This is a genomic window from Phenylobacterium sp. (assembly GCF_016793225.1).
GTDB lineage: Bacteria > Pseudomonadota > Alphaproteobacteria > Caulobacterales > Caulobacteraceae > Phenylobacterium.
Map to the genome: position 1 here is coordinate 56615 of NZ_JAEUMN010000079.1, position 56730 is coordinate 113344.

Annotated in this window: 49 protein-coding genes (2 of these 49 only partly in view); 16 read left to right on the plus strand and 33 right to left on the minus strand. The window is 71.1% G+C overall.

From position 1 onward, the window contains the following. Together JNK30_RS09270 and JNK30_RS09275 are read right to left on the minus strand one after the other, a co-directional pair. Nucleotides 1–130 carry the beginning of a MarR family winged helix-turn-helix transcriptional regulator gene (locus JNK30_RS09270; protein ID WP_293481890.1) on the minus strand. It extends 350 nt beyond the left edge of the window, so the window shows 130 of its 480 coding nt (coding positions 1–130); the start codon lies at nt 128–130; its stop codon lies beyond the left edge, outside the window. 55 nt (nt 131–185) lie between these two features. Continuing rightward, entirely contained in the window at nt 186–1073 is an 888-nt protein-coding gene (locus JNK30_RS09275; protein ID WP_293481892.1) for a LysR family transcriptional regulator, read from the minus strand. Between the two features lie 122 nt (nt 1074–1195). Here JNK30_RS09275 and JNK30_RS09280 point away from each other — a divergent pair, with 122 nt between their 5' ends. Both JNK30_RS09280 and JNK30_RS09285 read left to right on the plus strand, forming a co-directional pair. Next, nucleotides 1196–3520, plus strand: a complete 2325-nt coding sequence (locus JNK30_RS09280) for a TonB-dependent receptor (protein ID WP_293481894.1) — start codon at nt 1196–1198, stop codon at nt 3518–3520. 44 nt (nt 3521–3564) lie between these two features. Continuing rightward, entirely contained in the window at nt 3565–5493 is a 1929-nt protein-coding gene (locus JNK30_RS09285; protein ID WP_293481896.1) for a DUF3604 domain-containing protein, read from the plus strand. A gap of 6 nt (nt 5494–5499) precedes the next feature. On the opposite strand, the gene JNK30_RS09290 is transcribed toward JNK30_RS09285, so the two are convergent. Both JNK30_RS09290 and JNK30_RS09295 read right to left on the minus strand, forming a co-directional pair. Beyond that, nucleotides 5500–6492 (minus strand): ABC transporter substrate-binding protein, encoded by a 993-nt coding sequence (locus tag JNK30_RS09290; protein ID WP_293481898.1) that lies wholly within the window; start codon nt 6490–6492, stop codon nt 5500–5502. Then, a complete protein-coding gene (locus JNK30_RS09295; protein WP_293481900.1) occupies nt 6489–7655 on the minus strand; it encodes a Gfo/Idh/MocA family oxidoreductase in 1167 nt (388 codons plus the stop codon). Before JNK30_RS09295 ends, JNK30_RS09290 begins: the two co-directional genes overlap by 4 nt. 85 nt (nt 7656–7740) lie before the next feature. Between JNK30_RS09295 and JNK30_RS09300 the strand changes: the two genes are divergently transcribed. Continuing rightward, the gene (locus tag JNK30_RS09300; protein ID WP_293481902.1) at nt 7741–9018 is read left to right on the plus strand and encodes a Rieske 2Fe-2S domain-containing protein; all 1278 of its coding nucleotides are present in this window, start codon (nt 7741–7743) and stop codon (nt 9016–9018) included. Nucleotides 9019–9061: 43 nt separating this feature from the next. Here the strand turns inward: JNK30_RS09300 and JNK30_RS09305 are convergent, their stop codons facing one another. Then, nucleotides 9062–9556, minus strand: coding sequence for a DUF3237 domain-containing protein (locus tag JNK30_RS09305; RefSeq protein WP_293481904.1), 495 nt, complete (start codon nt 9554–9556; stop codon nt 9062–9064). Next, entirely contained in the window at nt 9553–10689 is a 1137-nt protein-coding gene (locus JNK30_RS09310; RefSeq protein WP_293481906.1) for a hypothetical protein, read from the minus strand. The genes JNK30_RS09305 and JNK30_RS09310 overlap by 4 nt, the downstream gene beginning before the upstream one ends. Before the next feature lie 113 nt (nt 10690–10802). Between JNK30_RS09310 and JNK30_RS09315 the strand changes: the two genes are divergently transcribed. After that, nucleotides 10803–12431 carry a long-chain-fatty-acid--CoA ligase gene (locus JNK30_RS09315; RefSeq protein WP_293481908.1) on the plus strand — a complete coding sequence of 543 codons (1629 nt, stop codon included), beginning with the start codon at nt 10803–10805 and terminating at the stop codon, nt 12429–12431. Here JNK30_RS09315 and JNK30_RS09320 read toward each other — a convergent pair. Both JNK30_RS09320 and JNK30_RS09325 read right to left on the minus strand, forming a co-directional pair. Then, nucleotides 12421–13008 (minus strand): NADPH-dependent FMN reductase, encoded by a 588-nt coding sequence (locus JNK30_RS09320; protein ID WP_293481910.1) that lies wholly within the window; start codon nt 13006–13008, stop codon nt 12421–12423. The two genes, JNK30_RS09315 and JNK30_RS09320, sit on opposite strands and share 11 nt — an antisense overlap. A 15-nt stretch (nt 13009–13023) precedes the next feature. Further along, nucleotides 13024–13503 (minus strand): MarR family winged helix-turn-helix transcriptional regulator, encoded by a 480-nt coding sequence (locus JNK30_RS09325; protein ID WP_293481911.1) that lies wholly within the window; start codon nt 13501–13503, stop codon nt 13024–13026. A gap of 107 nt (nt 13504–13610) precedes the next feature. On the opposite strand from JNK30_RS09325, the gene JNK30_RS09330 reads away from it, so the two are divergent. Further along, nucleotides 13611–14681: a hypothetical protein gene (locus tag JNK30_RS09330; protein WP_293481913.1), complete on the plus strand. Its 1071-nt coding sequence runs from the start codon at nt 13611–13613 to the stop codon at nt 14679–14681. Here JNK30_RS09330 and JNK30_RS09335 read toward each other — a convergent pair. Genes JNK30_RS09335 through JNK30_RS09375 form a run of 9 tightly spaced genes read right to left on the minus strand, consistent with a single transcriptional unit; the run spans nt 14673 to nt 23860 of the window. Then, nucleotides 14673–15383 carry an alpha/beta fold hydrolase gene (locus JNK30_RS09335; RefSeq protein ID WP_293481915.1) on the minus strand — a complete coding sequence of 237 codons (711 nt, stop codon included), beginning with the start codon at nt 15381–15383 and terminating at the stop codon, nt 14673–14675. The two genes, JNK30_RS09330 and JNK30_RS09335, sit on opposite strands and share 9 nt — an antisense overlap. After that, nucleotides 15383–16330, minus strand: a complete 948-nt coding sequence (locus JNK30_RS09340; RefSeq protein WP_293481917.1) for a 2-hydroxyacid dehydrogenase — start codon at nt 16328–16330, stop codon at nt 15383–15385. Before JNK30_RS09340 ends, JNK30_RS09335 begins: the two co-directional genes overlap by 1 nt. Next, nucleotides 16327–17628: a phosphopyruvate hydratase gene (eno, locus tag JNK30_RS09345; RefSeq protein WP_293481919.1), complete on the minus strand. Its 1302-nt coding sequence runs from the start codon at nt 17626–17628 to the stop codon at nt 16327–16329. Before eno ends, JNK30_RS09340 begins: the two co-directional genes overlap by 4 nt. After that, entirely contained in the window at nt 17625–18623 is a 999-nt protein-coding gene (locus JNK30_RS09350) for an aminoglycoside phosphotransferase family protein (protein WP_293481921.1), read from the minus strand. Before JNK30_RS09350 ends, eno begins: the two co-directional genes overlap by 4 nt. A gap of 41 nt (nt 18624–18664) precedes the next feature. Then, on the minus strand, nt 18665–18955 hold the full coding sequence (locus tag JNK30_RS09355; protein WP_293481923.1) for a putative quinol monooxygenase: 291 nt from the start codon (nt 18953–18955) through the stop codon (nt 18665–18667). A 17-nt stretch (nt 18956–18972) separates the two neighbouring features. Continuing rightward, nucleotides 18973–19611 (minus strand): carboxymuconolactone decarboxylase family protein, encoded by a 639-nt coding sequence (locus JNK30_RS09360; protein ID WP_293481924.1) that lies wholly within the window; start codon nt 19609–19611, stop codon nt 18973–18975. A gap of 34 nt (nt 19612–19645) precedes the next feature. After that, the gene (locus JNK30_RS09365) at nt 19646–21025 is read right to left on the minus strand and encodes an MFS transporter (RefSeq protein WP_293481925.1); all 1380 of its coding nucleotides are present in this window, start codon (nt 21023–21025) and stop codon (nt 19646–19648) included. A 7-nt stretch (nt 21026–21032) separates the two neighbouring features. Then, complete coding sequence (locus JNK30_RS09370) at nt 21033–21608, minus strand: VOC family protein (RefSeq protein ID WP_293481926.1); 576 nt, start codon at nt 21606–21608, stop codon at nt 21033–21035. A gap of 26 nt (nt 21609–21634) precedes the next feature. After that, entirely contained in the window at nt 21635–23860 is a 2226-nt protein-coding gene (locus JNK30_RS09375) for a TonB-dependent receptor (RefSeq protein ID WP_293481927.1), read from the minus strand. Between the two features lie 174 nt (nt 23861–24034). Between JNK30_RS09375 and JNK30_RS09380 the strand changes: the two genes are divergently transcribed. The 6 genes from JNK30_RS09380 (at nt 24035) to JNK30_RS09405 (ending at nt 27858) form a co-directional block, all read left to right on the plus strand. Then, the gene (locus tag JNK30_RS09380) at nt 24035–24964 is read left to right on the plus strand and encodes a LysR substrate-binding domain-containing protein (RefSeq protein WP_293481928.1); all 930 of its coding nucleotides are present in this window, start codon (nt 24035–24037) and stop codon (nt 24962–24964) included. A 118-nt stretch (nt 24965–25082) separates the two neighbouring features. Then, nucleotides 25083–25514, plus strand: coding sequence for a heme-binding protein (locus JNK30_RS09385; RefSeq protein WP_293481929.1), 432 nt, complete (start codon nt 25083–25085; stop codon nt 25512–25514). A gap of 48 nt (nt 25515–25562) precedes the next feature. Next, entirely contained in the window at nt 25563–26102 is a 540-nt protein-coding gene (locus JNK30_RS09390) for a VOC family protein (RefSeq protein WP_293481930.1), read from the plus strand. A gap of 43 nt (nt 26103–26145) precedes the next feature. Then, entirely contained in the window at nt 26146–26766 is a 621-nt protein-coding gene (locus tag JNK30_RS09395) for a VOC family protein (protein ID WP_293481931.1), read from the plus strand. Between the two features lie 29 nt (nt 26767–26795). After that, nucleotides 26796–27182: a nuclear transport factor 2 family protein gene (locus tag JNK30_RS09400; protein WP_293481932.1), complete on the plus strand. Its 387-nt coding sequence runs from the start codon at nt 26796–26798 to the stop codon at nt 27180–27182. A 34-nt stretch (nt 27183–27216) separates the two neighbouring features. Then, entirely contained in the window at nt 27217–27858 is a 642-nt protein-coding gene (locus JNK30_RS09405; RefSeq protein WP_293481933.1) for a carboxymuconolactone decarboxylase family protein, read from the plus strand. Between the two features lie 63 nt (nt 27859–27921). On the opposite strand, the gene JNK30_RS09410 is transcribed toward JNK30_RS09405, so the two are convergent. The 8 genes from JNK30_RS09410 to pcaH all read right to left on the minus strand — a co-directional run bounded on the left by JNK30_RS09410 (nt 27922) and on the right by pcaH (nt 35697). Beyond that, nucleotides 27922–30096: a TonB-dependent receptor gene (locus JNK30_RS09410; protein ID WP_293481934.1), complete on the minus strand. Its 2175-nt coding sequence runs from the start codon at nt 30094–30096 to the stop codon at nt 27922–27924. Between the two features lie 110 nt (nt 30097–30206). Next, on the minus strand, nt 30207–31535 hold the full coding sequence (locus JNK30_RS09415) for an MFS transporter (protein WP_293481935.1): 1329 nt from the start codon (nt 31533–31535) through the stop codon (nt 30207–30209). After that, the gene (locus JNK30_RS09420; RefSeq protein ID WP_293481936.1) at nt 31528–32004 is read right to left on the minus strand and encodes a DUF3237 domain-containing protein; all 477 of its coding nucleotides are present in this window, start codon (nt 32002–32004) and stop codon (nt 31528–31530) included. Before JNK30_RS09420 ends, JNK30_RS09415 begins: the two co-directional genes overlap by 8 nt. An 86-nt stretch (nt 32005–32090) precedes the next feature. Next, nucleotides 32091–32474, minus strand: coding sequence for a 4-carboxymuconolactone decarboxylase (pcaC, locus tag JNK30_RS09425; RefSeq protein WP_293481937.1), 384 nt, complete (start codon nt 32472–32474; stop codon nt 32091–32093). Then, nucleotides 32474–33256, minus strand: a complete 783-nt coding sequence (gene pcaD / locus JNK30_RS09430) for a 3-oxoadipate enol-lactonase (protein ID WP_293481938.1) — start codon at nt 33254–33256, stop codon at nt 32474–32476. The genes pcaC and pcaD overlap by 1 nt, the downstream gene beginning before the upstream one ends. Continuing rightward, nucleotides 33253–34398, minus strand: a complete 1146-nt coding sequence (locus tag JNK30_RS09435) for a lyase family protein (RefSeq protein ID WP_293481940.1) — start codon at nt 34396–34398, stop codon at nt 33253–33255. The genes pcaD and JNK30_RS09435 overlap by 4 nt, the downstream gene beginning before the upstream one ends. After that, nucleotides 34398–34994: a protocatechuate 3,4-dioxygenase subunit alpha gene (pcaG, locus tag JNK30_RS09440; protein WP_293481942.1), complete on the minus strand. Its 597-nt coding sequence runs from the start codon at nt 34992–34994 to the stop codon at nt 34398–34400. Before pcaG ends, JNK30_RS09435 begins: the two co-directional genes overlap by 1 nt. A gap of 1 nt (nt 34995) precedes the next feature. Next, a complete protein-coding gene (gene pcaH, locus JNK30_RS09445; RefSeq protein ID WP_293481944.1) occupies nt 34996–35697 on the minus strand; it encodes a protocatechuate 3,4-dioxygenase subunit beta in 702 nt (233 codons plus the stop codon). Nucleotides 35698–35850: 153 nt separating this feature from the next. On the opposite strand from pcaH, the gene JNK30_RS09450 reads away from it, so the two are divergent. The 3 genes from JNK30_RS09450 to sppA all read left to right on the plus strand — a co-directional run bounded on the left by JNK30_RS09450 (nt 35851) and on the right by sppA (nt 41104). Beyond that, on the plus strand, nt 35851–37401 hold the full coding sequence (locus tag JNK30_RS09450; RefSeq protein WP_293481946.1) for a M17 family metallopeptidase: 1551 nt from the start codon (nt 35851–35853) through the stop codon (nt 37399–37401). 54 nt (nt 37402–37455) lie between these two features. After that, nucleotides 37456–39261 carry a dipeptide ABC transporter ATP-binding protein gene (locus JNK30_RS09455; protein ID WP_293481947.1) on the plus strand — a complete coding sequence of 602 codons (1806 nt, stop codon included), beginning with the start codon at nt 37456–37458 and terminating at the stop codon, nt 39259–39261. 67 nt (nt 39262–39328) lie between these two features. Further along, on the plus strand, nt 39329–41104 hold the full coding sequence (sppA, locus tag JNK30_RS09460; protein ID WP_293481949.1) for a signal peptide peptidase SppA: 1776 nt from the start codon (nt 39329–39331) through the stop codon (nt 41102–41104). A gap of 21 nt (nt 41105–41125) precedes the next feature. On the opposite strand, the gene JNK30_RS09465 is transcribed toward sppA, so the two are convergent. The 5 genes from JNK30_RS09465 to JNK30_RS09485 all read right to left on the minus strand — a co-directional run bounded on the left by JNK30_RS09465 (nt 41126) and on the right by JNK30_RS09485 (nt 52082). Then, a complete protein-coding gene (locus tag JNK30_RS09465) occupies nt 41126–42121 on the minus strand; it encodes an aspartyl protease family protein (protein ID WP_293481951.1) in 996 nt (331 codons plus the stop codon). Next, entirely contained in the window at nt 42118–43845 is a 1728-nt protein-coding gene (locus JNK30_RS09470) for a sulfotransferase (protein ID WP_293481953.1), read from the minus strand. The genes JNK30_RS09465 and JNK30_RS09470 overlap by 4 nt, the downstream gene beginning before the upstream one ends. A 108-nt stretch (nt 43846–43953) precedes the next feature. Beyond that, nucleotides 43954–45741, minus strand: coding sequence for a tetratricopeptide repeat-containing sulfotransferase family protein (locus JNK30_RS09475; protein ID WP_293481955.1), 1788 nt, complete (start codon nt 45739–45741; stop codon nt 43954–43956). Between the two features lie 103 nt (nt 45742–45844). Continuing rightward, nucleotides 45845–48838, minus strand: a complete 2994-nt coding sequence (locus JNK30_RS09480; protein ID WP_293481957.1) for a TonB-dependent siderophore receptor — start codon at nt 48836–48838, stop codon at nt 45845–45847. Nucleotides 48839–49139: 301 nt separating this feature from the next. After that, entirely contained in the window at nt 49140–52082 is a 2943-nt protein-coding gene (locus JNK30_RS09485; RefSeq protein ID WP_293481959.1) for a TonB-dependent siderophore receptor, read from the minus strand. A 343-nt stretch (nt 52083–52425) separates the two neighbouring features. Between JNK30_RS09485 and JNK30_RS09490 the strand changes: the two genes are divergently transcribed. Next, a complete protein-coding gene (locus tag JNK30_RS09490) occupies nt 52426–52953 on the plus strand; it encodes a hypothetical protein (protein ID WP_293481961.1) in 528 nt (175 codons plus the stop codon). A gap of 6 nt (nt 52954–52959) precedes the next feature. On the opposite strand, the gene JNK30_RS09495 is transcribed toward JNK30_RS09490, so the two are convergent. The 3 genes from JNK30_RS09495 to JNK30_RS09505 form a co-directional block, all read right to left on the minus strand. Then, nucleotides 52960–54132, minus strand: coding sequence for an aspartyl/asparaginyl beta-hydroxylase domain-containing protein (locus JNK30_RS09495; RefSeq protein WP_293481963.1), 1173 nt, complete (start codon nt 54130–54132; stop codon nt 52960–52962). 2 nt (nt 54133–54134) lie between these two features. Continuing rightward, nucleotides 54135–55010 (minus strand): ABC transporter permease subunit, encoded by an 876-nt coding sequence (locus JNK30_RS09500; protein WP_293481965.1) that lies wholly within the window; start codon nt 55008–55010, stop codon nt 54135–54137. Between the two features lie 349 nt (nt 55011–55359). Beyond that, nucleotides 55360–56283, minus strand: coding sequence for an ABC transporter permease subunit (locus JNK30_RS09505; protein ID WP_293481967.1), 924 nt, complete (start codon nt 56281–56283; stop codon nt 55360–55362). 110 nt (nt 56284–56393) lie between these two features. On the opposite strand from JNK30_RS09505, the gene JNK30_RS09510 reads away from it, so the two are divergent. After that, nucleotides 56394–56730, plus strand: partial view of a TIGR01244 family sulfur transferase gene (locus JNK30_RS09510; RefSeq protein WP_293481969.1) — the 5' portion only. 74 nt of this gene lie beyond the right edge of the window; only the first 337 of its 411 coding nucleotides appear in the window; it begins with the start codon at nt 56394–56396; the stop codon falls past the right edge of the window.

Here is a 56730-nt window from a genome sequence, read left to right on the forward strand (position 1 = left end):
CCGGCGGCCAGCCGGCCGACTTCAGCGCGGTCTGAAGGGCTTCGTCGAACCAGTAGACGCGCATCAGCAGCCGCGTCATCAGGAGGTCGGCCCGCGTGGCGGGCGGCTGCCGTTCCGGCCGGTCGTTCATCGGCCCCTACTAGCAAACCTGCGTCTCCGCGCCAGCGGCGCTCGCCTCGCAGGCGTCACGCCGGGCTGAGGTCGTCGGCCACCTGCCGGGCGGTCCGGAGGATCTCCTGGATCAGGGGCGAGCTGCGAGCCGCCTTCGTGGTGGTCGCCATCAGGCGGATCGTCATGCGCCAGCGCAGGGGCAACACGACCAGGCGGCCGGCTTCGATCTCGGCGGCGGCGATGTGGCGCGGGAGGAAGGCGGTGGCGAGGCCCGCCCGGGCGACGGCGATCACCGCCTGCTCGTCGCTGCACTGGATCTGCGGCTCGTCGGGCAGCGTCGGCCGGACCTCCGTGGCCGCCCCGGGGGCGGTGAGCATCGACACGGCGCTCGCCGCCACGTGCGGATGGGCGAGGAACTCGTCCGGGGCGATCGACCGCAGAAGCGCGAGCGGATGCCCAGGCGCCGCCAGGGCGACCACCGGCTCGCGCAGGATTTCGGTGGACACCAGGTCGGGCGTCTCGAGTTCGGCGGCGCGGGCGGCGATGACCATGTCGAAGCGCCCCGCGCGGAAGTCCTCGATCACGCGCTCGCGGCGGCCGACGTCGAGGGTCACCTTGAGCCGGGGCCAGCGCCGCACCAGCGCTTCGGCGAACGGGGGCATGAACGCGGGCCGCAGCGCCGGACCCAGCCCGATGCGCACCTCGCCCGCCTCGCCCGCCGCGGCAAGTTCGACGTCCCGCTGCAGGCGCTCGGCCTCGTCGATGATGCGACCCGCGCGGGCGACCACCACCAGGCCCATGGGCGTCGGCTCCGCGCCCGAGCCGGAACGCTCGAACAGGCGCAGACCCAGCTGGTCCTCCAGGCGGGCGATGCTCTTCGAGAGGGTGGATTGCGCCAGCCCCAGGTCGTCGGCCGCGCGGGCGAAGCTGCCGGCCCTGTGGATCGCCAGGACGTGGCGCATCTGACGGATGTCCAGGGCCCTTCTCCTATCGCCTTTGGCGATAGCTGTGTGCTGGTTCTTTCGCTTCCCGGCAAGGCGCCGCGCCGCTAAGCGCCCGGCCAAAGCGTATGGGGAGAGACACCATGTTCGGCACGAAACGTTTCTGGCTCGCGAGTTCGATGCTGGTGCTGGCCGCCGGCGCCGCGACGGCGCAGGAGGCGGTGGGCGTCGAAGAGGTGGTGGTCACCGCCCAGAAGCGCGCCGAGAACATCCAGGACGTGCCGCTCTCGATCATGGCCGTCTCGGCCAAGGCGATGGAGTCGAAGAACGTCACCGACGTGAAGGGCCTGGAGAAGGTCGTGCCGAACCTGCGCTTCGACACCATCGCCCAGTCGGCGGGCGTGTCGATCCGGGTCCGCGGCTTCGGCGCCAGCTCCAACGCCGCCATCGACCCCAGCGTCGCGCCCTACATCGACGGCGTCTTCATCCCGCGCCCCGGCGCCATGCTGACCACCTTCCTGGACGTGGAGAGCGCGGAGGTCCTGCGCGGGCCGCAGGGCACGCTCTTCGGCCGCAACGCCACCGTCGGCGCCGTCTCGCTGCGGACCACCGCGCCGCAGGACAGCTTCTCGGGCAAGGCGGTCCTGGAGGCCGGCCGGTTCGGGAGCCACAAGGCCGAGGCGATCGTGAACCTGCCGGTGAACGACCAGTTCGCCGTCCGCGTGGCGCTCACCGCGAACGACACGGATGGCTGGGCCAAGAACCTGTTCGACGGCAGGACCTACGGCGAGAGCGACACGGTCGCCGGCCGCTTCTCGGCCAAGGCGAAGCCGTCGGACAACATCACCTGGATCGGCCGCGTCGACTACGCCCGGACCAACGGCGACGGCTTCCCGCTGAACCAGATCGACACCTCGACTCTGTCGCCGACCCAGATCGCCAACTTCGCCGCCCGCTCGGGCACGCCGCTGGCCGAGCTGACGTATCCGCCCAGCCGGACCTTCGACTACCGCGTCAACAACCGGGACCTGAAGGACCGGCAGTACGGCCTGACCAGCGACCTCTCCATCAACCTGCCGGGCGACTACACGCTGCGCCTGATCAACGCCTACCGCGACTGGAAGAACCTCCAGCGCGACGGCGACGTGGTCTCGACCCGCCTGGACCTCGTCAGCCGCGACTCCACCTTCAAGAGCCAGGCCCAGAGCCACGAACTGCAGCTGCTGTCGCCTGAAGGCGCGCTGCTCGACGGCCGGCTCGACTTCGTCGCGGGCCTCTACTTCTTCGAGGAAGACTACGACATCGGCGAGAACTTCAACCTCGGCAGCCAGTACTGCAGCTTCGCCGTGGCCGCGGCGGCGCCCGCGCTCGTGAACGCCTGCAACGCCGGCCCCAAGATCGGCGTCACGCCCGGGCTGTTCACCCAGAACGCCAAGAGCTACGCCGTCTACGCCCAGGCCACGTTCGCGGTGACCGACACCGTCGACCTGATCCTCGGCGCCCGCGAGACCAAGGACAAGAAGTCCGGCAGCTTCGTGCAGACCGTGCTCAACCCCGCCGCCGGCCTGCTGCGCGGCGCGGAGACCACCGCTCTCAAGTTCGACGACAGCCAGCCGAACTGGCGCGCCAACCTCTCGTGGCACATCACCGACGACGTGATGGCGTTCGTCACCTACTCCACCGGCTACAAGTCGGGCGGCCTGAACTCGGCCGGCGGCGCCAGCGTCCTCGGCCAGAAGCGCCTCTTCGACTCCGAGAAGTCGAAGGACTGGGAACTGGGCGTGAAGTCGGTGCTGTTCGACCGCCGCCTGCTGCTGAACGTGACCGCCTATCGCACCGACCTGGACGACTTCCAGGAGCGCTCGTTCGACGGCGTCAGCTTCATCATCCGCAACGCCGGCTCGATACGCGCCAAGGGCGTCGAGATCGAGGGCCAGGTGAAGCCGATCGACGGGGTCTCCATCGACTTCGGCGTGGCCTACCTGGACTCGGTCTTCACCTCGAACGTCGCCGCGCCGGGCCTGCCCGCCTGCAACAACTCGGCGACCTCGTGCCGGACCGTGCAGAACCTCACCGGCCGCCGGCCGACCTACGCGCCGAAGTGGCAGGGCAACCTCGGCGTCGAGTACACCACGCCCCCGTTCGGCGGCGGCTTCACGCTGACCGTGCGTGGCGACATGGCCTACACCGATCGCCTCTACGCCACGCCGGACCTGAACCCGCAGGCGATCCAGGACCGCTACACGCTCTACGGCGGCCGCATCGCGCTCACGAGCCCGGACAAGAGCTGGAACGTCGCCCTGTTCGGCGACAACCTGACGAACGAGCAGTACTTCCGGGGCTCCAAGTTCGTGCAGGTCCTGGACGCGGTGTTCGGTGTTCGCGTGCCCGCCACGGGCGCCACGCTCTACCGCGGCTTCGTGGCCCCGCCTCGCACCTGGGGCGTTCGGGCCACCAAGACGTTCTGACCATGGCCGGGGACGCACCCCGGCCGACCAGGGGAGGAAGGCCGATGGCGATCTGGAAGGCGGCGCTGCCCGCGATCCTGACGGGAGCCCTGGTGGGCGGTGGGGCGGCCCTGAGCGCCGGCCGCGACGCGCCGGCCGCGGCGGACCGGGCGGCCGTGGCCGCCGCGGCGGTCCCGGCGGCGCCCGCCCGGCTGCCGGGCTGGAACGCCGACCGGAACGCCTACTTCGGCGACCTGCACGTCCACACCTACCTGTCCAACGACGCCTACATCTTCAACGTCCGCCGCACGCCGGACGACGCCTACCGTTTCGCCCGCGGGGAGACGATCGGCCACGCCGGCGGGTTCGAAGTCCGCCTTGCGGGCGGGCCGCTCGACTTCGTGGCGGTGACCGACCACGCCGAATACATGGCGATGATCCGCGAGGCGGGCGACCCCAACAGTCCGCTGTCGAAGCTCGAGTTCTCGCAGGGCCTGTTCAGCTCCGACCCCGACCAGATCCTGAAGGGCTTCTCCCGGCTGGTGCTGGCGCGGCAGTCCGGGACCCTGCCCCAGGCCTACACGGATCCGGCGATCGGCTCGCGCGCCTGGGCCGAGGTGCAGGCGGCCGCGGCGCGGCACAACCAGCCCGGCCGCTTCACCACCCTGATCGGCTACGAGTACACCTCCGCGCCCGACGGCCGGAACCTGCACCGCAACGTGATCTTCCGGTCGGCCAAGGTTCCCGGCGCGCCCTATTCGGCGAGCGAGTCCACGGACCCCGAGGACCTGTGGCGCGCGATGGACGGCTGGCGCGCCAAGGGCATCGAGGCGCTGGCGATCTCGCACAACGCCAACGGCTCGGACGGGCTGATGTACGACACCACGCGGCGCAACGGGCAGCCGCTGGACCGCGCCTATGCCGAGCTCCGCGACCGGAACGAGCCGCTGACCGAGATCACCCAGATCAAGGGCACGTCCGAAACCCATCCGACCCTGTCGCCGAACGACGAATGGGCCGGGTTCGAGCTGATGGAGACCTACATCGGGCGCCCGAACCCGGTGACCAAGTTCGCCGGCAGCTACGTCCGCCGCGCGCTTCAGGACGGGATCATCTATCGCGAGAAGATCGGCGCGAACCCGTTCCGGATGGGCTTCATCGGTTCGTCCGACACCCACAACGCCGCGCCCGGCAGCGTCGAGGAGCCCAACTACTTCTCCAAGGCCGGCCTGCCCGACGGTACGCCCGAGCTGCGGGGCTCGATCCCGCCGAAGGGCCAGCGCGGCTGGACCGCGGACTCGGCGGCCAGGACCGGGAACGGGACCACGCTGCCGGCCCAGACCTGGGGCGCGAGCGGCCTGGCGGGCGTCTGGGCCGAGGAGAACAGCCGCGAGGCGATCTACGCCGCGCTGCGGCGGCGCGAGACCTTCGCCACCTCGGGGCCGCGCATCAAGGTGCGGTTCTTCGCCGGCTACGAGTTCCCGGCCAACCTGCTGGGCCGCGCCGACGCGGTCCGGCAAGCCTATGCCCACGGCGTCCCCATGGGGGGCGACCTCCTGGCGGCGAAGGGCAAGGCCCCGGCCTTCGTCCTCTGGGCGGTGCGCGATCCCTCGGGCGGCTACCTCCAGCGCGCCCAGATCGTGAAAGGCTGGATCGAGAACGGCCAGGCCCGCGAGAAGGTGATCGACGTGGTCTGCTCCGACGGCCTGAAGCCCGCGGGCGGACGTTGCCCGGACAACGGCGCCGGCGTCGACCTGAAGACCTGCCGCCCGGATCCGTTCAAGGGCGACGTCGAGCTCAAGACGGTCTGGCGCGATCCCGAGTTCGATCCGCAGCAGCGCGCCTTCTACTATGTGCGGGTGCTCGAGAACCCGTCATGCCGCTGGTCGGCGTGGGACGCCCTGCGGAACGGGACGCCGGTCAACCCGAACCTCGCGCCGACGATCCTCGAGCGCGCCTGGTCCTCGCCCATCTGGTACGAACCCGCGGCCTGAGGCCGCTCAGATCTTGAACGCCTCGAACGTCTCCGGGGCGAACAGGTCCTCAGGCGCAAGGCGGCGCGCCGACAGCCCCTGTTCGTGGTGGTAGCGCAGGAAGGTGTCGAGGACCGGCCGGTTGCGGTGGAAGCCGTAGGGCCACCAGTCGTCGCCGAGCAGAGCGCGCGCGTCCTCCACGGCGGCCACCTGCCAGGGCAGCATCGAGGTCATCGCCGACGTGACCGACAGGGCGGCGTAGGTGACGGCCTGGGCCTCGCAGAAGGCCTTGAACAGCGACTGGGCGATCCAGCGGTTCGCCTCGTAGACGGACCGGCGGATGGCGATGACGTGCATGATCGGGAACAGGCCCGTCCGCCGGTAGTAGTCCTTCTCCACCGCCACGAAGTCCGGGAACAGCCGGCGCACGTCGTCCGGTCGGCTGTAGAACGTCGAGGGCGTGCGCGCCGTGTGCAGGGCGTCGATCTCGCCGTCCGCCAGCATGGCCGACAGGGTCTTCCCGGGCCCGATGGGCGTGACCCGGAACCGCTCGGGCAGGCTCAGCTTCAGCTTCTCGTCGCGGCCGGGCTCCTCCTCGCCGCCGGTTAAGTACTCCACCGAGGCAGGGTCGACGCCGTACTCGTCCGACAGGATGCCGCGGATCCAGACCGGCGCGGTCATCTGGTACTCGGGCACGCCGACCCGGCGGCCGACCAGGTCCTGCGGCCGCTCGATGCCGCTGCGGGCCGACACGAAGACGCACGAGTGGCGGAAGAAGCGCGACGGGAAGACGGGGATCGCGATGAAGGCCGGATCCTCGCGCATCAGCGAGACGCAGTAGGACGACAGCGACATCTCCGCGACGTCGAACTCGCGGTTCCGCAGCATCCGGAAGAAGGTCTCCTCGACCTCCAGGGGCAGGAAGTTCAGGTCGATGCCCTCGGGTCGGACGCGCCCGTCGGCGAGCGCGCGGGTGCGGTCGTAGTCCCAGCACGCCAGGGTAAGCCGCAGCCTGCTCATTCTCCGCTCTCCAACGCGTCCACTTCGACTTCCCGACCCTCGGCCGACGCGCGCAGGATCGCCAGGCAGACGGCGAGGTTCTCGGCGCCCCACAGCCCGTCGTGGATGACAGGCGCCTGCTTCACCACAGCCGTCCAGAGCTCGTCGATCACCCGCTTGCGTCCAGCCGGGCCCAGCGGGAGATCCACCGTCCGCCGAGAGGTCTCGCTGTAGATCTCCACGCCCCTCGCCGTCGGACGCACGTCGGCCCGCTCGCAGGAGGCCAGCACGAAGCCGAAGTGTTCATGCCCCGCCGGCGCACCCTTCGCGGACGCGGCCGCCCCATAGGCCCGGGAGGACTTCAGCTCGGCCTCCGGCGCGGCCCCAAGCCGGCTTCGCGCGGCGGCGTAGGCGTCGACGTCGACCGCCTCGCCGGTCTCGCCGATCCCGCCCATCAGGGCGTTGCTGTCGTAGCGGCCGTAGCCCGAGTAGGTGAGCGCGGCCGACGCCCCGCCCGCGAACGTCAGGAAGGCCTGGTACGCGCCTTCGGTCGGCCGCGCCGGGTCCCAGATGCCGGTCGTGGCCCGCACGGCGACGACCCGGTCGCCGACCAGCCGGCGCGCCACGTCCACCTGATGCGCCGCCTGGCTGAACACCACGCCGCCGCCCTGGCGGGTGTCGAGTTCCGCGGGGCGCCGCGGGCGATAGATGAAGTCCGTGAAGGTGACCGACGTCACCATGCGCGGCGCGCCGACGACGCCCGAGGCGATGAAGTCGCCGGCCCAGGCGACGGGCGCGTCGAAGCCGTGGCTGGGGCCGACGACCAGGCTCACGCCCGCAGCGTCGGCGGCGGACCGCATCCGCGCGCAGTCGGCAAGGCTCAGGGCCATGGGCTTCTCGACCAGGATGTGCTTGCCCTGACGGGCGGCGGCGACGGCGAGGTCGGCGTGGGTCTCGTGGGGCGTGGCGATGTAGACCACCTCGACGTCGGGATCTTCAAACATCGCCTCGGCGGTCGGATAGGCCGGCGCGCCGAACTCGGCCTGGAAGGCGGCGCGCGCCTCGGGCCGCGGATCGGCCGCCGCCACGACGGCCACCCGCGCGTCGGCCTGCAAGGTCGGGCGCGTCAGGTCGAACCCCCGGCTGAGTCCGGCCACGCCGATGCGCAGCACGCGACCTGACATGAACTCCCGCCTCCCCGCCGACTGGACACCGCGACGCCGGAGCACGATACTTCGATATCTAAGTTTATCTCAACCGGGCGCGACGATGAGACCCGCCGACAACGAACTTCTCTGCCGTGTCGAGGGCGAGGCGCCGATGGGCCGGCTCATGCGCCAGCACTGGCTGCCGGCCTGCACGATCGAGGAGGTCGCCGAGCCCGACGGCGCGCCGGTCCGCAGCCGCCTGCTGGGCGTCGACCTCGTGGTGTTCCGCGACTCGGAGGGCCGGATCGGCGTGCTGAACGAGCGCTGCCCGCACCGGGGGGCCTCGCTGGTCTACGGCCGCAACGAGGACTGCGGCCTGCGCTGCCTCTACCACGGCTGGAAGTTTGGCGTGGACGGGACCATCCAGGAGATGGCTTCGGAACCTCCGGACAGCCGCATGTACAACCTGAAGGCCCGCGCCTACCCCGCGCGCGAAGCCGGGGGCTTCGTCTGGGTCTGGCTGGGCGAGCCCGACGCCGTCCGGCCCTTCGAGACGCCCGCCTGGGCGCCGACGCCGGACACCCGGATCTCGATCGTGAAGATCCACGCCGAGTGCAACTGGGCCCAGGTGCTGGAGGGCTCGATCGACAGCGCCCACTCGTCCAGCCTGCACTCCACGAACATGCCGACGGCCCAGGTGGAGGGCTCGACCGCGACCGACACCGCCTGGCTGCGTCCCTCGAACGACAAGGCCCCGCGGCTGGAGGTGGAGGCCACCGACTACGGCTTCCACTACGCCGCCCTGCGCAGGCCGCTGCGCGACCCCGAGACCCACGTCTACGTCCGCACCACCGTCTTCATCGCGCCCTTCACGGTGCTGATCCCGCCGAACGACCAGTACAAGCTGGCGCAGATGCTGGTGCCGATCGATGACGTGAACTGCATGTTCTACTGGATCGCCTGGCACGAGACGAAGGGGATCGGGCAGGACGCCTGGCGGCGCTTCTGCGCCGCCGAGGTGGGTAAGGACCTCGACAGCGACTTCCGCAAGCGCCGCAACCTGGCCAACGACTACCTGCAGGACCGCGCGAAGATGAAGGCCGGCGACTTCACCGGCATCGAGGGCATCCCGTTCCAGGACATGGCCATGTGGGAGAGCATGGGCCCGATCGCCGACCGCAGCGAAGATCACCTGGGCGCCAGCGACGCGGCCATCGTCCAGTTCCGCCGCCAGATGGTGGCGGCCGCCAAGGCCGTGGCCGCCGGCGAGCCGGCCCTCGGGACCCGCTCGGCCTCGCGCCAGGTCGATCTGGCCTCGTTCGAGGGCGTCGTGCCCAGGACGTCCGACTGGCGCGGCTTCACCGCCCGAAGCGCCTCGGCGGCGGCCGCCGCGGAGTAGCCTGCCCGCCCCCAGCCGGTCGCCGGGACGAGCCGGGCCGCCGTCAGCCGATCGCGTACATGAAGTGCCGGACGCCCCAGTCCATGCGCACGCCGCAACCGACCGCCAGCACCCCGTTCAGCCAGGCGTAGCGCGGGTCGGCCGTCTCGAAGACCGGGGCGATGCGGATCGAGTAGGCGCTGGGGTCCACCTCGGGGGCGGCCGGATCGCGGAACGCCGCCGCCACGGCGTCCGGCACGACGCTGCGGCCCGCGTACGTAAGGTGGATCAGCGCCCCGTCGTGCGTCCGCCACATCGAGCGCGCGTCGAAGGCGGCGACCTGAACGCCGGGCTCCATCTGACCGCCGTGGGACCAGTTGCCGCCGCCCGGCAGGATCTCGCCGTCAAGACGCGCGCCGCGGAACCGGCCTCCGGTGATGTAGCCGACCCTGCGGGCGCTGAACGGCGTCTGGCCCAGCGCCATGATGCCGCCCTCGACCTCGAAGTCGGCGATGCACAGGGGCGTGCTGACCAGGCCCGGGAAGGCGAGCTCGCTCATCCGGCCTTCTTCGCGACCCACGCGCACAGGAGGTCGGCCATGTCGTCGCGGACCTGGCGGCTGTCCTCGAAGTAGTGCTGGCCCTTGATGAGCTGCAGCTCCTTGTCGGCGCACCCGATGTTGTCGAAGATCTTGTGGGCGTCGCTGGGGAAGACCCCCGTGTCGGCGAGGCCCTGGACGACCAGGCTGGGCGTGTCGAACTTCGCCAGCTGCTCGGCGCCCTGGCACTTCGACGTCTCCAGGCTCCACATCGACAGCCAGGTCTTCAGGTTGTTGGCGCGGCCGATGCTGGGGGAGCGGTTCGCCACGGCGGGGTGGCCTCGGTAGCACATGGGCGTCTGCCGCTCGGACGGGTCGATGCTGCCGTCCATCATCCGCAGGTCGCCCCAGCAGCGGAACAGCGGGAACAGCCGGTCGGGGACGCCGGCCGCGTTCAGCCTGGCCAGCTCGGCCTTGGCCCAGTCGGTGATGCGCTGGTTGCGGGCGCGCTGGGCGGCGCGGTAGCGGGTGATGAACTCCGGCGAGTACGGCGGACCGTTCTCGGGGTTGAACGGGTTCAGGCTCTCGTCGGTGGCCACCGGGTCGTTCTCGTCGACCACCGAGGCGTCCATCCAGTCGGTGAGCACCTCCGGGCGCCCCTGGTGGGCGTTCAGCGAGATGTAGAGATCGGCCTTGGGCAGGGTGTTCAGCGCCTCGAGGCCGGGGCCGCTGAGGAGATCGCCCAGGGTCGGCGCGATGGCCTCGGCCTGATAGGCCCCCATCAGCGAGCCCCCGCCCGAGTTGCCCAGGATCACCACGCACTCGACGCCGGCCTTCTCCTTCAGCCACCGCACGCCCACGCCGATGTCGATGACCGCATGCTCCAGCAGGAACTGGTCCTCGGCGCCGCGGTAGCGGGTGTTCCAGCCCAGGAACCCGTAGCCCCGCGAGGCCAGGTACGGGGCGATGTAGTGCTCGGAGAAGTCGACGTTGTAGTGGGTGGCGATGAAGGCGACCTTCGGGCGCTTGCCCTTCGGGGCCGTGTAGATGCCCTGGCAGGGGTGGCCGCCCGCCATGATCCGCGGCGAGGTCGGCGAGACGAACCCCAGGAACTCGCGGTCCAGCCCCGCCAGAAGGTCACTGTCGTCGATCACGCCTCGCCCCCTATGATCCGGCGAGACCTTCACGCCCCGCTCGATACTTCGCTATCTAACCATTATCGGCGAAGCGCGCGGCGCGCCACAGCGAACCGGAGGAAGCACGACACATGCGGGCCCTGATGCAGGACTGGTCCCTGACCCTGGACAAGATCCTCGACCACGCCGCCCGCTGGCACGGGGAGCGCGAGATCGTCACCCGGTCGGTCGAGGGCCCGCTGGTGCGCTCGGACTACGCGCGCCTGAAGCAGCGGGCCAAGCAGGTGTCGCACGGCCTGCTGGAGATGGGCGTCCGTCCCGGCGACCGCATCGCCACCCTGGGCTGGAACAGCGATCGCCACCTGGAGACCTGGTACGGGACGATCGGCGTCGGCGCGGTGCTGCACACCCTGAACCCGCGGCTCTTCCCGGAGCAGCTCGTCTACATCGCCAACCACGCCGGCGACACGGTGCTGTTCGCCGACCCCGCCTGCGCCGCGCTGCTGGAGGAGATCCTGCCGCAGTGTCCGACAATCCGCCGGGTGATCTTCCTGAGCGCCGAGGCGCCCGCCACGTCCTTCCCGGCGGACGCCTACGAGCCCTGGCTGGCCGACCGCCCGCAGGACACGCCGTGGGGCGGCTTCGACGAGTCCTCCGCGGCAGGCCTCTGCTACACCTCGGGCACGACCGGCAATCCGAAGGGCGTGCTCTACGGCCACCGGTCGAACTACATCCACGCGATGATGACGCTGCAGCCCGACGCGCTGAACCTCTCGGCGCGCGACACGGTGCTGCTCAGCGTGCCCATGTACCACGCCAACGCCTGGGGCGTGATGTACTCGGCCCCGCTGGTGGGGGCGAAGCTGGTGCTGCCGGGCCAGAAGCTGGACGGCGCCTCGCTGCACGAACTGATGGAGACCGAGGGCGTCACCTATTCCGCCGGCGTGCCGACGCTCTGGCAGATGCTGCTGGCCCACCTGAAGGAGACGAACGGCAGGCTCACGACCCTTCAGCGGGCGACGGTCGGCGGCTCGGCCTGCCCCGAGTCGATCATCCGCACCCTGCACGACGACTACGGCGTCGACGTGATCCAGGGCTGGGGGATGACCGAGACCTCGCCGCTGGCGACCATCTCGATCCCGAAGCGGCCGGGCCTCAGCTTCGAGGAGGCCCTGCCCGGCAAGCTCAAGCAGGGCCGCCTCGTGGGCAATCTCGACCTGAAGCTGGTGGACGACGAGGGCCGGCGGCTGCCGCACGACGGCAAGACCTTCGGCCGGCTGATGATCAAGGGCCCGACGGTGGCCAGCGGCTACTACGGCAGCCCGCACAACTCGGCGGTGGACGACGAGGGCTTCTTCGACACCGGCGACGTCGCCGCCATCGACGAGCACGGCGACATGCAGATCACCGACCGGGCCAAGGACGTCATCAAGTCGGGCGGCGAGTGGATCTCCTCCATCGACGTGGAGAACATCGCCGTCGGTCACCCCAAGGCGGCGCTCTGCGCCGTGCTGGGCGTCGTGCACCCGAAATGGGACGAGCGGCCGGTGCTGCTGGTCCAGCTGGAACCGGGAGCCGCCGCCGAGAAGCAGGAGTTCCTGGACTTCCTGGACGGCAAGATCGCCCGCTGGTGGATGCCGGACGACGTGATCTTCGTCGACGAGATCCCCATCGGCGCCACCGGCAAGATCGACAAGAAGAAGCTGCGCGAACGCCTGACCGGCTACCAGCTCCCGTTCGATCCGAACCTCAAGCGGTAGGCGGCGACAGCTTCTCGGCCAGCTCGATCACCCGGGCGGCCATCACGCCGAGCAGCTGCGCCGGCAGCGCCTCCTTCAGCTTGCCGTTCTCGTCGAACGCCGTGGCGGCGGCCGGGATCAGCACCTGTTCGGTCGCCACGACGGTCTGGATGGTGCCCAGGATCTGGCGCAGGTGGGTCACGCCGCGCAGGCCGCCGAAGGGGCTGATGGACGCGCCCATGATCCCGGCCACCTTGCCGCGGAAGCCCGCGATGATGGTCGCCGGCTGGTCCTCGAAGGGCCGCGAGGCCCAGTCGATGGCGTTCTTCAGGACGCCGCTGATCGAGCCGTTGTACTCGGGCGAGGCGATCAGGAAGCCGTGGTGCGTGAGAAAAAGCGCCCGCAGGTCCCGCGCCCCCTGCGGATAGGCCGTCCGCTCCAGGTCGGCGTCGTAGAGCGGCAGGTCGAAGTCCTTCAGGTGGATGGACGTCACCTCGGCGCCGCGGTCCCGCGCCTCGGCCACGGCCAGGTCCAGGAGCGCCTGGTTCAGCGATCCGGCGCGCGTGCTGCCGGAGAAGGCGAGGAGCTTGACGGCCATTCTGGTTTCGGTCCTTCAGACGGAGGAATCGGAGTTGGCGTCCTCGCCCACGTCCTCGGCGAGGTTGCGGGCGACCTGGCTCAGGGCCTTCTTCAGGACGGCCACGTCCCGCTCGGACAGCCCCTTCAGGGCGATGGCGTTCACCTCGGCGACGGCCGGCAGCAGCAGGGGCTGCAGCGCCCTGGCCTGCGGCGTCAGGAACACGTGCACCTTGCGCCGATCCTCGTCGCTCTTGCGGCGGACGACGAAGCCGCTGCGTTCGAGGCTCTTGAGGGCGATGACGGTCGTGGGCTCGCGCATCCCTACCCGCCGGCTCAGCTCGCGCTGGGTGATCCCGTCCTCTCTCCAGAGCACGCGCAGGAACCGCCACTGCCCGCTCGAGACGCCGTGCGGCGCGGTGCGCATCTCGAGCGCCCGCGAGAACGAGCGGAAGGCGATGCGGGTCAGGTAGCCGATGCTGTTGCCGGGATCGGCGTAGACTTGGATATCCGTCATGGGCCCGAGCCTTCCACCGTCCGCGCCGCACTGCAATCCGGCCACCCACCACCCCGCGTTGACAGGCCCATCCACCGACCCTACCGATACATTAGAATACTAATGATTTGGAACGTCCGATGGTGCTGCCCGGCCTGCCGCTCCTGCCCACCACGATCGTCGGCAGCTACCCGCAGCCGGACTGGCTCATCGACCGGGAGGGATTGAAGTCCCGGTTGCCGCCGCGCGTGCGCGCGCAGGAGCTGTGGCGCATCAAGGACCCGCAGCAACTGGCCGACGCCCAGGAGGCGGCGACGCTGGTGGCGGTCAGCGACCAGAAGCTGGCGGGGATCCACATCGTCGGCGACGGCGAGATGCGCCGGGAAAGTTACTCAAATCGGTTGGCGACCTCGCTCGCGGGCATCGAGACGGATCCGCCGGGGCAGGCGATGGACCGGACGGGCAAGATGAACCCGGTGCCCCGGGTCGCGGGGCCGATCCGCCGCACCTCGCCCATCGAGTCGCAGGACGCCGCCTTTCTGAAGGCGCGCGCGGGATGCCCGGTGAAGATCACCATCCCGGGCCCCTTCACCATGACCCAGCAGGCGCAGAACGACCACTATCCCGACATGGCCGCCCTGGCGCTGGACTACGCCGACGCCGTCAACGCCGAGGCGCGGGACCTGTTCGCCGCGGGCGTCGACATCGTGCAGCTGGACGAGCCCTACCTGCAGGCCAAGGCGGACGAGGCGCGCAGCTTCGCCATCGAGGCCATCAACCGGGCCGTGAAGGGTGTCGGCGGCGTCACCGCCCTGCACATCTGCTTCGGCTACGCCCACGTCCACCAGGGGGCCAGCAAGCCGGGCGGCTACGCGTTCCTGGAGGAACTCGAGGACTCCCACATCGACATCATCTCGATCGAGGCGGCCCAGCCCAGACTCGACCCGTCGATCCTGCGGGAGCTGCCGACCAAGCACATCATGTACGGCGTGATCGACCTGAACGATCCCGACGTGGAGACGCCCGAGGTGGTGGCGGACCGCATCCGCCAGGCCCTGCCCTACATCGACGCCGAGCGCCTGCTGATCGCCCCGGACTGCGGCATGAAGTACATCAGCCGCGAGACCGCCTTCGGCAAGCTGAAGGCCATGGCCGACGGCGCGGCGATCGTGCGCCGGGAGCTGACCGGCTCAGACTGAGGCCTGTCCGGCCAGCCAGTCGGCCAGCAGGCGATTCGTGGCGTGGGGCCGCTCCAGCGTCGGCAGGTGGCCGCAGTCGTCGATCGTCACGCCCCGGGCGCCGGGAACGCCGCCGACGATCTCCTCGAAGTGCGCCTGCGTGGTGATCCCGTCCTGGGAGCCCCTGACCACCAGGGTGGGCGTGGTGATCGCCGGCAGTCCAGGCCGGCTGTCGGCGCGCGCCATGATCGCCCTCTGCTGGCGCAGGAAGGTCTCGGCGCCGGTGTCCGCCGCCATGCGCCGCACGACCTCGAGCAGCGGCGCGTCCTCCCGCCGGGCCGGGTGGACGAGGATCGGAATGCGCTCCTCGACGACCTCGGCGAAGCGGCCCGCCTCCACCAGCCGGATGTAGCCCTGCCGCCGCTCCGTCTGGGCCGGTCCGTCGTTGGGCGCGAGGGTGGCGATCAGGACCAGGCTCGCGAGCCGCTCGGGCGCGCGGCGGGCGACCTCGAAGGCCGTGAAGCCGCCCATGGCGTGGGCGACCAGGTGGAAGCGTTCGGGCGCCTCGGCGAGCAGCCGATCGGCCATGCCGCCGATGGTCTCGTCCCGCGTGTGGTCGGACAGGCGAAGGTCGTAGTCCCGTGACAAGCCCGCGATCTGCGGGGCCCAGCATTCGGCGGTGAGCAGCTGCCCAGAGGCGAAGACGACGGCAGGACGCGGCATCAGACCACCTGGTGGACCAGCGGCCGGCCCGAGCCCAGCCGCGCGCAGTTGTCGAACGCGACCGTCAGGCTGCGGTCAAGCGTCTCGGGTGTCAGCCAGGCCATGTGCGGGGCCACGACGACGTTGGGCAGGGCCAGCAGCGGGTTGGTCGGATCCACCGGTTCCTGGGCGAAGACGTCGAGCCCGGCGCCCCGCAGCCGCCCCGACTGCAGCGCTTCGAGCAGGGCCGGCTCGTCGACGAGCCCGCCGCGGGCGGTGTTCACCAGGATCGCGCCGGGTCGCATGGCGGCCAGCGCCTCGGCGTCGATCAGGTGTTCGGTCTCCGGGGTGAGCGGCAGGTGCAACGAGACGATGTCCGCCTCGGCCAGCAGTTCGGGCAGGGTGCGGAACGGCGCGGCGACCTCGGGCTTGGCGCTGCGGGCGGTGTAGATCACCCGGGCCCCCAGCGCTTCCACCACCGGCCCAAGCCGTGACGCCGAGGCGCCGTAGCCGACAAACCCCACCGTCCGCCCGGCGATCTCGCCGGCGCCGTCCACCAGGTCGGGATCGGGCGCCCAGCCATCCCCGCGCCGGGTCAGCGGATCCAGGTAGGAGATCCGGCGCAGGACGGCGAGCATCAGGGTCAGCGCCATCTCGGCCACGGCCTGGCTGTTCGTGCCCGGCATGTTGCAGACCGCGACGCCGGCGTGCTTGGCCGCCTCCAGGTCGATGGTGTTCACGCCGACGCCCAGCTTCTGGATCAGCCGCAGCTTCGGCGCGCCCGCGATCATCTGCGCGGTCACCGGCTTGAGCACATGCAGAAGGACGTCCGCGTCGGCGATCTCGCGCGCGAAGCCGGCGTCATCCGTCTCGTCGACGACCACGGCGTCGACGCCCGCCGCGGCCGCCTGCGCGGCGAGCGCGGCGCGGAAGCCGCGGCTGGCGCGGTAGTGGAGCACCGCCTTCATGCGAGGCCCGCCGCCACCGAGGGCGCGAACGCGGAGGGGCCGGCGAACACGGCGTCCGCGCCCATGGCCTCCTCGATCCGCAGCAGCTCGTTCCACTTCGCCATCCGTTCCGAGCGCGCGAAGCTGCCGACCTTGATCTGCCCGGCGTCCCAGCCGGTGGCGAGATGGGCGATGCTGACGTCCTCGGTCTCGCCCGAGCGGGCCGAGACGATGGCCCCCCAGCCCAGGGCCCGCGCCGCATCCAGCGCCGCCTTGGCCCGCGAGACGAGCCCCGCCTGGTTCACCTTGACCAGCACCGCGTTGCCCGCGCCGGCGGCCGCGGCCCGGCGCACACGCTCGGCGCTGGTCACCAGGATGTCGTCGCCGATGAGCTGGACGCGATCGCCGTAGGCGCGGGTGGCCTGGCCGAAGCCGTCGAGGTCGTCCTGCGAGACCGGATCCTCGATGGAGAGGATGGGGTAGCGCCGCACCCAGTCGGCCACCTGTTCGACCATCTCGGCGGTGGACAGCTCGCGCGTCTCCAGGCCCAGGCGGTAGCGGCCGCCGCCCACGTCCAGTTCGTTGGCCGCGATGTCCAGCGAGATGAACACGTCCTCGCCCGGCCGGTGGCCCGAACGCTCGATGGACTGCGTCAGCGCCTGGAGCGCGTCCTCGTTGGAGTCGAAGGCCGGCCACCAGCCGCCCTCGTCGGCGGCCCCTGCCAGGCGGCCCGTCTCGGCCATCAGCCGGCCGGCGGCGTGGAACACGTCGGCGGTCACCTCCAGCGCCTCGCGCACGCTGTCGGCCTTCGGGACCATCACCATGAAGTCCTGGACGTCGGTGCGCCGGCCCGCGTGGGCGCCGCCGCCGAAGATCTGGATCTCCGGCAGGGGCACGCGGACCTTCCGCCCCTGGGCCAGGTGCGCCCACAGCGGCAGGCCCTCGGCCGCGGCCGCGGCGTGCAGCGCCGCCAGCGAGACCGCGACGGTGGCGTTGCCGCCCAGGCGGCCAAGGTTCGGCGTGCCGTCCAGGGCCTCCAGCCGCGCGTCGAGCGCCGCCTGGTCGGCCGCGTCCGCGCCCGCGAGCGCCGCGGCGATCTCGCCGTTCACGCCGGCGACGGCGCGGTCGACGCCCAGGCCGCCGAAGCGGGCGCCCCCGTCGCGCAGTTCGTGCGCCTCGTGCGCGCCGCGCGAGGCCCCGGCGGGCGCACAGGCGCGGCCGGTCGCGCCGCCGGCCAGGGCCACCTCGGCCTCCACCGTAGGCCGCCCGCGCGAATCCCAGACCTGCCGGGCGCGCACCGCCGTGATCGTCGTCTTCATCGCGCCTCCAGCGCCCTGCCCCATTCCGCCGCCAGCCCGTCGAGCCCATCCACGTCGGCCGCGATCAGCCGCCGGGCCGTCCCGCGCACGAACGCCTTGTCGGCGTCGGCCTGGAGGTACTCGGCGGGGGACTTGCCGTCCACGCGGGCCAGCAGGATCGCCGCCGCGAGCCTCGCCGCGCGGGCGTCCAGGCCTGCGGGAGCCTCCCAGGTCACGCCGGCGAGGTAGGCGGCCTGCAGGCGCGCCAGAGCCGCCAGGTAGGCCGGCGCATGTGCGGGCTTCCACACCGTCTTCAGATGCAGATGGGCCGTGCAGAAGGCGAGATCGAAGGCCGGATCGCCATACCACGCGCACTCCGCGTCCAGCAGCACCGGGCCGGCCGGTCCGTGCAGGATGTTCTTGGGGCTCGCGTCGCCGTGCACCAGCGAGATGCGCCGCGCCGCCGTCGTGTCCGCCAGGTCGACCAGACGCCGCGCCAGGTCCGGGTGCGCCAGCGCCGCGTGCCGGAAGAACGGCGCCAGGCGCAGCTCCTCGAAGAGCGCCGTGGTGTCGAACCGGGCCGCCAGCGCCGGGTCCCCCGCGGCGCCCGCATGCAGCGCCGCGAGCAGCGAGCCCACGCGGGCGGCGAAGTCGGCGTCCACCTCTCCCGCGGCCAGGTCGGACTTCCAGACGCTGTGCGCGGCGGGGTCGAAGAAGGTCATGACGAAGAGGTGCGCGTCGCGATCCTCGTAGATCACCTTGGGGATCGCGCCCCCGGCGAACGGCTCGGACGCGCGAAGCCATTCCACCTCGTAATGCGAACGCTCCACGGGCGCGCGCCAGTCGGCCGCCACGCGCAGCTTGGGCAGGGCCCGCTTGACGCCATAGACGCCATGGGCCGTCTCGAGCCGGAACACGTCGCTGGACACGCCGCCCGTCAGCGGCTCGAGGCGCGCGACGTCGCCGTCGGCCAGGAAGCCGCCGCGCCTCAGAGCGTCCAGGATCTCGGCCGACATCCCGCTTTCGTTAGAAGGCTAAGCGATCGGCGTCCAGCGGCTCAGACCGCGTCATAGACCTCGACCACGGTCCGCTCGGCGATCAGCGGCGCCATGCGGGGGCGGTTCGCCACGATGTGGGGCGCGGCGCGATGGGCCTCCAGGGCCGCGTCGTCGTCGTAGAGCTCCATCACCACGTAGCTGTCCGGATCCTGGCGCGAGCGCACCAGCTGGTAGAGCCGGTTGGCCGGCTCGTTCGCCCGCACGCCCTTCGCCTGCTCGGCGAACGCCGCCTCGAACTCCGCGCCCTTGCCCGCCACCACCTTCACGCGGGCGATCACACCGATCGTCACAGGGTTCCTCCCAAAGCTCACGCGCCGCCGCGTTCGGCCCAGACCGGATCGCGCCAGTCCTGCACCCCGCCCTGCTCGGGCGCAGGGATCTCGACCACGCGCTCGGGCACGTCGTCGTACTCGAGGCGCAGCGCCTTCGTGCTGGTGGCGTGCAGCGCATACATGTTCACGAAGTAGGTCAGCATCAGGATGTGGTCTTCCGGCAGCGCCTTGCGCAGCGCCGCGAACACGCAGTCGTGCACCCGTCCGCCTTCGAGGATCATCCCGTCCACATAGGCCAGCACCGCGCGCTCGGCGTCGCTGAAGACGTCCGAGATCGTCCAGTAGGGCACGGCGCGGACCTTCTCCTCGCTCACGCCCGCGCGGCGCGCCGACTTCGAGTGCTGGGAGAAGACGAAGTGGCTCCCGCGCGCGTAGCCCGTCCGCAGCACGGCCAGCTCGCGCAGCTGGGGATCGAGCGGGCAGTCGCCCGCCGGATAGGCCCGGAACGCGCGCAGGATCCCCGGCACCCGCGCCCAGGCGGTCCACCAGTTGCCCGGGGTCCCCGTGGCCGTGCCCGGCTCCTCCACCGGATCGCGGGCGCCGAAGACCTCGGCGTAGAAGGCCAGGACGTCCTCGGGCGCCTTGCTGCGGGAAAGGGGCGTTACGCGGGGCATCAGCGAACTCCTGACGACGTTCGGAAAATGGGTTTCATGCCGCCGGCGCCTCATGCTGCCGGGCGGACCGTTCGAGGCTGTCGCGCAGGCCGGGGCGGCCGACAGCGAGCAGGCCGACGACCAGCGGCGTGATCACGGCGCTGGCCGTGGCGAGGGACCAGCCCACGGCCATCTCGTCGCGGTAGAGATAGTCGGTCAGCATCGCCACCACGGTGGGGCCCGTGGCGACCCCCAGCAGGTTGGTGACCAGCGAGAACAGCGCGGTCAGCTGGCCCCGCAGCTGGTTCGGGGCCACGGCCTGCAGCGCCGTCATGATCAGCGACACGGGGAAGCTGCTGAAGAACGTCGAGCACACCAGGAGGCCGAGGGCGATCTCGGCTGTCGGCGCGAACATGGCGCTGATGAAGAGGACCATGGTGGTGGTGGCCGAGATCATCGGCAGCAGGAAGTAGGCGTCGCGGACGCCCCGGCTTTCCATCCACTCGGCGACCCGGCCGCCCGCCAGCACGCCGGCGCCGCCCATGACCGCCAGGATCCCGCCGTAGACGTAGCCGATGTCCTGCGGCGCCCACTCGTGCACGCGAATGAAGAAGGTGGGGGTCCAGGCGACGACGCCGAACCCCAGCATCGAGCTCATCGAGAAGCCGGCGAAGTGGCTGAAGATCATGCGCCGGTTGGCGCCCAGGAAGGCGCGCATCTCGCCCCGCCCGGCCCCGCTGGAGGTCGCCGCGCGGGTGACGCCCCGCCGCGCCGGCTCCTTCACGAAGGCCATGGGGATCAGCACCAGGAGCCCGCCCAGGCCCACCAGCACGAAGGTCATCTGCCAGGGCCGCAGCACGCCCAGGCCGGGCAGCGCGATGGGCGGCAGCTGGGCGACCAGGTGGATCGCGAGCCCGCCGATCACCAGGGCCAGGCCGGCCCCGACGTACTGCGCGCCCGTGTAGAAGCTGATCGCCCGCGTCAGCTTGTGACGCGGGAAGTAGTCGCTGATGGTCGACAGCGCGCTGGGGCCCAGCGACGCCTCGCCGATGCCCACGGAGATCCGGGCGACGAACAGCTGGATGAAGTTCTGCGCGGCGCCGCACGCCGCGGTGGCGAGGCCCCAGAACAGGGCCCCCAGCATGATGATCCGCTTGCGGTTTCCCCGGTCGGCCAGGCGGCCGAACAGGAGGCCGAACACGACGAAGAAGATCACGAAGGCGGCGCCCGCGAGCAGGCTCACCTCCGTGTCCGTCAGGTTGAAGTCCCGCTTGATGGGCGCGAACAGCAGCGTGAGGATCTGCCGCTCGACGTAGGACATCATGTTGACCAGCGACAGCGCGCCGACGACGAACCAGGCGTAGGTCGCCGGCGGATACTCTGCCGAGGCCGGCGCGGGCGACGACGAGGGTTCGGTCTGCGCCTGCGCGGTCATCTGGGTCTTAGGCCGGAACCTTGCCCAGGGCGTTCAGCGGCACGCGCTCGCCCTTGGCGTTGACCGGATCGTGGGCCACGTCGCTGGGCCGGTAGTCGCGGGTCAGCGCCGCAAGCTCCATGTGGATGCCGTTCGGGTCGCGGAAGTACATCGACCGGATCCACGTGAGCGGGGTGACCTCGTCCGAACCGTGCCGGTCGGAGTCCTCGTGGTTCAGCACCCGCAGCGACACGCCCTTCTTGCGCAGGCGATCGGCGTACTCGTCGAACTTCTCCAGCGGGATGTTGATCGCCAGGTGGTTCATCGAGGCGTGCGCCGTCTGCGAGCCCACCTTCTGGTAGTCGGGATGCATCGAGGCGACGCCGGGCGCCGCCTCCGGCGCATTGGGGAACCAGAAGAAGGCGATCGAGCCGCCGCCGCCGCAGTCGAAGAAGAAGTGCTGACCGCGCCCGTTGGGCAGGTCGATCGTCTTCACGAGCGGCATCTCCAGGACGTTGGTGTAGAAATCCACCGTCTCGGCCATGTCGCGGGCGACAAGGGCCACGTGGTTCACGCCGCTGTAGCGCATGGGCTCAGTCATCATCGTCTCCTTCTGGCGGTCCCCCGAAGCTATTCGCCGAGGTTGACCCGCAGCTCGACCCCGTACGTGCGGGGCTCGGCGAAGTAGAGCTGGGTCAGCACGCCGGCGGTGGGCACGGCGGAGAGCCGGTGCGCCACATTGTTCAGGTTCTTGCCCCAGAGCGACGCGCGCCAGCGGCCCTTGGGCTCGACGTAGGTCAGGCTCGCGTCCCAGACGTTGTAGGCCTTCTGGAAGCCCTGCGGCACGTTCAGGGTGTCGGTGAAGTGCGAGCCCTCGTGCGACCAGGCCACGTCGGGGGTGATGGTCCCGCCGCCCGCCAGTTCGAAGTCGTACGAGACGCTGACGCGGCTGGTGACCTCCGGCACGCGGGTCGGCACCAGCTTGCAGGGGCCGCTGAGCGAGCGGTCGCGCAGGCCGCCGCAGGGGTTGGCCGCCGTGGCCGCGCCGCCCGAGAGGTTGGCGACGAAGCTGGTGTACTCGGCGTCAAGGTAGCCGACCGACGCACTCACGGTCAGGTTCTCGATCGGCAGCGCCGTGACCTCGAACTCGATGCCGCGGGCGCGCTCGTTGGCGTTGTTGGCGACCACCTGCTCCTCGCCGGTGCCCACCGTCGCCGGCCGGAACACCGAGACCTGCAGGTCGCTGTACTTGTTCCAGAACGCCGCCACGTTCACCCGCAGCCGGTTCTCCAGCCAGTCGGATTTCAGGCCGATCTCGAACGCCTTGGCCTTCTCGGGACGGAACGGCCCGATGGTGGCCGCCGAGGCGGCGCGCGAGTTGAAGCCGCCGCTCTTGAAGCCCGTCGAGTAGCTCGCATAGACCATCGCGTCGGCGTTGATCTGGTAGTTGGCGCCGAGGTGGTAGGTGAACCGCGACCAGTCCTCGGACGCGACCACAGCGGGCGTGGCCGCGAACGTCGCGATCGGACGCTGCAGCCGGCGCACGAAGTCCTTCTCCTGCCAGGAGTAGCGGCCGCCCGCCGTCAGCGTGAGCTGTTCGGTGACGTCGAAGTCCACCTGCGCGAAGCCGGCGGCGGTCTTCTCCTTCTGGCGCGACGCCTCGTAGGTCTGGGTCGCGAGGAAGAAGATCTGGTCGGCGTCCCACTTGGTGCGGCCGGCGTAGACGCCGGTCACGAACTGGAACGGGCCCTCCAGATCGGACTCGATCCGCAGCTCCTGCGACATCGTCTTGTGGCGCTTGCTGGCGGTGGTCTCGAAGAACGCCAGGTCGGTGACGTCGAAGTCGCTGTACGAGAAGTTCGAGCTGCGGATGATCCCGCTGACCGAGACGATCCGGTAACCCTGGCCCTGGTAGGCGAGGTTGAGGGCGCCGAAGTAGGTGTCCTGGAAGTCGCCGCTGGGGAAGTTCCGCATGGCGATGAAGGGATCGGTCGGACCGCCCGGGAAGCCGAAGCCGGGCCGCCCCGCCCGCGACAGGGCGTCGGTGGGGAACGAGCCGTTCACGCCGCCGACCGAGTCGCTGCGGTCCTTCACGTACGAGTAGCTCGCGTTCACCTCGAGCTTCTCGGTGGCGTTCCACCGCATGGCCAGGCGGATCGACTGGACGTCGTCGCCGGCCAGCCACTCCTCGACCGGCTGCAGGCCCGCGGGCGTGCGGTAGAGGTTGTGCATGTAGCCCGACGAGTGCTGACGGGTGGCCGACAGCCGGAAGGCCAGCGAATCGCTCACCGGCAGGTCCGCCGCCATCGAGGCGTCGGCCCGCCCGTAGTTGCCCACGCGCAGCAGGCCGCTGAAGCTGTAGGCGTCGCCCGGCTTCTTGGTCGTGATGTTGATCACGCCGCCCGTGGTGTTCTTGCCGAACAGCGTGCCCTGCGGGCCCCGCAGCAGTTCGATCTGCTGGATGTCGAAGGTGCTCTGCAGCGCGCCGATGTTGCGGGTGAAGAAGACCCCGTCGACCGCGATGCCGACGCTGGGGTCGATCGCCTGGTCCACGCCCTGGTAGCCGATGCCCCGCGAGTAGGCGACCGAGGCGTTGCGGTGGATCGCGCCCACGCCCTCGATGGTGAAGTTCGGCGCCGCCCGGGTGAAGTCCGAGAGGTCCTGCACGAACATCTTCTCGATCTGCGCCTCGCTGACCGCGGTGACGGCCACCGGCGTCTCCTGCAGCGACTCGGCGCGCATCCGGGCCGTGACCACCAGTTCCTCGATGGCGTTGTCGTTTTCGGCGGCGCCCGCAGGGGCCCCCACGGCGATCGCGCCCAGGCAGGCCGACGCCATCAGCAGGTTCTTGAACATATCCCTCCTCCCCGCCGGCATAGCGCCGGTCATTGTCTTGCTTGGGGAGAATGTTAGGTTGCGAAGCATTTTCGCCCTACGGCATAAAATTTTGGCGTTTAGACAAATCCGCTTTGTCGCCCTGCCCGACCCCCCCGCGGGCTTCCTGGCCCCGGCGAGCCCTTTGGTGACCCCTTGCGCCTGCCCCCCCTGACCGCGCTCCGCGCCTTCGAGGCCGTCGGCCGGCTGGGCAATGTGCGCGAGGCCGCCGACGAGCTGAACGTCACGCCCGCGGCGGTCAGCCACCAGATCCGGACGCTGGAGGACCACCTGGGCGTCGAGCTTTTCGTCCGCGGGGCCCGCGGCCTGCAGCTGACCGGTCCGGGCGCGGAGTTCCTGGCCTCGGCGACCGAGGCCTTCCAGACCCTGCACGCCGGCGTCGAGCGGCTGGCGCGCCGGTCGTGCGTCGAACGGCTGGTGGTGAACAGCCTGCCGTCGTTCGCCGCCAACTTCCTGGTGCCGCGGCTGGCCCAGTTCCACCAGGACCACCCCAACATCGAGCTCGAGATCAACACCGGCGGGCGGTTCGGGGAGGTCGTCGACCTCCGCGGCCTGGGCGCCGACATCGCCATCCGCGCCGGCCTGGACAAGAGCGCCTTCCCGGGGCTCACCGCCGAACGGCTGGTGCCCGAGGTCATGTTCCCGGTCTGCACCGCGTCCACGCGCGACGGACCCGTGGCGCTGCGGACGCCGGACGACCTGGTCAACCACACCCTGATCATCGTCTCGCGCACGCCCGAGGGGTGGCCCGAGTGGATCGAGCGCGCGCGCGCCCTTGGCTGGGAGATGCCGGGCCTCGACCCGCACCACGGCCTGCGGTTCGACACCATCCAGCTCGCGACCACGGCGGCCCTGCAGGGCATGGGCGTGGTGATCGGCCGCCGGCCGCTGGTGGACAACTTCCTGACGTCCGGCGCCCTCGTCGCGCCCTTCGACATCGAGGTGACGAGCCGGATCGCCTACTGGCTCGTCTATTCGCCCGCGATGGCCAGCACGCCGCGCCTGCAGGCCTTCCGCACCTGGCTGCGATGGGAGCTCGGCCTCGCCGCCAGCGAGCTCGCGTGACGGCCAATTATTTTGACGCTCGCCGCAAATCATTTTGGGGCGCCGGCCCCTGCCTCACATCGGTAAACCTAGAAGCAAGGCCCCTCGAAGGGCCCGAAAAGAAGACGGTCCGGGAGAGATGACGCCGATGGGTGCGCGCACCTTCACCAAGGGCTCGATCACGTCGCAGGCGGCCGCGGACGTCCTGCGCGCCGCCGAAGCCAAGGCCGCGGAGATGGGCGTGCCGATGGTCATCGCCGTGGTCGACGAATCCGGAGTCCTCAAGGCCTTCTCGCGAATGGACGGCGCGCCGCTGCTGTCGGTCGAGCTGGCGACGGACAAGGCCTACACCTCCGCGGCCTACGGCATTCCCACCCACGGGTGGCATGAGTTCATCAAGAACGACCCGCCGCTGCTGCACGGCATCATCAAGACCCCGCGGCTGATCGTGTTCGGCGGCGGCTATCCCATCGAGATCGACGGCGCGGTCGTGGGCGGCGTCGGCGTCAGCGGCGGCCACTACGAGCAGGACATGGAGGTTGCGAAGGCAGGCCTCGCGGCGCTTTCCTGATAGGATGAGGGCCCAGGCCGCCACAGGCTCCAGAGCGCGAGGCTCACGATGGACAGCCGTCGAGACACGCCGAGGTTCAGCTTCCGGGGCGTCAACCACATCGCCCTGGTGGCGCGCGACATGGCGCGGACCGTCGCGTTCTACCGCGACCTGCTGGGGATGCCGCTCGTGAAGACCCTGGAACTGCCCGACGGCAAGGGCCAGCACTTCTTCTTCGACGCCGGCGGCGGCGCGTCGATCGCGTTCTTCTGGTTTCCCGACGCGCCCGAGGCGCAGCCGGGGATCGTGCAGGCCCCGCGCGGCGGAGGCCCCTCGGCGCACGGCTCGATGAACCATCTCGCCCTGGACGTGGCGCCTGAGGAGCTGGAGGTGTTCCGCCACCGCCTCGTCGAGGCCGGAGTGGACGTTACCGACGTGGTCTCGCACCGCGACCCCTCCCCCCTGGTGGGCGACGACCCCACCTTCATCCGCTCGATCTATTTCCACGATCCCGACGGGATCCGGCTCGAGTTCGCGGCCTGGGCCCGCGAGCTTACGCCGCTCGACGTTTCCCACGCGCCGCGGTCCGCCGCCGCGCTCCAGCCGTGAACGAGACCGCGGCGCGCAACGGGCGCCGCAGAAGGAGGTAGTGATGAACAGGAACCGCGAGTTCGAGATCCGGGGCGTCAACCACGTCGCCCTTGTGTGCAAGGACATGGCGCGCACGGTGGAGTTCTACCGCGACGTGCTGGGCATGCCCCTCACCAAGACCATCGACCTGCCCAACAACATGGGCCAGCACTTCTTCTTCGACATCGGCAACGGCGACTCGCTCGCGTTCTTCTGGTTCCCGGACGCCCAGGAAGGCATCCCCGGGGTCTCGGCCCCGACCACGCTGCCCGGCCAGGGCGGGCTCGCCTCGGCGCACGGCTCGATGAACCACCTCGCCTTCGACGTCCCGCCCGAGAAGTTCGACGAGTACTGCGAGCGGCTGAAGGCGAAGGGCGTCGCGGTGTCCGCGATCTCGAACCACGACAACTCGCCCCGCCAGATCTCGCCCACGGTCACCGACGACGTGTTCGTGCGCTCGATCTACTTCTTCGACCCCGACGGCGCGCTGCTCGAGTTCGCCGCCTGGACGAAGCCGCTGGGGCCGCAGGACATCGCGCACGAGGCGGCGCGGGCGGACGGCACCCGCAGCGTCAATCTGGTCCTGAACCCCGACGGCACGCCGCGCGAGCCCGGCCGTCGCGTGGCCGAGCCGGCCGAGTAGACGCTCCGTCCAGACCCGAGGCGATGGTGATGACCGACGAGGCCATGCGCGCGCTGGCCAAGCGCTTCTTCGACTGCGTGGAAGCCGGCGACGTGGACGGCCTCGTCGCCTGCTACGCGCCGGACGCCCGCATCTGGCACAACACCGACCGCCTCGAGCAGACGCCGGCCGAGAACGAGGCCACGCTCAAGGGCATGGTCAAGCGGATACTGGAGCGGGAGTACGCCGACCGACGGCTCCAGGTCTTCCCGGGCGGCTTCGTCCAGCAGCATGTGCTGAAGGGCGTGCGGGCCCATGACGGAGTCCGCCTCGAACTGCCGGCCTGCATCGTCTGCGCGGTCGAGGACGGCCGGATCACCCGCCTCGACGAGTACTTCGACTCCGCCGCGGTGGCGGAGTTCCGGAAGTTCGCCTGACCCACCCAGATCCCATCCCTACCGGAGTCCGCTAATGCCCGTCCTGCGCCAGGTCCCCCGCTCGGAAGTCACCGCCGAGGTGGTGAACCGCTACTACGACCGCCTGTTCGGCCCGGGCCGCGATCCGGTCGCGGAGCCCGGCACGGCCACGGGCACCCCGGGCGACTGGTGGACCGTCTTCGCCATCTGCCCCGACATCTTCCAGCACGCCGTCGACGGGTTCGCCGTCTATCGCCATCCGGACCGCAAGCTGGACCCGGTGCTGCGCGAGCTGGGCCAGACCCGCGCCGGCTGGGTGAAGGGCAGCCAGTTCGTCTTCTCGCAGCACTGCAAGTCGCTGCGCAGCCTGGGCGTGTCGGAGGAGAAGATCGCCGCCGTGCCGCATTGGCAGGTGTCGGACGTGTTCGACGAAAAGGAGCGCGCGGTCCTGGCCTATGCCGACTGCCTGACCGCCGGGGACGGCCGCACGCCGCTCGAGGTGTTCGAGAAGCTGCGCACCTTCTGGGGCGACGAGGAGATCTTCGAGTTCACCTACATCACCACGCTCTACGCGATGCATGCGGTGATCACGCGCGCGCTGCGCATGGAGTTCGACAACCGCCCCGAGCCGATCGTCGAGGTGGCCGCGCCCGAGGGCTTCAACGCCCAGGAATTCCTGGCGCCGCGGCAGTCCTGATAGCCCCGGCCTCGAGCGCCCGGGCGGCGCGGGCCCGGAGGCCCGGCGCCGCCCTTCGCTCTCCTACATCTTCCAGACCAGCGTCACGCCGTAGGTCTTCGGCGGCGCGTAGGGCACCAGCACCTGGCGGTAGGGCGCGAAGGCGGTCACGTAGGTGGCCACCAGTTCGTCCGTCAGGTTCTTGCCCCACACGGCCACTTCCCAGCGCTTGTCGGGGGAGGTCAGGGACAGGCGGGCGTCGACGTTGATGTAGCCCTCCTGCTTCTGCGCCGGGATGTTCGAGGCCTCGAAGTACATGTGCGACTGGTTGGTGTAGTCCACCCGCGCCAGGGCGCCCCAGCCGTTGAACTCGGTGGCGTACTGCGCGCCCACGTGGACCTTGTGCTTGGGCGAGCGGGGAAGGTCGTTGCCGGTGAAGTTCGCCGTGGCCCCGTTGGCGAAGCTGGTGAACTTCGCGTCGAGGTAGGCGAAGCCGCCATCGATCTGCAGCCCGCGGACCGGCTGGATCACCCACTCCAGCTCCACGCCCTCGATCTCGGCCGTGGCGGCGTTGCCCACCACGACGCAGCACAGCGGCACCAGCTGCGAGACCTGCAGGTCCTTGTAGTCGGTGTGGAAGGCCGACAGGTTCAGCCGCAGGCGGCCGTCCAGCCACTGGGTCTTCGCGCCGCCCTCGTAGCTCCAGGCGAACTCGGGATCGTACGGCGTCGACTGGCTGACGCCGCTGCCGGCGATCCCCTGGAAACCCCCGCTCTTGAAGCCGCGGGTGGCCGAGGCATACAGCAGCACGTCCGGCGTCGCCTGCCAGTCGAGCGCGAAGCGCGGCGTCAGGGCGTCCCACGACTTGCGGCCGCGCACGTCGTAGTTCGCGGCCAGCGGCGGCGGCAGCCCCGGTCCCGAGACCTTCTGCCCGATGAAGCGACCGCTCTTGCGTTCCCACGTCTGCCGCAGTCCGGCGGTGGCGGTGATCGTGTCGGTGAAGGCGTAGCTGACCTGCCCGAACAGGGCCCAGCTGCGGCTCTTCACCATCTGGGGATAGGTGGCGATCCCCGTCTGGGCCGGCGCGGGGAAGTCCTGCCGCAGGTCCTCGATGCGGGTGTTGTCCTCGTTCAGGTAGTAGACGCCGACCTGGCCGCGCAGGCGCGAGTCGAAGGCGTCGAACGCCAGCCGCACTTCCTGGCTGAACTGCTCGTTGTCCTCGTGGTCGGTCTGGGTCGACTCGATCTGGTTCGGCGGATTGACCGGGTTGGCGAAGAACACGGTGCGGAAGTTCAGCGTCACCGCCCGGAAGGCCGTGATCGACGTCAGCGTGCCGTACGGCGTCGTCCAGTTCACCTCGCCGCGGTAGGTCTGCAGCCAGCGCCGCAGGTAGCCGTCGGTGTAGGCGTTGACGATGCGCGGGTCGGGATTGATGCCGACGCAGTGGACGCCGCCGCGCAGGGTGGCGTCGCAGATGTTGTCGCGGGGGTTGCCCTTCTGGTCCTGGTCGGTCAGGTCGACGCCCAGGACGATGTCCAGGTCCTCGCTCGGCAGGAAGCGCACGGCCAGGGCGGCGCTGCGCAGGTCCTGGTCGTTCACGTCGTTGCCGGTGGTCTGGTTGAACTCGTAGCCGTCCCGCAGCTTGATGGAGCCGCCCAGCGACACGAAGATCTTGTCCGAGATGGGCATGTTGCCCCGCGCGCTCAGCGTGCGGCGGTCGTAGTTGCCGAGCTGCCCTTCGATGCGCAGCGACGGATCGGCCGACGGCTTGCGGCTCACGAACTGGATCAGGCCGCCCACCGCGTTCTTGCCGAACAGCGTGCCCTGCGGGCCCCGCAGCACTTCCACGCGCTCCAGGTTCAGGGCGTCGATGTCGGGCGTCCCGCCGCGTCCGGCGTAGACGCCGTCCACGAAGACCACCACCGAGGCGTCCCCGCCAGCGTTCTGGCTGATGCCGAAGGCCGAGCCGATGCCGCGGATCGCGAAGTTCGTCTGGATGGGATCGACCTGGCCGGCGCTGAAGCCGGGGGTCTTGATCGCGATATCCTGCAGGGTCTCGACCGACTGCCGCTCGAGCGCCGCGGCCGAGAAGGCGGTGACCGCGATGGGGACCTTCTGGACGTTCTCCTCCACCCGCTGGGCGGTGACGACCAGTTCTGAAATCTCGTTGTCGCCGCTCTGGGCCGCCGCCGGCGCCGCGATGGCGAGGGCCAGGCCCAGCGCGGCCCAGGACGCATGGTTGCTGAGGTACGTGCGCATTCGGGATCTCCCCCTTCGGCCCCGTCTCGTGCGCGGGGACTCGGGTGCAGCCTACACCAAAATAGATAGAATGCTAAGTATCTGGTGACGCTTGCGCCGGGCGGGCGAGGTCACTGGGCTTCGGCGCGGTCGGCCGCCTCCGCCGCCGCCGCGAAAGGCTTCAGTCCGGCGGTCAGGATCAGCGCCGAGAGCGGCAGGGCGACCGCCGTGACCACGGCGATCCCGTAGCGGAGGGCGGCGTCGTCCCGGAAGACGAAGTCCGTGACCATCGCCATGGCCGTGGGGCCCAGCCCCAGCCCGACCAGGTTGGCCACCAGGAAGTACAGGGCCACCGTCCGCGCGCGGAGTCTGTTCGGCGAGATCAGCTGCAGCCCCGCCCCGGCGACCCCGCCGTGGATCGTGCCCAGCAGCATGCTGAGGATCATCAGGCCCAGCGCCAGTTCGCGGCTGGGCGCCAGCGCCATGCCCACGAACAGCGGCAGCAGGATCACGGCGTTGAGGCGGATCACCCGGAGATGGGCGTCCTTGAGGCCGCGGCGGTACATCCGGTCGGCCAGCCAGCCGCCCAGCAGCAGGCCCGCCGCGCCGCAGAGCGCCGTCGCGGCGCCGAACCAGAGGCCGGCCTCGGCGACGGGCATGGCGTAGGTGCGGTGCAGGAACTGCGGGATCCAGGCCATGGCGCCGTACATCACCAGCGCCACCAGCGACATGCCGCCGAAGTGCGACGCCAGCGCCGCCCGGCGCAGCTTGAGGAACGCCGCGAACTCGCCGGGCGCCGGTTCCGCCACGGCGCGGCCCCCGCCCCGCGCGGGCTCGCGCACCGTCAGGGCGATCAGCGCCGCCACCAGCAGTCCGGGAAGCCCCACGATCAGGAAGGCCAGCCGCCAGGGTTCCAGCGCGCCCACCGCCGGCAGGACGACGGGATCCCCCTCGGTCACGAACCGCACCACGACGGATCCGGCGACCAGCGCGATGCCCGACCCCAGCGGCACGCCGATCGAGTAGACGGCCATCGCGCGTCCCAGCCGCTCGCGCGGGAAATAGTCGCCCAGCATCGAATAGGCCGCCGGCGACAGCGTCGCCTCGCCTACCCCGACGCCCACGCGGGCCAGGAACAGCCCCATGTAGCTGCGCGCCAGTCCGCAGACGGCCGTCATCAGGCTCCACGCCGCGATCCCGGCGACGATCAGGGTCTTGCGGCTCCCGCGGTCGGCCAGCCAGCCCAGCGGAATCCCCAGCAGGCTGTAGAAGATCGCGAAGGCGAACCCCATCAGCAGGCTCATCTGGGTGTCGGAGATGCCCAGGTCGGCGCGGATGGGCCCCACGAGCAGGCTCAGGATCATCCGGTCGATGAACGACAGGGTGTAGGCGACCAGCAGAGCGCCCACGACATACCAGGCGTAGGTCGGCGAGGGGGTCGGGTCCGGCCGGCTACTCAACGGCGAAGATCCGATAGCGGACGCCGGCGGCGGTGCGCTTGCCCACGCCGACCGCGACCAGGGCGTTCAGCCAGGCATAGCGCTCGTCCCCGGTCTCGAAGACGGGCTGGATGCGGAAGTAGTAGGCGTCCTCGGCCAGCGCCTCGACCCTGGCGGGGTCGCGGAAGTCGGCCAGCGCCTCCGGCGGAATCACCAGCCGCCCGCCGTAGGTCACGTGGATCAGGGCCCCGTCGTGCGTCTTCCAGAGCGACCGGACGTCGATCAGCGTCACCGCCGCGCCGTCGGACGCCGCGCCCAGTTCCGACCAGTCGCCGCCGGCGGCCATCACCTCGCCGCGCAGCCGCTCGCCCTCGATGGTCCCGCCCGCGATCGGGCTGAGGCGGCGGTTGCGCCAAGGGGATCGGCCCAGCAGGAGCGGCGACTCCGCCGTGAGCTGGATGTCGACAGTGCAGAGGAAGCGTGTCCGCAACGGCTCGCTAGCGTCCAAACCGCCCCCCATTACCGACCACAGAATAGTTAGATATCTACACAATCCGGGCCGCGAGGAAAGACGCGTCAGAGGACCCCCAGGTCCCGCAGCACCTCGCCCGCCACGTGGAAGGCCGCGTTCGCCGCCGGAACGCCGCAGTAGACGGCGCTCTGCAGGATGGTCTCCTTCACCCGCTCCACGGGGACGCCGGCCTCGAAGGCCGCGCGCAGATGCAGCCGAAGCTCGCCTTCCCGCCCGAGCGCGATGGTCATCGCGATCACCAGCAGGCGGCGCGTCTCGTGGTCGAGGCCCGGCCGCTCCCAGATCTCGCCCCAGGCGTAGCGCGTGATGAAGTCCTGGAACTCGGCGGTGAACGGGGTGGCCGAGGCCGCGGCGCGGTCCACATATGCGTCCCCCAGGACCGCCCTGCGGTTGGCGGCGCCGCGCGCCCGGCGCTCTTCGTCGTCCATCAGAGGTCCTCCAGGAAGGCGCGCAGCAGATCGCTGAAGGCCTGCGGCTGTTCGACGTTCGACAGATGGCCGGCGTCGACTTCGCGATAGGCGGCGCCGCGAATGGCGTGCGCGACGCCGCGCACCTGATCCGGCGGGGTGGAGACGTCGGCCAGCCCGGCGACGACCAGGCAGGGCGCGGCGATCTCGCCCAGCCGTGCGGTGAGGTCGGCGTCGCGCAGGGCCGCGCAGCAGCCCGCATAGCCCTGGGGCGAGCTGGCCTCGAGCCGGGACCGATACGCCGCGACCACATCGGGCCGCGCGTCGCGGAACGGATCGGAGAAGAACCGCGCCATGGCCATGTCCGAGATCGCCGCCAGCCCCCCGGCGCGGACCGCGGCGGCGCGGTCCCGCCAGGCCTCTGGCGCGCCGATCCGCGGCGCCGTGCTGGCCAGCACCAGTCCGGCGACCCGGTGGGGCGCCGTCAGCGCCAGCGCCTGGGCGACGAGCCCGCCCAGGGAGAGGCCGCAGACGACCGCCGGCGTTGCGCTGGCCGCGTCCAGCACCGCGACGGCGTCGGCCACGAGCCGGTCGAGCGGATAGTCGCCGGGCGGCGCCGCCGAGCGTCCGTGCCCGCGAAGGTCCGGTCGGATGACGCGGTACGCGTTCAGCGCCCCGGCTTGTGCGTCCCACAGCCGGTGGTCGCAACCGATCGAGTGGAGGAACAGGATCGGCGGCGCCGTGGCCGGCCCGTCGACGCGGACGAAGAGCTCGGCGCCGTCGTCGGCCGCGACCGTGCTCATGGCGCATCCTGCAGCAATCGGCGCGTGAGGGCCTCGGCCTCGCCGAGATCCTGCCCCACCCCCGCGCGGTCGAGGTTGCGCGCCATCGCCGCGGCGTCGACCTGGAGGCCCTCGGTCACCGCCGCCATGGCCCCCACCGCTCCGTGTGCGGCTTCGAACAGGGCCGCCAGCGCCGGCGCCTCGGCCTGCCACGCGCCCAGGCTGCGTTCGTGCTGGCCCGGGATCGCCGACATCAGCGTGGCCGCAAGGTGCGGCGCGCGGACCGCGGCCGACAGCGCGATCTGGCAGCCGGTGGGGTTGCGCTTGTGCGGCATGGCCGACGAGCCGCCGCGGCCTGGCGTCTGGGGTTCGAAGGCCTCCCCCACCTCGCCCTGCGCCATCAGCGCCACGTCGCCCGCGATCTTCGCCACGGCGCCGGTGAGGATCGACAGCGCGGCGCCCAGCCCCGCGACGCGCTCGCGGCTGGCGTGCCAGGGCGCAGCTGCGCCGAGGCCCAGGTCGGCCGCGATCCGTGCGGCGACCGCCTCGCCCCGGTTCCCGAGCCCCGCCCGCGTCCCCACCGCCCCGCCGAACTGCAGCACGATGGCCTGCGCGCCCTCACGCCCCAGGCGGTCGAGGGCGCCGACGACGCCCGCGCGCCACTGGGCCGCCTTGAGGCCGAAGCTGGTCGGCGCGGCCGGCTGCAGCAGCGTGCGCGCCAGCATTGGCGTGGCCGCGTGCGCCGTGGCGAGGCGGCCGAGGGCGTCCACGACGCGCCCGCCGTCGCGCCTCAGCAGCGCCAGGCCCGCCTGCGCCTGCAGCATCAGGGCAGTGTCGGCCACGTCCTGGCTGGTCGCTCCGCGGTGCGCCGCCGCGCCGGCCCCCGCGCGCCGGAGGTCGGCCCGGGCCCGCAAGGCCGCCACGAGCGGGATGGCCAGCGTGCCGGCGTGCGCGGCCGCCGTGGCCAGGGCGCCGAGGTCGAAGGCCTCGCCGCAGGCGGCCTCGATGGCGGCGGCGGCGGCCGGGTCGATCAGCCCCTCGGCCGCCGAGGCGCGTGCGAGCGCCGCCTCGAACGCCAGGGCGTGGCCGACCAGCGAGGCGTCGCCGAACACGGCCAGCATCTCCGGCGTCGAGGCGGCGAGGTCGTGGATCCGCGCGGGCATCAGATGTCGAAGAACACCGTCTCGCCCGGCCCCTGCAGGACAAGGTCGAGGCGGTATCCCCCGGCGCCGTCCGCCGCCGCCAGGAGCGTTCCGCGCCGCTCCGGCGGCACGAGGGCGAGGATCGGATCCTCGTCCAGCGACGGGTCGTCGGCGAAGTAGATGCGGGTCACCAGCCGGCGCAGAAGGCCGCGGCCCATGACGCCCACGGCGATGTGCGGCGCCTGAAGGCTGTTGCCGGGGCCCGGCGTCCGGCCGGGCCGGATCGTCCGGAACAGGTAGCTCCCGTCGTCGCCGGTCGCGCAGCGCCCGAAGTGGCGGCCGCCGGCGAAGCCGCCTTGCGCATCGGCCTGCCAGATCTCGACCAGGGCGTCGGGCACGGGGGCGCCGGCGCCGTCGACCACGCGGCCCTGGACCACGATCGCCTCGCCCCCCGCCGTCGCCGCGGACAGCCCGGGCAGCGGCGCGTGGCCCGGCGCGACCAGGTCAGGCCGCGCGCCCGCCTCGGACGGCGCCGTCAGGTCCGCGCCGCCAGGGTGCGGCAAGGCGTAGTGGAAGAACGGCCCGACCGTCTGCCAAGGCGTCTGGCCCAGCCGCACCTCAGGCCTCCGTGGGCGTGGCGGCAGGACCGCGCAGGACGATGTCGAACACATAGCCCAGGGCGTAGCTCGGACGCGTCAGCCCCAGGTCGAACCGCGCCACGAGCCGGTCGCGCGCGGCGGCGGGCACGGACTGGGCGATCGGGTCCAGCGCAATCAGCGGGTCGCCCTCGAAGTACATCTGGGTGACCAGCCGCGTGGCGAACGCCGGGCCGAACAGCGAGAAGTGGATGTGGGCGGGCCGCCACGCGTTCTCGTGGTTCCCCCAGGGATAGGCGCCCGGCCGGATCGACTCGAAGGCGTAGCGGCCGTCGTCGTCCGTCACCACCTGCCCCGCCCCCGTGAAGTTCGGGTCCAGCGGCGCGTCCCACTGGTCGCGCGCATGGGCGTAGCGGCCCGCGGCATTGGCCTGCCAGACCTCCACCAGCGTGCGGGGCACGGGCCGGCCGGCCTCGTCCAGGACGCGTCCCGCCACGAGGATGCGCTGGCCGATCGCCTCCCCGCCCGCCGTCCGCGTCAGGTCGGCGGACCCGACCGCGCAGGCCTGGGACCAGTCGGTGAAGCCCGAGGTCTCGGTGAGGGTCTGGGGAATGCGGATCGGGCGATGGCCCGGCGAGCGCAGGGCGGTCGACCGGTAGGCCTCCGACAGGCTGGCCGGGTGGGCCGCGTCGTCCTCGCGGGCAAAGAGGTCGGGCTCGATCATTCGAATGCTAAGGATGTGGGAGGCCAGCGGGCAAGGCAAGCGCGCCGCCGGTCGTCCGTCCGGCCCCACCCGCAGCTCCGCGGCCGACAGGGCTTGGCGAAAGGCCCCAAGCCCTGCTTTACCGAGCGTCAGCAACCCCATTCGGAGTCATCCATGCGTCTCCTGTCCGCAGTCCTCGTCCTCGCGCTCGGCGCGACGGCCGCCGACGCGCGTCCGATCGAGTTCTCCACCGACGCCCCGGCCCGGGCCGGCGCCCTGGTCCTGCCGCTCGCCTCCGCGGCCGACCTGGAAGCCCGGGGCCGAAGCCTCGACCCTGCCGTCCGGGCCGCCGTGGCCCGCGCCCTCGCCAGCGCGCGCTTCGACTACAAGGCCGGCGCGTCGCTCAGCCTGCGCGGCCTGTCCGCCCACGACGAGATCGTCGTCCTCGGCGTCCAGCCGGAGCGTCCGGGCGCGCTCACCGCCGTCGATCTCCGCAGGCTCGGCGGCGCGGCGGCCGGCGCGACCGCGAAGGCCGAGGGCCGCGTCGCCCTGCTGACCGAGGGGCTGGGCGATCCCGCAGAGGTGGCAGTCGGCGCCGCTCTCGGGTCCTACCGCTTCGCCGACTACAAGGCCGCGCCGCGCCCGCAGCGCCCGGAGCCCCTGGTGGTGGTGGCGCCGACGGCCGCCGGCGCGCGCGAGGCCTTCCAGGCGCGCGGCGCGGCCGTCGCCGAGGCCGTGGCCTTCACCCGCGACCTCGTCACCGAGCCCGCGAACATCCTCTATCCAGAGGTGTTCGTGGAGCGCACCCGGGCGGCGTTCCGCGGCGTGGCGAACACGACCGTCGAGGCGCTCGACGCGCCGGCGATGCAGAAGCTCGGGATGAACGCCATCCTCTCCGTGGGCCAGGGCTCGCCCCGGCCGCCGCGCATGCTGGTGGTCGAGTACAAGGCCCCGGGCGCCAAGGGCCCGCCGATCGTCTTCACCGGCAAGGGCATCACCTTCGACAGCGGCGGCGTCTCCATCAAGCCCGGCTCGGGCATGTGGCGGATGAAGACGGACATGGCCGGCGCGGCCGCGGCGGTGGGCGGCGTGCTGTCGCTCGCGAAGTCCGGCGCCCCCGTCCATGTGGTGGCCATCGCGGCCCTGGCCGAGAACATGCCGGACGGCGCCGCGGCGCGGCCGGGCGACGTGGTCCGGGCCATGAACGGCAAGTCGATCGAGCGCCTCAACACCGACGCCGAGGGCCGCATCGTCCTGGCCGACGCGACGGCGTACGCGCAGAGCCGGTTCAAGCCCGCCGCCATCGTGAACCTCGCCACCCTCACCGGCGCGGTGGGACAGGCGCTGGGCGACGAGTACGCCGGTCTCTTCACGCGGCACGAGGGCCTCGCCAGTCAGATCGAGGCCGCCGCGCGCCAGAGCGGCGAGCCGGTCTGGCGGCTGCCGCTGCACCCCAGCTACGCCAAGGACACCGAGAGCCCGATCGCCGACATCCGCGACATCGCCGAGGGGACGGGCTCGGCCGGCGCCGGCGTCGGCGCCCACGTGATCGCGTTCTTCGCCGATCCCGAGACCCCCTGGGCGCACCTCGACATCGCGTCGGTGGCCTGGATCGACCGGGACAGCCCGACCGCGCCCAGGGGCGCGCAAGGCTGGGGCGTCCAGCTGCTCGACACCTTCGCCCGCGCCTTCGACGCCGGCGCCGCCGCGTCGCGCGGCGACTGACCCGGCCGGCGGTCGGCCGCGCCAAGCGCGCCGACCGCCGCTATGCTGTGCGCCATGGCCGATCCGCCCGTCCTCTCGATCTCGAACCTCGCCGTGGACTTCACCACCCACGACGGCCTCGTCCGGGCGGTCCGTGGCGTGTCGCTGGACGTCGCGCGGGGCGAAACCCTGGGCGTCGTGGGCGAGAGCGGGTCGGGCAAGAGCCAGACCTTCATGGCGGTCATGGGCTTGCTGGCCCGCAACGGCAGAGCCTCCGGGTCCGCGAAGCTGCAGGGGCAGGAACTGTTGGGCCTGTCGCCGCGCGCGCTGAACCGGGTGCGCGGGTCGAAGATGACCATGATCTTCCAGGATCCGCTGACGGCGCTGACCCCGCACGTGAAGATCGGCGAACAGATCGCCGAGCCCCTGCGGCTGCACCTCGGTCTCTCGGCCGCGGACGCCCGGGGGCGCGCGCTGGAATGGCTGGAGCGGGTGCGGATCCCGGACGCGGCGCGGCGGCTGGAGCAGTATCCGCACGAGCTGTCGGGCGGCATGCGCCAGCGGATCATGATCGCCGCGGCCATGGCTCCCGGCCCCGAACTGCTGATCGCCGACGAGCCCACGACCGCGCTCGACGTGACGGTTCAGGCCGAGATCCTCGACCTGATGGCCGAACTCACCCGGGAAACCGGCGCCGCCCTCGTGCTCGTCACCCACGACATGGGGGTCATCGCCCGCCTGGCCGATCGGGTTTGCGTCATGAAGGACGGCGCCTACGTCGAGGCCGGCGCGGCCGCGAACCTCTTCGCCAATCCGCAGACGGACTACACGCGCGCGCTGCTCGCGGCGATCCCGCGGCTCGACCGCGCCGACCGCGGCGGACGGCCCGAGGTGGTCCCCGTGGCGCCCGACGCCGAGACCGTGGTCGAGGGCCGCGACGTCAAGGTCTGGTTCCCCATGCGCGAGGGCCTCTTCGGGCGGCCACGCATGCTGCGGGCGGTCGACGGCGTCTCGTTCCAGGTCCGGCGCGGCGAGACGCTGGGGATCGTGGGCGAGAGCGGATCGGGCAAGTCCACCCTGGCGCGCGCGGTGCTGAACCTCTGGCCCGCCAGCGAGGGCGCGGTCACCCTGATGGGCCGCGACATCACCCACGCCGACCGCGCCGCGATGCGGGACGCGCGCAAGGATCTCCAGATCGTCTTCCAGGATCCGCTCGCCAGCCTGGATCCGCGCATGACCATCGGCGCCTCCATCGCCGAGCCGCTGACCGCCTTCCGCCCCGACCTGAACGCCGCGGCGCGCGAGGCCGAGGCGCGGGCCATGATGCGCAAGGTCGAGCTCGACCCCGACCTCATCAACCGCTACCCGCACGAGCTGTCGGGGGGCCAGAACCAGAGGGTCGGCATCGCCCGGGCCATGATCCTGAAGCCGCGGCTGGTCATCTGCGACGAGGCCGTCTCGGCCCTCGACGTCTCGATCCGCGCCCAGATCATCGACCTGCTGATCCGGCTCCAGACCGACCTCGGGCTGTCGATGATCTTCATCAGCCACGACCTGGCGGTGGTGCGCGAGATCAGCCACCGGGTGATGGTGCTCTATCTCGGCCGCGTCATGGAGCAGGCCGACCGCGACCGCATCTGGCAGGCCCCGCAGCACCCCTACACCCGGGCCCTGCTCTCGGCGGCGCCGATCCCGGATCCGGCGATCGAACGCACCCGCAAGCGCCTGCGCCTGACCGGCGAGCCGCCCAGCCCGATGGACCCGCTGGCGGCGTTCCGGTTCCTGCCGTCGCGCCTGCCGGCCGATCCCTCGGCGCCCGTGCTGCCGCCGGCCCTGAGGGAGGTCGCCCCCGGCCACCTGGTGGCGGAGTTCGACCCCTGAACGCTTCCGCCAGGACGCAATGTATGCGAGAGCGCCGGAGCGCGCTCGGGCGCGGGCAAGGGCCACGATGAAGCAGTTCCTGTTTACGATGGCCGGGGTCTTCGCGGGCCTCGTTCTCTTCATGGTCTTCGTGCCGGTCGTGCTCGTCACCATGGCGCTTTCGGCCACCGCGCCCGAACCGATCCCCGGCCGGACGGTCCTCGAGCTGGACCTGCGCGGGCCGCTCACCGACCAGGCGCCGCACAACCCGCTCTGGGGCATCGGGCGCAACTCGACCTCGGTCATGTCGATCGTCGAGACCCTCCGCCGCGCCGAGCGCGACGACCGGGTCAAGGGCGTCCTGGTGCGGCTGCCCGAAGGCGGCCTCGAGCCCGGCATGGCCGACGAGATCCGCCTCGGCCTCAACCACTTCCGGGCGTCGGGCAAGCCCGTCTATGCGCACAGCCAGGGGATCTACCCCGCCGGCATCGGCACCACGGCCTACATGCTCGGGCGCGCCGCCGACCAGTTCTGGATGCAGCCCGGCGCGTCCCTCCAGGTGACCGGGCTGGCCACCGAGGAGCTGTTCCTGAAGCGCTTCTTCGACAAGTACGGCGTCGTCCCGCAGTTCGAGCAGCGCTACGAGTACAAGAACGCCGTCAACGGCTACATGCAGTCGGACTTCACCCCGGCGCATCGCGAGGCGACGCTGTCCTGGATGGGGTCGGTGTACGCGTCGAACCTCGCGTTCGCGGCGGCCGACCGCAAGGCCGACCCCGCCGTCCTGCGCCGGAACCTCGAGGCCGGCCCCCACGGCGCGCAGGAGGCGCTGCGGCTGCGCCTCATCGACGGCGTGGGCCAGGTCCGCGAAGTCCAGCAGGCGCTCCTCGACAAGGCCGGCGACGGCGCGCGGCTCATCGACTTCGACGACTACGCCGAGGATCCGAGCGACCGGCGGCCCGTCGGCGACGCGATCGGCCTGATCGAGGCCGAAGGCCCGATCGTGACCGGCCGCGACCGTGGCTCGAACCCCTTCACCGGCGGGGCGACGATCTACTCGGACGACATCGCCAAGGCCGTGGTCCGCGCGGCGAAGGCCGATTCCGTGAAGGCGATCGTCCTGCGCCTGAACTCTCCCGGCGGCTCCGACACGGCCTCCGAGCAGATCCTCGACGCCATCCGCTTCGCCAAGTCGAAGGGCAAGCCCGTGGTCGTGTCCATGAGCACCTACGGCGCATCGGGCGGCTACTGGATCGCGTCCGAGGCTTCGTCCATCGTCGCCCAGCCGACCACCCTCACCGGCTCGATCGGCGTCTTCGGCGGCAAGTTCGCCCTGGGCGAGGCGGCGGCCCGCTTCGGCGTCGACATACGTCCCCTGGGCGTGGGCGGCGAGTACGCCGGGGCGTTCGGCGTGAGCCAGCCTTTCACCGCCGACCAGCGCGCCGCCTTCTCGGGCTGGATGGATCGCATCTACGAGAGCTTCGTCGCGCGTGTGGCGGCGGGGCGGAAGTTGCCCGTCCAGCGCGTCCGCGAGATCGCCAAGGGCCGGGTGTGGACCGGCGCCCAGGCCCGGAGCCTCGGCCTCGTGGACGAGGTCGGCGGCTTCTACCAGGCGGTCGACAAGGCCAAGCAGCTGGCCCGCCTGGAGGGCGACGTGCCGATCCGGCGGATGACGCCCACCGAGGGCGCCTTCGAGGCGCTGCAGAAGGCCCTCGGGGTCTCCGCCGCGTCCGCCCGGACCCTGGCCGCCGCCGCCTGGATCTTCGGCGACCCCCGCGCGCAGGCGGTCCTGGACCAGGTCGCCGAGGCCAGGCTCAGGAGCGAAGGCGGCGGGACGGTGCTGGCGCCCATGCCGATCCGGTAGGCCCGGCGGGACGCGCTCCGGTCAGGCCGACCGCCGGCGCACGCGGACGAAGGTCACCTCGCGCCGGCTGAAATCCAGGGTCACCTCCTCGAAGTGGCGCAGCACGTCGATGCCGACCAGCATCGCCGGCCGGTCGTTCAGCCCCCACAGGCTGAAGATGTGCAGCGGCGCGAAGGCGGCGCGGATGTTGTCGAGCGCCATGCCGCCCAGCCGCAGCCGCGGCAGCACGGCGAGCGACGCGGGCGCCCGCTGTCCGGTCGCGCTGATCAGCTCGGTCCGCGCCATGCGCGCGGCCAGCTCCGGCCGCTGCCGCGCCAGGACGTCGCGCAGCACGTCGTTGCCGCAGGTGATCTGGGCCCCGGAGTCGAGGAAGGCCCGGACCGGCACGCCGGCCACGTCGGCGTCGAAGATCACCAGCTGCCCCGAGCGGTACTGGGCCGGAACGATGACGCCCTTGCTGGGGTCGGGGATCCGGGTGTCCGAGCCGCGGCCGACCTCGGCGCCGACCCCCGACGGGCCGATCTCGAAGGTGTTGCCGCGGAAGTTCAGCCGCATGCGCCGGTTCTTCAGCACGTCGATGCCCAGCAGGCCGTCGGCCCCCAGGGCCTCGCGGGGCAGCACGGGCAGGCTCAGCCGCCGCGAATGGACCTGCCCCACGCGCAGCAGCGGCACCCTCACCAGTCGCGCCGGCTGCGCCCCGGCGATCCCGTGCACCTGCGCCTCCCCGTCGCTCGCCAGGCCGCAGCGGGCGGCCGTCTCGACGCCGATGACCGTGCGGTTCGCGCCGGTGTCGACCACGAAGCTGAAGGGGCCCCGCCGGTCCAGGCGCACCGGCACCGTCATCCGCAGCGCCTGGTCGAACGCCGTCTCCAGCCGTGTGCCCGTGGCCGGGGGCTCGGGCTGGGCGTGCGCCAGGTTGATCGAAAGGACCGGCTCGCGCCGGGGCGCGCCCGCGCACGCCGCCGCCAGCCCGCCCGCCAGGACGGTCTGGACCGCGCGGCGCCGCGACAGCGTCATTCGTCGGGGTACCCGTACGCCTCCACCCACGGCTTCAGCACCGGAAGGATGGGCGAGAGCTGCTCGCGGTAGCGGCGCCAGGAGCCGACGCCCTCGGCCGAGAGCCCGCGCGCGAGCTGGGCCCCGCTGGGCGTGGCGACCGCGCGGTCGCGCGCCTTGTCGGCGAAGTTGCGCATCTCGTCCGTCCACGCCAGGCCCAGGAACGCGCACACGTCCCGGACGGCGGCGTCGAAGTCCTCGACCAGCGCCTCGTGGCGCACGATGCGGGTGCGCGGCGCCATGGCCGGCTCCAGCCGGTCCGCCATCTTCATGGCCGCGTCGTAGTATCCCGCCGCGCCGGGCAGCGTCAGCAGCTGGTAGGCCGGCGCGCTCATGCTGAAGCGGCGCCGGTAGCACGAAAGGACCACGTCGCGCGGGTCGCGGCGGGCGAAGAGGATCCGCGCGTCCGGGAACAGCTTCAGGATCAGCGGCAGGCGCAGCGTGTTGAAGGGGTGCTTGTCGACGAAGACCTTCCCCGCCGGGTTGGCGCCCTCGGCCCGTACGCGCTCCCAGTAGGCCGCCCGCAGCGGCGCGAGCTCGGCCTCACCGGCCTTGGCCAGCCGGGCGAGGTCCTGCGGCGTCTGCAGGAACGCCCGCTGCGCCGCCTCGAGCGTTTCCCGCTCCTCCAGCGCCTCGACGTCCGGGTGACTGGCCAGGACCTGCTCCAGCAGCGTCGTGCCAGAGCGCGGGAAGCCCAGCAGGAAGACGTGCGTCGTCGGCCCGTCGGCGGCCGCCTCCGGCGCCGTCCCGCTCCAGCTCTCCGGCGGGATGAGGTCCAGCTCGGCCAGCATGCCTCGCGCGAAGTCAAGCGCGGTCACGCCCTCGCCGTGCAGCGGCGCATAGGCCCGCCACAGCGCCATGTTGCAGGCGGCATAGGCCTGGAAGGCCTCGGCCGTGAGGTTCTGCGCGTCGAGCACGTCGCCCAGCAGGCCGTGCGCCAGGGCGCGCTGCTGCACCGTCAGCCGCTCGTCGCCCACCAGCAGCTCGAGCCGCCGCTGCGCCCGCTCGCCCGCGCCTTCGGCGGCGTCGGCGGCGGCCAGGACCATCACCGCGTCCGGGAAGTTGGGCTCGGCCTCAAGCACTTCCTCGGCCAGCGGCCGGGCTTCGGCGTGCGCGCCGCGCCGCGAGAGGAGGTTGGCGAGGCCCTGCATGGCTCCGAGGTTGTCGGGCTGCAGCTCGAGCGCGTGCTTGTAGGCCGCCTCGGCCTCCTTCAGCCGGCCCAGCGCCTCCAGCGAGGCGCCGCGCGCGCAGTGCGACCCGGCGAAGTCCGGGGCCATGGCGCAGACGCCCTCGAAGACCGCCAGGGCCTCGCGGTAGCGTTCGATCCGCGTCAGGACCAGCCCCATCGCATTGCGCGCGCCGATGTCCTGCGGCGCCAGTTCCACGGCGCGGCCGAGCACCTTCAGCGCGTCGTCGAAGCGGCCTTCCTGCTCGTACTTCAGCGCCGCCAGGTTGAGGACCATCGGGTGCTCCAGGCCGCCCTGCAGCGCCTGGTCGGCCAGGGTGGCGGCGCGGGCGAAGTCACGCCCCTGGGCGGCGGCCTGGATCTGCTGAAGCATCGCCTGGTCGGCGATGGGGTTTCGCGCGCCGGGGCTCGGCGGCGGCGCAGCGGGCTGCCCCGTCCTGGCGGCGGGCGTGTAGCCGCCCACCTTCACCTTGATCTTCCCGACTTTCCACTCGCTCACTGTGCAACCCCGCAGCTTCCGCCGTGCGCGCTAGCCTACCAGCCGGCGGCGCGCAACGCGCGCCTTGCAGCAAGATTCGCGCAAGCGGCTGAATTCAGTGACGAACGATCACGGCCGCTGCGGCGGCGCGGGCGCCTCGGGGTAGGCGTCCAGCACCGCGCCGAGGGCCCCCTTCAGCGGTCCGAGCCAGGTCTCGAAATGGCGCCAGTGCTCGGCCGCGTCGGTGAAGATCGGCTGCCGCACCTGTTCGGAACTCGCCGTGCGGACGGCGCGGTCGTTCTCGTAGAACCTGAGGCACGCGGGCTCGAACGGCAGGCCGCAGTAGTCCAGCAGCCTCCGCACCTCGGCCTCGGGGTCGGCGACCATCCGCTCGTAGATCACCCGGTGCACGCGTCCCGGCAGCACGGCGTCGAAGTGGGCCATCAGCTCCACGTAGTCGCGGTAGTAGCGGCCGAGGTCCGCCTGGTCGTAGCTGAAGGCCTGGCCCACCGCGAAATGCTGCTTGTAGGCCGAGAAGCAGCAGCCCAGGGGGTGGCGCCGCGCGTCGATGATCCTGGCGTTCGGCAGGATGAGCTGGATCAGACCGACATGGGCCCAGTTGTTCGGCAGCTTGTCGATGAACCGGGGACGGGCGAGCTTCCGGTGGATCTGCGCCCGCGCCAGATAGTCCTCGCCCAGCCCGCTCAGCTCGGCCGGCGACAGCGCGGCCAGCACGTCGGGATAGGCGCCCTCGATCTCGCGGCGCGCCGGGCCGGCGAGCTGAGCGGCGATGTTGGGCAGGTGCGGCAGTTCGTGCGTGCCCTCGACCTGGCTGTGGCTGGCCAGGATCTGCTCGACGAGGGTCGATCCCGAGCGCGGCAGCCCGACGATGAAGATCGGATCCGGCCGGCGGCTCCCCTGCCCCGCGCGCGCCGCGAAAAAGGCCTGTCCCATCAGGGCCTTCGTCCTGCGCATCTGGGCCGTGGTCTCGTCGGCCGCGTAGTCCACCCGGGGCCGTTGCAGCGCGTTTCCGGCCTCGTAGTGCGCGAAGGCCGCCTCGTAGCGGCCGGCGTCCTCGTGCGCCTTGCCGAGCGCGAAGTGCAGCTGCAGGCGGTCGGGGACCGACAGCTCGCGGCCGAGGGTGGCCTCCATGGCGGCGACGTCCTCGGGGGCGAACCTGACCGTCTTCAGGTTGGCGAGGCTCCACCAGGCCTCGCCGAGTCCGGGATCGAGCGCCAGCGCGCGGCGGTAGGCGGCCACGGCCTCGCCCTGGCGGCCGATGGTCTTCAGGACGTGGCCGTAGCTCATCAGGGTGAGCGGCTGGTCCGGTTCGGCGTCGAGGACGGCGGCATAGGCGGCCGCAGCGCCCGCGTCGTCGCCCAGCCGCAGGAGGGAAGAGGCCTTCAGGTGGCGATAGACGGGGTTCTCCGGCGCGATCGCCAGCAGGCGCTCGGCCTGCGCCAGGCAGGCCTCCACCTTGTTCCGCCAGTTCAGCACCATGGCGTAGGCGTAGCGCGCCGAGGTCAGGTCCGGCGCGAGCGCGACACACCGGGCCAGCAGGTCCTCGGCCTCGCCGTTGCGGCCCGCCCGCGAGCAAAGATCGCCCAGCATCCAGAGCGCGTGCGCGTCGCGCGGCCGCGCGGCCAGGCGCGCCCGCAGCACGGCGTCCGCCTCGGCATACCGGCCGGCCACCAGGGCGTCGGCCGCCCGGACCAGATCCGGGTCCGAGACGGTGGCGCGCATCTCGCGTGCGTAGGCGGCGTCGGCGCCCTTGATGTCGCCGGCAAGCCTGAGCCGGTCGCCCTCGGCCCGGTGGCGGGCCGCCGCCCCGGCGTCGGCGACGGGGGCCGGCGGCGCCGCGGGCGCCGGGACGCCGCCGACGCGAACGGTGAAGCGGCCGCTCGTCCAGTTGCTCATGCGCCCTCTTACCAGGGGCCCGGCCAAAGGAAACCGGCGGCGCAAATGAATGGGGCGGCGGATTGCTCCGCCGCCCCAAGGCCGTCTCTTGGTCTGTCGCGGACTAGAAGTCGGCGGACAGGCCCAGGAACACGTAACGACCGAAGGAGTCGTACACTTGCGGCCAGGTGTTCCCGTTGCAGGGCCCGGTCGGGCAGTTCGACGAACCCGTCAGCGGCGGATCCACGTCGAACACGTTGTTGACGCCGAAGCGGAAGTTCAGGTTGTCGCGCACGGTCCACGTCGCCGTCAGGTCGATGTAGTCGCGCGAGCCCAGGACACGGTCCGACTCGTACTGGATGCCCGTGTTGTTCAGCTGCGGGTCGTTCGAGTAGGCGTCGAGCGTGGCCTTGTTGAAGTGACGCCATTGGACCGAGAGGTTCAGGCTCTTGATCCAGTCGCCGTACTCGAACGGGGTGTTCCAGGTCAGGCGGAGCTTGTGGCGCCATTCCGGACCCGGGACGCCGCAGACGGTGCCGTACAGGCCGGCGCAGTCGTAGTAGGCGTCGCCCGGCAGCGGCTTGGTCTGCAGCTTGTCGAGGTAGGTTCCGACGAACGACATGGTCAGGCCGCCCATGTTCTCGAGGCCGAGGGTCTCGAGGTCGGTGCGGTAGCCCGCGTTGAAGTCGATGCCGCGAGTGCGGAGCGCACCGGTGTTCAGCGTGGTGTTCTGCACGAAGCCCTGCGGCGACAGCCAGATCGAGCCCTGCGCGTCACGCTTCACGAGCGTGCAGAAGAACGGATCGAGCGTGTTGACGCAGCGGGTGATGATGATGTCGGCCCCGATGCCGGCGATGTAGTCCTTCACCTTGATGTCGAACCAGTCGGCCGAGAAGTTGAAGCCCGGCAGGAAGGTCGGGGTCAGCACCACGCCGAACGAGATCGTGTCCGACTTCTCGGGATCGAGGTTCGGGTTACCGCCGTTCAGGCCGTTGTACTGGTTGGCCGGGTTCGCCTCGATGGCCAGGACCTGGGCGGTCGTCAGACCGAAGGCCTGGGCGCAGCGGGCGACCAGCGGGTTGGCCGCCGTCAGGCCGGCGCAGGGATCCTGCGTGCCGTCCAGGACAACGTTCTGCGGGCTGAACAGCTCGAGCACGTGCGGCGCACGCACCGCGCGCTGGTAGCTGGCGCGCAGGCGCACGTTGTCGTCGAACTGCCAGTCGCCGGCCACCTTGTAGGTGTCGGTCGTGACGCCCGTCGAATAGTCCGAGTAGCGGTAGGCCAGCTCGATCTGGACGCGCTTGGCGAAGTCCATGTCCGTGATGACCGGGATACGGGCTTCGGCGAAGGCTTCATAGACGTCGAACGAGCCGTTCACCGGCGGCGAGGCGCCGCCCGAGCCGTTCAGGGCGCCCGACGACGACACGAAGTCGGCGGCGAAGTCCAGCTGCTCACGACGGTATTCGGCGCCGGCCGAGATGCCCACGCCCTCTTCCGACCAGGGGCTCTTCACGCCGTAGTCGGTGAGGTCGCCGCCGATCGAGAAGTTCACGACGCGCTCGTAGGTGTTGCCCTGCTGCGTCGAGGGGGTCTCGAGGTAGTCGAGCTGGGCGCGGGTGATCTGGCCGAGCTGGAAGATGTTGTAGGGCACGCAGGCCGTGTCGGTGCCGTTCACCGCCGAGACGCAGCGCGGACCCTGCGGCGTCTGGACGACGTTCAGGGCGTTCTGGATGGCGGTGGTGCGGAAGAAGCCGGTCTGGACCTGGTTAAAGGACACCCGGCCGTACTGCATGTAGAAGTCGTAGTTGAAGTTGTCGTTCAGGTCGCCGCGCAGGCCGATCACGTAGCGGTACTGCGTGTGCTGCGTCTTGCCCTGACGGCCGCCGCCTTCGACGTTCCGGCGCGCCACGATGCCCGTGAAGGTGCCGGCCGGGTTGGTGGCGCAGGTGCCGCCGCCCGAAGCCGCCGTGGCCGCGAGCAGGCCGCGCTGTTGCGCGGAGAGCAGCGGGTTGGCGCAGTTGATCGAGAAGTTGCCGGCGAAGATGCCGCCCGGCGCGATCTGGTACGTGGACGTGTCGTCCATGAACATCAGGTCGGCGTAGGCCGTGGCCCAGGGCGCGATCTCATACTGGGCGAAGGCGCCCATGACGTAGCGGTCGTCGGGACGCTGGTAGTAGTTCGACGGACCAAAGTTGTAGGTGTCGCGGGCCGCCACGCGCGGGCGGAAGGTGTTGCCCGGGCCGGTGACGTCGACCACGAAGCCGCCGACGCGGGCCGGGAAGGCCGTGCCCGAGCCGCCGCAGGTGGCGAAGTCCGGCGAGGCCGAGTTGAGGGTGCACGACGAGAAGTCGCGGTTGCCCTGCAGGATCGGCTCGACGTGACGGTAGCCGGCGTAGGCCGTGACGTTGCCCTTGCCGTCCGGCGCGTTGACGCCGATCACCAGGGTCACTTCCGAGCTCTCGCCGTCGCGGACGTTGTCCTTCGGCAGGGCGAAGAACTGCGGGCTGGCCGAGGCCGCCTGCGCACGGCTCACGACGTCGGCGACGTCGTTGTGCTGGTTGTGCTGGTAGAGGCCGTACTGCGCGTCGACGCGCACGCCCTCGAAGTTCTTCTGCATGATGAAGTTGACGACGCCGGCCACGGCGTCGGCGCCGTACACGGCCGAGGCGCCGCCGGTCAGCACGTCCACGCGCTGCACGAGGGCCGCGGGGATGAAGTTGATGTCGGCGGCCAGCGCGCCGCCGTTGGTGTTCGGCGTGCCGGGCATCAGGCGGCGGCCGTCAACCAGCACGAGGGTCCGGGTCGCGCCCAGGCCACGCAGGTTGATGGTGGCGGTGCCGGTCGAGCCGTTGGAGAGCGCCGCGCCCTGGGCCGCGAAGGCTTGCGGCAGGGTGTTGATCATGTCCTCGACGCGGGTCACGCCCTGAGCCTTCAGCTCCTGCGCGCCGATGGCGGTCACGGGGCTGACGCTCTCGAGGTTCGGCGACGGAATACGCGTACCCGTCACGACCACTTCGGAGACTTCCTCCCCGGTGTCGGTCTGGGCCATCGCTTGCGACGACAGGCCGAGCAGCGCCGCGCCACAGATCATAGAAGACGCCAGAAGGCGTTCCCGCATGGACTTGAATTTCACGGTCTGGATCCTCCAGCGGACCCGCCCCTCGGGACGGCCGCTCCCCACAAAAAGAGATCGGTCCCGGAGGCGGAGCCGCCGCCGGTTACGGCCGAGTTACGGGTGGAGGGTGACGGCGGTCAACGAACATTAGCGATCGGCAATGTTTCGGGCGCCCACCTGTCGCATTCTGGTCACAGAATGCCGCACTCCAGCAGGAATGCGGCAAGGATTCGTCAAGGAACGTGAACTGCGGGGACGGGTCGCTCGGGACGGCGCCTGTCTGCGCCGCCCCGATTCCTGACCGTTAGAATCGCATGCGGGCCCCAGCGTAGAACCGCCGGCCCACGGCGTCATAGACGTCGGGATAGGTCGTCCATCCCGTCGTCTGGCCGGGCACCAGGCCCGAGGTGCCGCCCACGAACTGGTAGTTGTCGAAGATGTTGTCCACGCCGGCGTAGATGCTGGCCTTCTCCGTCACATCGTAACGGACCTGGGCGTTGTGGAACGTCTTCGAGCTCAGCGGGACGTTGTAGTAGAAGTCGTTGACGTCCTTGGTCACCACCACGTCGCCGATGAACTGGGTGTTCCAGGCCAGCTGCAGCGGACCGCGCCGGTAGAGCAGGTCCAGCGTCCACTCGTTGGTCGGCGCGCCCACCGTTCCGGCGTCGTAGATGAAGTCCGCGCGATCGGCGCCCTTGAACGGCGTGGTCTGCAGCTTCTCAAGGTAGCCGTAGGCCAGGCTCATCGTGAGGGCGCCCTTCTCGCCGCCGTAGAGGCCGTCGAGGAAGCCCAGGTCGTTGAGGTCCTGGCGATAGCTCACCTGCACGTCCCAGCCGCGCGTGTCCGTCTCGGCGAAGTTGTCGTTCACCTGGTTGACGAAGTTCAGCGCGCCCACGGAGGGACCGGATCCGAAGCGGCCGACGGCCGAACAGAACGCGTTGCCCGTGTTGAAGCCGGCCGGCCCGTAGCAGCCCGTCAGCAGCTTGTCCTCGCTGATGGTCGCGATGCGGTCCTTGATTTTGATGACGTAGTAGTCGACCGACAGCGACAGGTTGTCGAGGAAGCCCATGCCCTTCGGGTTGATGAGCAGCCCGACGGTGTAGCTGTCGCCCTTCTCGGCCCGAAGGTTCGCGTTGCCGCCGTCGAAGCCGGTGACGCCCTGCTGCTCGATCTGGGTCAGCGCAAAGCCGCCGTCACGCGCGACGCGGGCCGCCACCGCCGGGTCGGCGAGGCAGGCGGTCGCGACCGCGTTGCCGACCGTCGCCGCGTTGACGCCGCTGCCCAGCACCGCCGAGGGGTCCCCGATGTTGGTGCGGGTGTTGAAGAAGGCCGCCTGGCCGCCCGCGGTCCGCGTGACGCCCGCGCAGGGATCATTGACGGTCGGGAAGTCCTGCGAGGCCGGCGAGTAGAGCTCCGAGATGTTCGGCGCCCGCACCGCCCGCGCGAACTGGCCGCGCAGCTTCAGCCACGAGGCGGGCTGGTACTCCACCGAAGCGGCCCACGCCTCGGTCACGCCGACGGTCGAGTAGTTCGAGTATCGGCCCGCCAGGTTCAGGTCGAGCGACTGGACGAACGGCAGGTCGGCCAGGATGGGCACGCGCAGCTCGCCGAACAGCTCGGTCACGTCGAACCGGCCGCGGGTGGGCGGCGTCGCGTTGCCCGAGGTCTGGCCGGTCTGGGTGAGCAGGTCCGGGACGTCCGCCGCACGCTCGCGGCGGTATTCGGCGCCGGCGGCGTAGCCCACCGTGCCCGCGGGCAGCTCGAACAGGTCGCCGCGCAGGAAGCCGTTGACCACGAGCTGCTCGACGAACGCGTCGCGGCTGGTCGGCACGCGCACGTAGTCGGCCGCCTGCGGGGTGATCGAGCCCGCGCCGAAGATGTTGATGGGCACGCAGCCGGCGGCCCGGGCGGCGGGGTCGCGGCACACCGCCGAGCCGTTCACGACCACCGCGTCCAGCGCGTTGCGGAACCGCACCGCGTCGATGTCGCCCGAGGACGTCTGCTCGTCGTCGGTACGGCCGTAGTTGATCGACAACTCGTAGTGGTGGGCCGGGTTGATGTCGCCCTCGATGCCGGCCACGAAGCGGAAGGTCTGGCGGTCGATGTCGTTGCCGCGGTCGCCCACTTCGGTCAGTCGGCGGCGGAAGCCCACCACCAGGTTGTCGTCGCTGACGCCCGGGTTGGCGGCGCGCGCGGCGTTGCGCACGGCCTCCGGCACCACGGCCGACAGGATCGGCACGCCGCTCTGGCAGACGCCGGTGTCGCAGAAGGCGAAGGCGCCGTAGATCTGGTCCGACCCCAGCGGCGTCGCCTCGATGTTCGAGGTCAGCTTCGAGGAGACGAAGTTCACCTCGGTGAACAGGCGGGCCTTCTCGTTGAACTCGTACGAGCCATAGGTGGCGAAGTTCCACTGCTTGAGCGGCACCTGCAGCAGGCGCGAACCCTGGCGGTTGAAGCCCAGGGCGCCGCTGTAGGGGACCAGCGTCCCCGAGGCGTCATAGGTGCGCAGCAGGCTCGACGCGCCCTCGCGCGGCAGCTCGAACACCCCCGTCGGCGTGTAGGACGAGAACAGGCCCGCCGTCTGGCTGTGGATCAGCTTGTAGTTCGCGGGATCGCCGTCGTAGTCGTCCACCGCGTCGAGGTCGAGACCCTGGTCCTTGCGGTCCTTGGCGTAGATCGAGCCGATCTGGTTGTAGCCGAGCGACGCGGTGATCGAGCCCTTGCCGTCGGCGAAGGTCTTGCCGGCGGTGACCGACACCTTGATCCGCTCGTCGTCCTCACGCTCGGAGAGGCCGTACTGGCCCGCGACGATCACGCCGTCGATGTTGCGCTTGGTGATGATGTTGACGACGCCAGCCAGCGCGTCCGATCCGTAGGTCGCCGAGGCGCCGCCGGTGACCACGTCCACGCGATCCACCAGCTCGGTGGGGATGGTGTTGAAGTCGACCACCTGCGTGCCCACCAGCCCGGCCACGAAGCGGCGGCCGTTCACCAGCACCAGCGTGCGGTCCTCGCCCAGGTTGCGCAGGTCCACGGTCGTGATGCCGTTGGCGGCGGTCTGGAAGCCGGAGTTGGTCGGGGTGATCGACGACACGCCGGCGGCCGGCAGGGTGCGGATCACGTCGCCCGTGTTGATGGCGCCGCGGGCCTCGATGGTGCGCGTGTCGATCACCGAAACCGGCGTGGGCGCGTCGAGGTTGGGACGCGCGATGCGCGAGCCCGTCACCACGATCTCGCCAACATCCACCGCGTCTTGCGCAAGAACAGGGGTCGCCGAGACCGCAGAAAGAACCGCGGTAGCCATAGTAGAGGTCAGCAAGGACTGACGCGAAAATTTCATCTGCTACGCCTAAGCTTCTTGAGGATTGGGGGAGGATTTGGCTCGGGCTTGCCGACGACCTTCTCTCCGCGTCAATTGGAAGCGAATTGCCAAGCTTTATTTGCGACGGCGTATGTCACCTCGATGTCACACATGCGCCGCGGCGCGGGACGTCGCCCCCCCGCTCCGGAAGCCGCCGTTCGGCCGCGGGCGTTGCGCGACGCGGCGGCCGTCGCGTATTGGAAGGGATGCGTCCTCGGGGTGTTCGGCGATGAGATGGGTGCTAGCGGCCGCGTTCGGCCTCAGCCTTGCGGGCGTCGCCGCGACGGCCTCCGCCCAGCCGAAGGGCGAGGCTCGCGCCGCCATCGTCCAGAAGCTGGTGGACTGCCGCAAGATCGCCGACGGCGCGGCCCGCCTCGCCTGCTACGACGACACCGCCGCGGCGCTGGACCAGGCCGAGGCCAAGGGCGACATCGTCGTCGTCGACCGCGACCAGGCCCGCAAGGTCCGCCGCCAGGCCTTCGGCTTCTCGCTCCCCTCGATCTCCCTCTTCGAGAAGGGCGAGACCCAGGAGGAGCTGGAAAACGTCTCGGGCGTCGTCCAGGCCGCCCGCCAGAACGGCATGGGCCAGTGGATCATCAAGCTGGAGGACGGCGCCGTCTGGGCGCAGATCGACAGCAACGAGGTCTCGCGGACGCCCAAGCCCGGCATGCCGGTGAAGATCCGCCGCGCCTCGCTCGGCAGCTTCCTGATGACGGTCGGCAATCAGCGGGCGTTCCGCGCGCGGCGCACGGAATAGTCCCGCTCAGCTTCCGTAGAACGCGTTCCGCGCGGCCATCATGGCGTTGATCCGCTCGCGCTCGCCCGGCTCCAGGTAGGGATTCCAGACGTCGAAGATCAGGATGACGCGCAGTTCGTCGGCGTCGTTCCAGGCCTCGTGCTCGATCGTGTCGTCGAAGACCCAGGCCTGGCCCATCGCCCAGGACCGCGTCTCGTTGCCCACCCGGAAGCGCGCCGGCCCGGGCAATACGAGCGGCAGGTGGCAGAGCAGGCGCACGTTGGTCGAGCCCGTGTGCGGCGGGATGCGCGTATGCGCATCGAGCGCCGAGAACATGGCGGTGGGCGCAAAGCCCGGCTGGTGCGCCATCGGCAGGCGGTCCAGGAGCGCGGCGGTCTTCGGGCAGGCGGCGCACACCGCCTCGTTGCGGACGCCGTCCTTCCAGAGGAACAGCGAGCTCCAGCGGCGCGAGTGGTTGAGCTCCTCCCACTGGTTCACCGGCGCGTCCGGCGGGTACTGGATGTAGGGCGCGAAGGCGTCCATCCGGGTGGCGAGCGCCGCCCGAAGCTCGCCCTGGATCGCCTCGGTCGCCGCCTCCAGCTCGGGCAGCCATGGGAACAGCTCGCGGGGGTAGAACGGGATCGCCGGCAGGCGCGGGTAGTGCAGCAGCAGCGGCTCGTGCTGATAGACCTTCCGCACCCCGGCGTAGACGCCGATCGCCTCCTCCAGCCGCTTCTGGGCCAGCTCGCTGCCGGCGCCGTCGATCGCGCCCACCTGGTCGGCCAGGTACTTCGCCAGGGCCTGCCGCGTCTCCTCCACCACCTGCCGCGCGCGGGCCAGCGGGCTCCTCAGGTTGGGCGGGAGCTGCGCCTCGGCCGGCGCCAGCTTGATGGCGTTCTCGTAGATGCGCGCCGCCACCCGCGCGCCCTCCAGCCTCTCGACCACCGCGCCCTTCGAGAGCAGGGCCAGGAAGTTGTACGGGTCCAGAGACAGCGCTTCGTCGAGCGCGGCCAGCGCCGCGGGCAGCGCGCCGCTCACGCGATGGATCAGCGCCTTCTGCATCTTCACGTGCGGGTCGAACGGCGCGGCGCGCTCGGCTTCCTCGACGCTGCGCAGGGCGCCGGTCGGGTCCCCGCGCTGCATGGCCGCCACCGCGTCGGCCAGGTGTTGCTGCGGTGATGTGGACTGCCCCCCGGCCATCCTCACCTGTCCTTGGGATCGATGGCGTCGCGCAATCCGTCGCCGATGAAGTTGAAGCACATGAGCGTCACGATCATGACCAGGGACGGGAACACCAGCAGCCAGGGCGCGAGCTCCATGTCCGAGGCGCCCCCCGCGATCAGGACGCCCAGCGACGCCATCGGCGGCTGCACGCCCAAGCCGAGGAAGCTCAGGAAGCTCTCGGCGAGGATGACAGCGGGAATGGTCAAGGTCACGTAGACGACCACCGGTCCCAGCAGGTTCGGGACGATATGCCGCGCAACGATCGCCGTTCGGCCAAGACCGGCGGCGCGGGCGGCCTCGATGAACTCCTTGTGCTTCAGCGTCAGGGTCTGGCCCCGCACGATGCGGCTCATGGTCAGCCACTCGACCGCGCCGATGGCCACGAAGATCAGCACGATGTTGGACCCGAAGGTCACCATCAGCAGGATGACGAAGAAGATGAAGGGCAGCGAATAGAGGACGTCCACCGCCCGCATCATGACCTCGTCCAGCTTGCCGCCGACGTAGCCGGCGGTCGCGCCCCAGGCGACGCCGATGACCAGCGAGACCAGGGTGGCCACGGCGCCGATGGCCAGCGACACCCTCAGCCCCGTCAGCAGCCGCGCCAGCAGGTCGCGGCCCAGGGCGTCGGTGCCCAGCAGGTGGCCGTTCGTCAGCGGCGGCAGCCAGACGTCCTCCTTGTTCACCTGGTCGTAGGTGAAGGGCGTCAGGGCCGGCCCGACCGCGGCGGCCAGGACCAGCAGGGCCAGCACGACCATGCTCGCGACCGCAGCCCGGTTGCGGAAGAGCCGCCGGCGCGCGTCATCCCACAGGCTGCGGCCCTTGATGGCCGGCGCGGTCACCGAGGCCGTCACGCTGAAGCTCCCGCGCCGGCGCGGCGCGCCGAAGACGTCATCGGCCGGCCGGTCGAGCCGCCCTCCACAGTCCTCCCCCGCAGGGGGAGGGGGACCGCCGAAGGTGGTGGAGGGGGGCTGTCCGCGGCGCCAGCGACCCCTCCACCCTGCGGCGCAGGGTCCCCCTCCCCTTGCAGGGGAGGACCAGGGCGATGGTCGGCCACGATCCGGGTCGGCGCTGGATTTCCCCAGGTCCTCCCCCGCAGGGGGAGGGGGACCGCCGAAGGCGGTGGAGGGGGTCTATCCGCGACGGAAGGACCTCTCCACGCGCGGCCCTCGGACATCGCAGCCGTTCGAGGGAGCGAAGGCCTCATGCCAGCCTCACCCGCGGGTCCAGGGCCGCGTAGAGCAGATCGGCGAGGAGGTTCAGGACCAGGATCAGGGCGGCGTAGAAGATGACCATGCCCATCACGACCGTGTAGTCCCGCTGCAGGCCGCTGATGACGAAGAACTTCCCGAGGCCCGGCAGGTTGAAGATCTTCTCCACCACCAGCGAGCCGGTGATCAGCCCGGCGCACGCCGGACCCAGGTAGCTCACGAGCGGCAGGATCGCCGCCCGCAGCGCGTGCTTGCGGACGATCAGGCTCTCGGGCAGGCCCTTGGCGCGCGCGGTGCGGATGTAGTTCGCGCTCAGCACCTCGATCATCCCGGCCCGCGTGAGCCGCGAAATGATGGCGATCTGCGGCAGCGCCAGCACGGTGACCGGCAGGACCAGGTTCGCCAGCGCCCCGTCGTTCCAGCCCGCCGTGGGGAACCACCCCAGCTTCGACGCCAGGGCCAGCACCAGCAGCGGCGCGGTCACGAAGGTGGGGATGCAGACGCCCAGGATCGCCACCGCCATCACCAGGTTGTCCGCCGTCCGGTTCTGCCGCAGCGCCGCGATGACGCCCAGGCTGATCCCGATGATCGAGGCCAGGGTAATCGCCGCCACCCCCAGCTTCAGCGAGGGCTCGTAGTTCTCCTTCAGGATGTCGAGGACGCTCTTGTCGCGGTACTTCAGCGAAGGACCCAGGTCGCCGCGCGCGACGCCGGCCAGGTAGTCCAGGTACTGCTCGCCCAGCGGCTTGTTCATGCCGTACTGCGCCAGCACGTTTGCCTCGATCTCGGGCAGCAGCTTGCGGTCGGAATCGAAGGGACTGCCGGGGGCGGCGCGCATCATGAAGAAGGCGGCCGTGATCACCAGGAACAGCGTCGGGATCGCCACGAGGAGCCGCCGGCCGATGTATCGCAGCATGGCGCTCGAGAAGCCTTACCCCGGAAGAGCCACGCGGCCCGGACGTTGCGAAACTTCCACCCACCCCCGATGATGTCAACGAACCCCTGTTCTCCGGTAAGGCCATCCGCATGAGCGACTTCCGACGCGTCACCGACGACTTCACCACCGCCCCCCAGATCAGCGTCGCCGACGTCGACGAGGCCGCCCGGCTGGGCTTCCGCACGATCATCAACAACCGCCCCGACGGCGAGGCGCCCGGCCAGCCCCCCAGCGCCGAGATCGAGGCCGCCGCCAAGGCCGCCGGGCTCGCGTACTTCCACGTCCCGGTGGTCGGCGGCCCGACCCAGCCGCAGGTCGAGGCCGTCGGCCGCATCCTCGAGACGGCGGAACGGCCGGTGCTCGCTTTCTGCCGCTCGGGCACGCGCTCGATCGTCACCTGGTCGCTGGTCCAGGCGCAGTCCGGCG

Excerpts from the sequence above, each read along its gene's own strand:
- JNK30_RS09275 (WP_293481892.1), bottom strand. The coding sequence starts at position 1,073 with ATGCGCCACGTCCTGGCGATCCACAGGGCCGGCAGCTTCGCCCGCGCG.
- JNK30_RS09280 (WP_293481894.1), top strand. The coding sequence starts at position 1,196 with ATGTTCGGCACGAAACGTTTCTGGCTCGCGAGTTCGATGCTGGTGCTG.
- JNK30_RS09285 (WP_293481896.1), top strand. The coding sequence starts at position 3,565 with ATGGCGATCTGGAAGGCGGCGCTGCCCGCGATCCTGACGGGAGCCCTG.
- JNK30_RS09290 (WP_293481898.1), bottom strand. The coding sequence starts at position 6,492 with ATGAGCAGGCTGCGGCTTACCCTGGCGTGCTGGGACTACGACCGCACC.
- JNK30_RS09295 (WP_293481900.1), bottom strand. The coding sequence starts at position 7,655 with ATGTCAGGTCGCGTGCTGCGCATCGGCGTGGCCGGACTCAGCCGGGGG.
- JNK30_RS09300 (WP_293481902.1), top strand. The coding sequence starts at position 7,741 with ATGAGACCCGCCGACAACGAACTTCTCTGCCGTGTCGAGGGCGAGGCG.
- JNK30_RS09305 (WP_293481904.1), bottom strand. The coding sequence starts at position 9,556 with ATGAGCGAGCTCGCCTTCCCGGGCCTGGTCAGCACGCCCCTGTGCATC.
- JNK30_RS09315 (WP_293481908.1), top strand. The coding sequence starts at position 10,803 with ATGCGGGCCCTGATGCAGGACTGGTCCCTGACCCTGGACAAGATCCTC.
- JNK30_RS09320 (WP_293481910.1), bottom strand. The coding sequence starts at position 13,008 with ATGGCCGTCAAGCTCCTCGCCTTCTCCGGCAGCACGCGCGCCGGATCG.
- JNK30_RS09325 (WP_293481911.1), bottom strand. The coding sequence starts at position 13,503 with ATGACGGATATCCAAGTCTACGCCGATCCCGGCAACAGCATCGGCTAC.
- JNK30_RS09335 (WP_293481915.1), bottom strand. The coding sequence starts at position 15,383 with ATGCCGCGTCCTGCCGTCGTCTTCGCCTCTGGGCAGCTGCTCACCGCC.
- JNK30_RS09340 (WP_293481917.1), bottom strand. The coding sequence starts at position 16,330 with ATGAAGGCGGTGCTCCACTACCGCGCCAGCCGCGGCTTCCGCGCCGCG.
- eno (WP_293481919.1), bottom strand. The coding sequence starts at position 17,628 with ATGAAGACGACGATCACGGCGGTGCGCGCCCGGCAGGTCTGGGATTCG.
- JNK30_RS09350 (WP_293481921.1), bottom strand. The coding sequence starts at position 18,623 with ATGTCGGCCGAGATCCTGGACGCTCTGAGGCGCGGCGGCTTCCTGGCC.
- JNK30_RS09360 (WP_293481924.1), bottom strand. The coding sequence starts at position 19,611 with ATGCCCCGCGTAACGCCCCTTTCCCGCAGCAAGGCGCCCGAGGACGTC.
- JNK30_RS09365 (WP_293481925.1), bottom strand. The coding sequence starts at position 21,025 with ATGACCGCGCAGGCGCAGACCGAACCCTCGTCGTCGCCCGCGCCGGCC.
- JNK30_RS09370 (WP_293481926.1), bottom strand. The coding sequence starts at position 21,608 with ATGATGACTGAGCCCATGCGCTACAGCGGCGTGAACCACGTGGCCCTT.
- JNK30_RS09375 (WP_293481927.1), bottom strand. The coding sequence starts at position 23,860 with ATGTTCAAGAACCTGCTGATGGCGTCGGCCTGCCTGGGCGCGATCGCC.
- JNK30_RS09385 (WP_293481929.1), top strand. The coding sequence starts at position 25,083 with ATGACGCCGATGGGTGCGCGCACCTTCACCAAGGGCTCGATCACGTCG.
- JNK30_RS09390 (WP_293481930.1), top strand. The coding sequence starts at position 25,563 with ATGGACAGCCGTCGAGACACGCCGAGGTTCAGCTTCCGGGGCGTCAAC.
- JNK30_RS09395 (WP_293481931.1), top strand. The coding sequence starts at position 26,146 with ATGAACAGGAACCGCGAGTTCGAGATCCGGGGCGTCAACCACGTCGCC.
- JNK30_RS09400 (WP_293481932.1), top strand. The coding sequence starts at position 26,796 with ATGACCGACGAGGCCATGCGCGCGCTGGCCAAGCGCTTCTTCGACTGC.
- JNK30_RS09405 (WP_293481933.1), top strand. The coding sequence starts at position 27,217 with ATGCCCGTCCTGCGCCAGGTCCCCCGCTCGGAAGTCACCGCCGAGGTG.
- JNK30_RS09410 (WP_293481934.1), bottom strand. The coding sequence starts at position 30,096 with ATGCGCACGTACCTCAGCAACCATGCGTCCTGGGCCGCGCTGGGCCTG.
- pcaC (WP_293481937.1), bottom strand. The coding sequence starts at position 32,474 with ATGGACGACGAAGAGCGCCGGGCGCGCGGCGCCGCCAACCGCAGGGCG.
- pcaD (WP_293481938.1), bottom strand. The coding sequence starts at position 33,256 with ATGAGCACGGTCGCGGCCGACGACGGCGCCGAGCTCTTCGTCCGCGTC.
- JNK30_RS09435 (WP_293481940.1), bottom strand. The coding sequence starts at position 34,398 with ATGCCCGCGCGGATCCACGACCTCGCCGCCTCGACGCCGGAGATGCTG.
- pcaH (WP_293481944.1), bottom strand. The coding sequence starts at position 35,697 with ATGATCGAGCCCGACCTCTTTGCCCGCGAGGACGACGCGGCCCACCCG.
- JNK30_RS09450 (WP_293481946.1), top strand. The coding sequence starts at position 35,851 with ATGCGTCTCCTGTCCGCAGTCCTCGTCCTCGCGCTCGGCGCGACGGCC.
- JNK30_RS09455 (WP_293481947.1), top strand. The coding sequence starts at position 37,456 with ATGGCCGATCCGCCCGTCCTCTCGATCTCGAACCTCGCCGTGGACTTC.
- sppA (WP_293481949.1), top strand. The coding sequence starts at position 39,329 with ATGAAGCAGTTCCTGTTTACGATGGCCGGGGTCTTCGCGGGCCTCGTT.
- JNK30_RS09465 (WP_293481951.1), bottom strand. The coding sequence starts at position 42,121 with ATGACGCTGTCGCGGCGCCGCGCGGTCCAGACCGTCCTGGCGGGCGGG.
- JNK30_RS09475 (WP_293481955.1), bottom strand. The coding sequence starts at position 45,741 with ATGAGCAACTGGACGAGCGGCCGCTTCACCGTTCGCGTCGGCGGCGTC.
- JNK30_RS09480 (WP_293481957.1), bottom strand. The coding sequence starts at position 48,838 with ATGCGGGAACGCCTTCTGGCGTCTTCTATGATCTGTGGCGCGGCGCTG.
- JNK30_RS09490 (WP_293481961.1), top strand. The coding sequence starts at position 52,426 with ATGAGATGGGTGCTAGCGGCCGCGTTCGGCCTCAGCCTTGCGGGCGTC.
- JNK30_RS09495 (WP_293481963.1), bottom strand. The coding sequence starts at position 54,132 with ATGGCCGGGGGGCAGTCCACATCACCGCAGCAACACCTGGCCGACGCG.
- JNK30_RS09505 (WP_293481967.1), bottom strand. The coding sequence starts at position 56,283 with ATGCTGCGATACATCGGCCGGCGGCTCCTCGTGGCGATCCCGACGCTG.